The 40,646-nt window shown below is 67.7% G+C and carries 26 protein-coding genes (1 of these 26 running past the window's edge); 8 read left to right on the top strand and 18 right to left on the bottom strand.

Annotated features, from left to right (window positions below; all coding sequences use genetic code 11):
- Positions 1-145 precede the first annotated feature (145 nt).
- The gene (locus K344_RS0115815; protein WP_043114711.1) at positions 146-1,645 is read right to left on the bottom strand and encodes a protein adenylyltransferase SelO; all 1,500 of its coding nucleotides are present in this window, start codon (positions 1,643-1,645) and stop codon (positions 146-148) included.
- 105 nt (positions 1,646-1,750) lie between these two features.
- Here K344_RS0115815 and K344_RS0115810 point away from each other — a divergent pair, with 105 nt between their 5' ends.
- Positions 1,751-1,933 (top strand): PLDc N-terminal domain-containing protein, encoded by a 183-nt coding sequence (locus tag K344_RS0115810; protein ID WP_028081485.1) that lies wholly within the window; start codon positions 1,751-1,753, stop codon positions 1,931-1,933.
- Positions 1,934-1,937: 4 nt separating this feature from the next.
- On the opposite strand, the gene K344_RS23165 is transcribed toward K344_RS0115810, so the two are convergent.
- The gene (locus tag K344_RS23165) at positions 1,938-2,921 is read right to left on the bottom strand and encodes a ketopantoate reductase family protein (protein ID WP_028081484.1); all 984 of its coding nucleotides are present in this window, start codon (positions 2,919-2,921) and stop codon (positions 1,938-1,940) included.
- Between the two features lie 73 nt (positions 2,922-2,994).
- On the opposite strand from K344_RS23165, the gene K344_RS0115800 reads away from it, so the two are divergent.
- The 5 genes from K344_RS0115800 (at position 2,995) to greB (ending at position 12,168) form a co-directional block, all read left to right on the top strand.
- The gene (locus K344_RS0115800) at positions 2,995-6,228 is read left to right on the top strand and encodes an adenylate/guanylate cyclase domain-containing protein (protein WP_028081483.1); all 3,234 of its coding nucleotides are present in this window, start codon (positions 2,995-2,997) and stop codon (positions 6,226-6,228) included.
- 116 nt (positions 6,229-6,344) lie between these two features.
- On the top strand, positions 6,345-7,163 hold the full coding sequence (locus tag K344_RS0115795; protein WP_028081482.1) for an outer membrane lipoprotein-sorting protein: 819 nt from the start codon (positions 6,345-6,347) through the stop codon (positions 7,161-7,163).
- A 666-nt stretch (positions 7,164-7,829) separates the two neighbouring features.
- Positions 7,830-10,562: an MMPL family transporter gene (locus tag K344_RS0115790; RefSeq protein ID WP_245586243.1), complete on the top strand. Its 2,733-nt coding sequence runs from the start codon at positions 7,830-7,832 to the stop codon at positions 10,560-10,562.
- Between the two features lie 114 nt (positions 10,563-10,676).
- Positions 10,677-11,525, top strand: coding sequence for an SDR family oxidoreductase (locus K344_RS0115785; RefSeq protein ID WP_028081480.1), 849 nt, complete (start codon positions 10,677-10,679; stop codon positions 11,523-11,525).
- 136 nt (positions 11,526-11,661) lie between these two features.
- Positions 11,662-12,168, top strand: a complete 507-nt coding sequence (greB, locus tag K344_RS0115780; RefSeq protein WP_028081479.1) for a transcription elongation factor GreB — start codon at positions 11,662-11,664, stop codon at positions 12,166-12,168.
- A gap of 271 nt (positions 12,169-12,439) precedes the next feature.
- Here greB and K344_RS0115775 read toward each other — a convergent pair whose 3' ends face one another.
- From K344_RS0115775 to bcsD, 8 genes are all read right to left on the bottom strand, one after another.
- The gene (locus K344_RS0115775) at positions 12,440-12,859 is read right to left on the bottom strand and encodes a tetratricopeptide repeat protein (RefSeq protein ID WP_028081478.1); all 420 of its coding nucleotides are present in this window, start codon (positions 12,857-12,859) and stop codon (positions 12,440-12,442) included.
- On the bottom strand, positions 12,856-14,373 hold the full coding sequence (locus K344_RS0115770) for a cellulose synthase subunit BcsC-related outer membrane protein (RefSeq protein WP_028081477.1): 1,518 nt from the start codon (positions 14,371-14,373) through the stop codon (positions 12,856-12,858). The genes K344_RS0115775 and K344_RS0115770 overlap by 4 nt, the downstream gene beginning before the upstream one ends.
- A 213-nt stretch (positions 14,374-14,586) precedes the next feature.
- Positions 14,587-16,995 carry a tetratricopeptide repeat protein gene (locus K344_RS0115765; RefSeq protein ID WP_084197528.1) on the bottom strand — a complete coding sequence of 803 codons (2,409 nt, stop codon included), beginning with the start codon at positions 16,993-16,995 and terminating at the stop codon, positions 14,587-14,589.
- Positions 16,986-18,107, bottom strand: a complete 1,122-nt coding sequence (gene bcsZ / locus K344_RS0115760) for a cellulose synthase complex periplasmic endoglucanase BcsZ (RefSeq protein WP_169729307.1) — start codon at positions 18,105-18,107, stop codon at positions 16,986-16,988. Before bcsZ ends, K344_RS0115765 begins: the two co-directional genes overlap by 10 nt.
- A gap of 50 nt (positions 18,108-18,157) precedes the next feature.
- A complete protein-coding gene (locus K344_RS0115755) occupies positions 18,158-20,383 on the bottom strand; it encodes a cellulose biosynthesis cyclic di-GMP-binding regulatory protein BcsB (protein WP_084197527.1) in 2,226 nt (741 codons plus the stop codon).
- A gap of 40 nt (positions 20,384-20,423) precedes the next feature.
- Positions 20,424-22,538: a UDP-forming cellulose synthase catalytic subunit gene (bcsA, locus tag K344_RS22065; RefSeq protein WP_043114705.1), complete on the bottom strand. Its 2,115-nt coding sequence runs from the start codon at positions 22,536-22,538 to the stop codon at positions 20,424-20,426.
- A 32-nt stretch (positions 22,539-22,570) separates the two neighbouring features.
- Positions 22,571-23,107, bottom strand: coding sequence for a hypothetical protein (locus tag K344_RS0115745; protein ID WP_028081473.1), 537 nt, complete (start codon positions 23,105-23,107; stop codon positions 22,571-22,573).
- Positions 23,108-23,111: 4 nt separating this feature from the next.
- Positions 23,112-23,588, bottom strand: a complete 477-nt coding sequence (gene bcsD, locus K344_RS0115740) for a cellulose biosynthesis protein BcsD (RefSeq protein WP_028081472.1) — start codon at positions 23,586-23,588, stop codon at positions 23,112-23,114.
- A 152-nt stretch (positions 23,589-23,740) separates the two neighbouring features.
- Between bcsD and K344_RS0115735 the strand changes: the two genes are divergently transcribed.
- Together K344_RS0115735 and K344_RS0115730 are read left to right on the top strand one after the other, a co-directional pair.
- Positions 23,741-24,556 carry a hypothetical protein gene (locus K344_RS0115735; RefSeq protein ID WP_028081471.1) on the top strand — a complete coding sequence of 272 codons (816 nt, stop codon included), beginning with the start codon at positions 23,741-23,743 and terminating at the stop codon, positions 24,554-24,556.
- Positions 24,557-24,659: 103 nt separating this feature from the next.
- The gene (locus K344_RS0115730) at positions 24,660-24,896 is read left to right on the top strand and encodes a hypothetical protein (RefSeq protein ID WP_028081470.1); all 237 of its coding nucleotides are present in this window, start codon (positions 24,660-24,662) and stop codon (positions 24,894-24,896) included.
- 337 nt (positions 24,897-25,233) lie between these two features.
- On the opposite strand, the gene K344_RS0115725 is transcribed toward K344_RS0115730, so the two are convergent.
- The 8 genes from K344_RS0115725 to K344_RS0115695 all read right to left on the bottom strand — a co-directional run.
- Positions 25,234-26,400 carry an HNH endonuclease signature motif containing protein gene (locus tag K344_RS0115725; protein WP_028081469.1) on the bottom strand — a complete coding sequence of 389 codons (1,167 nt, stop codon included), beginning with the start codon at positions 26,398-26,400 and terminating at the stop codon, positions 25,234-25,236.
- Positions 26,401-26,499: 99 nt separating this feature from the next.
- The gene (locus tag K344_RS0115720; RefSeq protein ID WP_157623014.1) at positions 26,500-28,257 is read right to left on the bottom strand and encodes a hypothetical protein; all 1,758 of its coding nucleotides are present in this window, start codon (positions 28,255-28,257) and stop codon (positions 26,500-26,502) included.
- Positions 28,254-29,024: an HNH endonuclease gene (locus K344_RS23610; protein WP_157623012.1), complete on the bottom strand. Its 771-nt coding sequence runs from the start codon at positions 29,022-29,024 to the stop codon at positions 28,254-28,256. Before K344_RS23610 ends, K344_RS0115720 begins: the two co-directional genes overlap by 4 nt.
- Positions 29,021-30,241, bottom strand: a complete 1,221-nt coding sequence (locus tag K344_RS0115715; protein ID WP_084197519.1) for a HEPN-associated N-terminal domain-containing protein — start codon at positions 30,239-30,241, stop codon at positions 29,021-29,023. Before K344_RS0115715 ends, K344_RS23610 begins: the two co-directional genes overlap by 4 nt.
- A gap of 42 nt (positions 30,242-30,283) precedes the next feature.
- Entirely contained in the window at positions 30,284-32,212 is a 1,929-nt protein-coding gene (locus K344_RS0115710; protein WP_043114703.1) for a coiled-coil domain-containing protein, read from the bottom strand.
- Positions 32,213-32,222: 10 nt separating this feature from the next.
- Complete coding sequence (locus tag K344_RS22060) at positions 32,223-36,551, bottom strand: Eco57I restriction-modification methylase domain-containing protein (protein ID WP_051362299.1); 4,329 nt, start codon at positions 36,549-36,551, stop codon at positions 32,223-32,225.
- Between the two features lies 1 nt (position 36,552).
- Entirely contained in the window at positions 36,553-39,342 is a 2,790-nt protein-coding gene (locus tag K344_RS0115700) for a DUF8741 domain-containing protein (protein ID WP_028081465.1), read from the bottom strand.
- Positions 39,339-40,646, bottom strand: the 3' portion of a protein-coding gene (locus K344_RS0115695) for a DEAD/DEAH box helicase (protein ID WP_028081464.1). 3,969 nt of this gene lie beyond the right edge of the window; the window shows 1,308 of its 5,277 coding nt (coding positions 3,970-5,277); its start codon lies off the right edge, out of view — the gene reads right to left on this strand; its stop codon occupies positions 39,339-39,341. The genes K344_RS0115700 and K344_RS0115695 overlap by 4 nt, the downstream gene beginning before the upstream one ends.

The following is a 40,646-nucleotide window of genomic DNA, read 5'->3' as shown; positions in this document are numbered from 1 at the left end:
GCTCCCCACCTCACCCAACCCTCTCCGCCCCGGGGCGGAGAGGGCTCGAGGCGCGGCGCGGCCGATTCCCCTCCGCCCGCTCGCGGGGGGAGGGGAATGGGGAGGTGGGTCTCTCCGACGGCGCCGGACGGTACGCGGCCGCGGCTCAGGACGAGCAGCTGACTTCGATATGCCGGGCTTCGGGCGGCGGTTCGTCCGCGTAGGCTTCGTGCTCCGGCTGCTCGTCGTATGGCCGGCGCAGGATCGTCAGCAGGCGCTCGATTTGCCCGGCGCTGCCGCGTTCGGCGTCCTCGATCGCGCGTTGCGCCAGATGGTTGCGCAGCACGTATTTCGGATTGACCGCATTCATGCGCGCCGCGCGCGCGGCATCGTCGTCGCTGCCTTCGGCGCGCAGCCGCGCGCGATAGTCGGGCAGCCAGGCATCGAGGGCCTCGACGGCGAGCAGGCGGTCGCGCAGCGCGCGCGCGTCGCCGCCGTCGGCCGACGCGACCTGCGCGAGCAGGCGGAAACTGCGCGTGAAATCCGCGCGGCCCCGGTGCAGCAGCGTCAGGAAGCGATTGATCAGCTCGGCGTCGCCCTCGCGCGCTTCGCGCAGGCCGATCTTGGCGCGCCACAGCGCCGTCACGCGCTCGCTGTAGGCCGGGCCGTAGCGTTCGAGCAGATGCTCGGCGATCTTCACCGCCTCGTTCTCGTCCTCGTGCAGCAGCGGCAGCGTGGCCTGCAGCAGGCGCGAGCAGTTCCACAAGCCGATGCCCGGCTGGCGGTCGTAGGCGTAGCGTCCGCCGTCGTCGCTGTGATTGCAGATGTGGTGCGCGTCGAAGGCGTCGATGAAGCCGTAGGGGCCGTAGTCGAGCGTCAGGCCGAGGATCGACATGTTGTCGGTGTTCATCACGCCGTGACAGAAGCCGACGCTCTGCCACTGCGCCATCAGCCGCGCCGTGCGCTCGATGACCTCGCCGAGCCAGCGCGCATGGCGGTCGGCGGCGCCGCGCAGATGCGGGAAGTGCTCGTCGATGACGTGATCGGCGAGCGGCGCCAGACGCTGATGCTGGTCGCGGTAGTAGAAAACCTCGAAGTGGCCGAAGCGGATGTGCGAGGGCGCCACGCGGCAGATGACGGCGGCACGCTCGATCGTTTCGCGGCGTACCGGATCGTCGCCGGCGACGAGGCTCAGGGCGCGTGTCGTCGGGATGCCGAGATGGTGCAGGGCCTCGCCGGCGAGGTATTCGCGCACGCTGGAACGCAGCACGGCGCGGCCGTCGGCGAAGCGCGAGAACGGCGTCTGCCCGGCGCCCTTGAGTTGCAGATCCCAGGACTCGCCGCGCGCGTTGCGCACCTGTCCGAGCAGGATCGCGCGGCCGTCGCCGAGTTGCGGCACGTAGGTGCCGAACTGATGACCGGCGTACAGCGTGGCGATCGGCGCCATGCCCGGCAGCAGGGCGTTGCCGGCGAAGACCTCGGTGAACGTCGCGGTCGCGAATGCCGCCGGGTCGAGATCGAGCAGCGCGGCGACGTCCGCGTTCGCGTGCAGCAGCCGCGGCCTGCTCAGCGGCGCCGGCCTGACCTGCGCGGCATAGCCGCCGCCGAGCGCGGCGAGACGATTGTCGAAAGCGAGTTCGGTGAGCGGCAGCGGCACGTCGGGCATGGTCGAGGCGATGGAGCGCCACTGTAGCGGACGCCGGGCGTCGTCGCGCTGAACGGCGTCGGCGATCTGCTATAACAGCGCCACACCGTAGCGGAGGGAACCGGCATGCGCTTCGACAATATGGGGCTGTGGGGCTTTCTCGTTCTGGTCGCCGACATCTGGGCGATCGTCAGCGTCGTGCAGAGCAGCCTGTCGACCGGCAAGAAGGTGCTGTGGATCCTGCTGATCCTGTTCCTGCCGGTGCTCGGCTTCATCATCTGGCTGCTGGTCGGTCCGCGCGGACGCTAGCGCCTCATCCGCACAGCTGTTCGCGCAGCGTCTGCGCGGCGACGTAGGGCGGCGGTTTGCGTCCGTGCATCGCCTGCACGCGCGCGACGAGCGCCGCGTTCAGCGGCGCCCTCAGGCCATGCGCCTGCGCCAGGCGCGCGATCTCGCCGTTGAGCGTGTCGGCCTCGGTCGGCCGGCCCTGTTCGACGTCGGCGACCATCGAGGGATAGGCGCCGTCGCCGAGGCCGTTGCGCAGACGCGCGAAGTGCCAGGGCAGCTGGGTGTTGCCGGCCAGCATCGCGCGATAGAGGCGATAGGGCAGCGGCAGCGGCAAGTCATAGGGAGTGCGCGTCGCGTCGAGAATGCCGACCGCCTCGTCGAGCACGGCGACATAGACGTCGCGCAGCGCGCGCTGCGTGAGCAGATCGCGGAAGGTCGCGTGCGTCAGCGCGCAGATCGCGTTGGCGAGATTGATCAGCAGCTTGCCCCAGGCCGCCGCCTCGCCATGGCCGCTGCGCACGCGCACGCCGGGCGCGGCGAAGGCGCGCCGCAGGCGGCGGTCGTCGCTGCCGATCACGAGCTGCGCGCTCGTCGTCAGCTCGGTATGCAGCGGACCGAGCCGCTGCGCGTTGAACATCACCGTCATCGGCACCACGCGCGTCTGCGGCAGGCGCTCGCGCAGGCGGCGCAGCGCCGACAGGCCGTTGAGCGCGGAGACGACCGTGCACGAGGGCGGCGGCGCGGGCAGCGCGTCGATCGCGGCGTCGAGCTGCGCATGCTTGACGGCGACGAGAAGGTAGTCGACGCCATCGAGATCGCGGTCCTCGCGCAGCGCCGGCCGCGGCACCACGAGCGCGCCACGCCGCCGTTCGACGCGCAGCGTGTCGATCGCCGCGAAGGCGGCGCGATCCCTGGCGCGCACCTGCAGGCTCACCGGTTCGCGGCCGGCGGCGACGGCCAGCGCCGCCAGCGTGGTGCCGACCGCGCCGGCGCCGATGATGCGGATCATGTCGTGCTCCTCCTCCTGTGCTGCGCTACCCTTGCATGCGCGATGCGTCGCGACAACGGGGGAGCGCGAGGAGATGACGGTCTGCATGGCCTGCCAGGCGGGCAATCCGCCGGAGGCGCGCTTCTGCAACCAGTGCGGACAGCGCCTCGATGCCGGCGCCGCGCCGCGCGCCGTGGACGGCGACTACACGCCGCGCCACCTGCGCGAGGGCGCACTGCGCGCCGCCTCGGCGATCAGCGGCGAGCGCAAGCGCGTGACCGTGCTGTTCGCCGACATCAAGGGCTCGACGCGGCTCGCCGCCGAGGCCGGGGCGGAGCTCTGGCACGAAGTGCTCGACCGCTTTTTCGGCCTGCTCGGCGCCGCCGTGCACGGCCACGACGGCACCATCAACCAGTACACCGGCGACGGCATCATGGCCTTGTTCGGCGCGCCGCTCGCGCTGGAGGATCACGCGCGCTGCGCCGCGCTCGCCGCGCTGGCGATGCAGCGGTCGGTGCGCGCCTACGCCGACGAGCTGCGCCTGCGCCACGGGCTCAACCTGTCGATGCGCGTCGGCCTCAACAGCGGCGAGGTCGTGGTCGGCCGCATCGGCGACGATCTGCGCCGCGACTACACCGCGCAGGGCGCCACGGTCAGCCTCGCGGCGCGGCTCGAGAATCTCTGCGAGCCGGGCCGCGTCTACGTCTCGCAATCCTGCGCGCAGCAGCTCGACGGCTACTTTCGCCTGCGTGCGCTCGGCCGCGCACGCCTGGCCGGCTTCGACGACCAACAGGAACTCTTCGAGCTCGAAGGCGCCGGCACGCAGCGCGAGCGCCTGCAGCGCAGCCTGGCGCGCAGCGGCTCGCCTTTCCTCGGCCGCGACGCCGAACTGCAGCGCCTGCAGGACGCCCTGCAGCGGCTGCAGCAGGGGCAGGGCGGCGTGCTCAGCGTGGTCGGCGAGGCGGGGCTCGGCAAATCGCGGCTCTGCCACGAGTTCGTCGCGCTGTGCGCGCGCGAAGGCATCGCCGTGCATCGCTGCAGTGGCGTGCCTTACGGCCGCCGCGTGCCGTTGCTGCCGGTGCGCGAGCTGCTGCGCAGCCGCCTCGGCGTGCCGGCGGAGGCGAACGACGCCGCCGCGCGGCAATGGATCGCCGGCGCGGTGATGCTGCAGCAGCGCGAGGCGGTGGCGATGCTGCCGCAGCTGTTCGAATTCCTCGGCATCGCCGAGAGCGGCGCGCCGCCGGCCGCCGAAGCGCCGGGCGACGCGCAGGCGCAGCAGCTCGACCGGCTCGCCGCCTATCTCTGCCAGGGGCCGGCGGTGCTGCTGGTCGAGGACCTGCATTTCCTCGATCCGGCTAGCGAGGCTTTCGTCGCGCGCCTCGCCGGCATGGCGGCGCGCGCGCCTTGCCTGCTGCTGCTGAATCATCGTCCGGAATACGCGGGCGAGGCGCTGCGCGGCGCGCACGCGCAGATCCTGCGCCTGCGGCCGCTCGACGACGCGCACCTGCTCGATCTGGCGCGCACGCTGCTCGGCGCCGATGCCGCGCTGGAGCCGGTCGCGGCGCAGCTGGTGCGACGCGCCGCCGGGCATCCGTACTTCGTCGAGGAGGCGGTGCTGGCGCTCGCCGACGGCGGCTGGCTCGCCGGCGCGCCGCGCGCCTGGCGGCTGGCGCGCGCGATCGACGAATGGCCGCTGCCCGACAGTGTGCAGGCCCTGCTCGCGGCGCGTATCGACCGCCTGCCGGACGCGCCGCGCCAGCTGCTGCAGGTCGCCGCCGTGATCGGCCAGCAGTTCGACGGCGAGCTGCTCGAAGCCGGCAGCGGCCTGGCGGCGGCCGAGATCGACGCGCGGCTCGCGGCGCTGGAAACCGCCGGCCTCGTCGCGCGCGAAGGCTCGGGCTGGCGCTTCGCGCATCCGCTGCTGCAGGAAGTCGCCTACGGCGGCCAGCTCGAATCGCGTCGCCGCGCCGTGCACGCGGCGCTGGCGCAGCGGCTCGCCGGGCATCACGGCACGCAGGCCACGCCGCGCGAGCTGGCGCTGCGCGTCGCGCACCACTGGCGCGGCGCCGGCGATCACGCCCAGGCCGGCCTCTGGGGCCTGGTGGCGGCGCGCTGGGCGGTGATGCGCAACTTCCTCGCCGCCGCCGACCAGTGCCGCGCGGCGATTGCCGATCTGCAGCGCGCCGGCACGGCGCCGCCGCTCGCGCTGGCCGCGGCGCAGGCGCGCGCGATGCTGATCCGGCTCGCGCAATTCACGCCGGTCGGCGACGAGGAAGTGGAACGCGCATACGCCGAGGCGCGGCTGCTGGCGCCGGCCGATGACGTGGCGGCGCACGTCGAGCTGCTGATGTCCTACGGCAGCCTTCACCTGTCGCGCGGCGAGGTCGATGTCGCGGCGAACCTGCACGAGCAGGCCCTGACGCGCGCGCTCGACGGCGGCGCGCTGCAGGTCGTCAACCGTTTCCGGCTGTCGTATCTGATGTCGTTCAATGCCGCCGGCCGCCTGCGCGAGGTGCTCGACTGGCTCGACGCCGCCGGCGGCGACTGGCGCACGCGGGCGGTCGATGCCGAGAACCACATGTCGCGCGCCTACTACGGCCTCATGCTCGGCTGCATGGGCCGGCTCGAGGAAGGAGAGCGCCATCTGCGCGACGCGATGCGGGTCGCCGCGCGGGAGCACGGCGCGCCGGCCAGCTGGATGTACACCTTTCTCGTCGATCTGGCGCTGTTCAGCGGCGACTACGCCCCGGCGCTCGCCGCCGCCGAATCCGCCGTGCAGCGCGCCGAGGACACCGGCAGCGCCTTCCTGCGCGCGGTCGCGCTGCGCGCGCTGGGTCTCGCGCTCGGCCTCAACGGTCGCTACGACGAGGCGCTCGACGCCTTGCGCGAGGTGCTGCCGATGGTCGCGCCCGGCGGCCCGGCGCATCTCTACGAGGCCAATCTGCTGGCGACGCTGGCGCTGGTCGAGGAGGAGGCCGGCCACGTCGAGGAGGCCGAGCGCATCGCCGACGCCGCGCGCGACAGCGCGCGGCGCTCCGGTTCGCGGCTCTGGGAGATTCTCGCCACGCTGGTCTGGCTGCGTCTGCCGGCAAGGCCGGCGCGCGGTGCGGCGGCCGCGGCGGCGATGGCGCGCGTCGAGGAATTGCTGGCCCTGACCGGCGCCGAGGGCTTCCGCCCCTGGCTGCTGCTGGCCCGCGCGCAGTGGAGCGGAGACGGCGAGATCGCACTGCGCGGGCATGCGCAGGCGCGCGAAGCGTTCACCGCGATCGGCGCGCACGCCTACGCCGCCAAGCTTTGCGGCGCGCCCGGCGCCGGCATGCTGCACTGAGCGAGCGGCCCGGCCGGCGTGCCCCGTGCGGGTGGCGCGGCGGCCGTCGTGCGGCGGACCGACAATGCGAGAATGGCGCGCGGCGCCACGGATGCCGCCGGGCCAGGGGAGGCCGTATGCACGTAGTCGTCCGCTGTCAGGAAGTCGCGCGGCGCGCGGGTCGTGCGCTGCTCGCGCTCTCGCTGTGCGGCCTCGCCGCCACGGCGGCGCATGCCGCCGCGGCGCCGGCCGGCGCGAGCGCCGTGCTCGAATGCATGCGCGCCAACGTGCCGAAGACGCTCACCGTGCGCGACATCCAGCTCAGCGCCAGCGATCGCAAGGGCAGCACACGCACCCTGCAGGGACGCATCTACGCGAGCCGCGAGGACGACAAGCTGCGCGCGATGATCCGCATCGCCGCGCCGGCCGATCTCGCCGGCGCCGCCTATCTCCTGCGCGAGCGCGAGAGCGGCGACGAGATGTACGTCTACATGCCGGCGCTGCAGAAGGTGCGGCGCATCAGCGGCGCCGCGATCGACGGCTCGCTGTGGGGCACCGATCTTTCCTATGCCGACGTCAAGCAGCTGACGAACGCGTTCTCCGGCGCGCAGCCGAAGCTCGATCGCGACGAGACCGTCGCCGGCCGCGCCATGCACGTGCTGAGCGTGGCGCCGACGGTCGCCGCGGCGCGCTTCGATCGCGTGCGCGCCTGGGTCGATGCCAGGACCTGCATGGCGCTGCGCGTCGATTTCGAACAGGCCGGCGTGGCGCAGAAACGCCTGACGATCGAGCCCGGGGACCTGCAGCAGAGCGGCAGCTACTGGTATGCGACGCAGATCCTCGTCAGTGATCTCAAGCAGGGCTCGAAGACCACGGTGAAGGTCACCGGCATCACGCCCGACAAGGAACTCGCCGACCGCCTGTTCGGACCGGCGACGTTCTATCTGGGGAACTAAGGCGTGCAGCGAGCCGCCGGCCGTCGTGTGCGCAGTGCGGCAGCTCTGGGGTATATGGCCGCGGGAGCGAGGCTCGTCCGTCGTCCGCATCAGTGTGCATCGCGCGCAGCCCCACCTCACCCAACCCTCTCCGCCCCAAGGCGGAGAGGGCTTTGGGCGCGAACCCCGCTTCCCCTCCGCCCGCTTGCGGGGGGGAGGGGTCAGGGGAGGTGGGTGTGGGCGTCCGGCGCCGCGGGTGTTTGCGCGCATCGGTGCGCGAGATGGTCGGTTGCGCCAGCGCAGATCGCGCGCAGTCCCCGCCTCACCCAAGCCTCTCCGTCCCGGGGCGGAGAGGCCCGGGATGCGAATCGAGTTCCCCTCCGCCCGCCGGCGGGGGGGGGGGTCAGGGGGGGTGGGGGCCGGCGTCCGGCGCCGCGGGTGTTTGCGCGCATCGGTGCGCGAGATGGTCGGTTGCGCCAGCGCGCATCGCGCACAGTCCCCGCCTCACCCAAGCCTCTCCGCCCCGGGGCGGAGAGGCCCGGGAAGCGAATCGAGTTCCCCTCCGCCCGCCGGCGGGGGGAGGGGTCAGGGGAGGTGGGTGCGGGCGTCCGGCGCCGCGGGTGTCTGTTCGCGGGGGCTGCGATGACTGAATCCTGCGGTCTCAGGTCGACGTAAGGGCGTCCCGCCATGCAAAGACTCGTGCTGCGCATCGCCACGCGCCCCTTGCTGGTGATCATGCTGTGCCTGCTGATCAGCGCGGCGGCGCTGCTGGCGGTGTTCGATCCGCTGGGCGTTCGCCTGCGGACCGAGATCGACCCTTCGATCGAGCGCCTGCTGCCGAGCCAGGACAGCAGCCGGGCGCTGTACGAGCGCGTGCGCGAACAGTTCGGCGCGGGCGATGCGGTGATCGTCGCCGTGCAGCTCGATGATCTGTTCACGCCGGCCGGCATGGCGCGCGTCGAGCAGCTGCAGGCGCGCTACGCGGCGCTGCCCGGCGTCAGCGCCGTGCTGTCGCTGGCGACGGCGCCGGCGCTCTACACGAGCGAGGACGATCTCGATCTTTCCACCTTCACGCAGCAGGCGCGCGCGCATCCGGAGCGCATCGCCGGCTTCCGGCAACGCATCGCCGACAATCCGCTGTACCGCAACACACTGGTTTCCGCCGACGGCCGCAAGGCGGCTTTCGCGATCCTCGCCGACGGCGTCAGCGAGCGGCAGTTCCTGCACGACGATTACCCGGCGCTGATTCGCGCGGCGACGCGCGCGGTGGCCGGCGACGCGCCGGTCGCCATCACCGGCACGCAGGTCGGCCGCGCGGCGACGGCGCGCGCGCTCATCGACAGCCTCAAGTTCACCGTGCCGGCGGTGTTCGCGATCATCCTCGTGCTGCTGCTGCTCGCTTTCCGCAGCTGGCGCGCCACGCTGGCGGCGGCGGCCACCGTGGGCCTCGCGCTGCTGTGGACGCTGGCCAGCGCCGTGCTGCTCGACATGCCGTTCAACCTGGTCACGGCGATCGTGCCGGCGCTGGTGGTGACGCTGGGCCTGTCGTACACGATCTATCTGCTCTCCGCCTTCCACGACGCGCTGACGCGGCCGTGGCTGGAGAACGACCGCACCGCGCGCACGCGCTGGGTGCTCAACCGCGCCGGTCTCGGTCTGCTGCTGTCGGCCGCCACGACCTCGGCGAGCTTCCTTTCGCTGCTGACCAACGATCTGCCGGCGATCCGCCACTTCGCCGTGCTCGCCAGCCTCGGCTCCGTCTACGCGACCCTGCTGTCGCTGAGCTTCCTACCTTCGCTGCTGGCGCTGACCGGCTGCGCGCGGCGCCGCCAGGTGCCGCCTTCGCAGGGCATGCTCGCCGCGCTGGCCGTGCGGCTCGCCGCCTTCGACCAGAAATACCGGCGCTGGATCATCTTCGGCGCGCTGGTGCTGATCCCGCTCGATGCGCTGTTCGCGCTGCGCATCCATGCCGGCGCCGAGTTCAGCAAGAGCTTCCCGGCGTCCTCGGAGGTGCGCCGCGACTACGAGGCGATCAACCGCGACTTCGACGGCGCCAATCTGCTGTCGATCTACATCGACACGCACGTCAACGACGCGCTCACCGATCCGGCCACGGTCGGCCAGCTCGACGCGCTGCAGGAATGGCTGCGCGCGCAGCCGGAGGTCGGCGCCGTCGTCTCCTATGTCGATCACCTCAAGCTGCTGAACCGCGGCTTCGGCGGCGACGACGGCGCGCCGCTGCATATTCCCGAGAGCGCGGCGGCGATCAAGCAGCTGCTGGTGTTCGGCGGCGGCGACGCCATCCGCCGCGTCGTCGATCCGCGCTTCCGCTCGGCGCTGATCCAGCTGCGCATCAAGGTCGACGGCTCGCGCCAGGTCGACGCGCTCGTGCAGCGCATCGACCATCGGCTCGCGGCGATGCCGCCGCCGCTCAACGGTGTCGTCACCGGAAGCCCGCTGCTGGCGACGCGCACCGTGCAGGAGATCGCCGCCGGGCAGTTCCTGTCGATCGCCATCGCCACGCTGGCGATCTGGGCGCTGCTGTCGTTCATGTTCACCTCGATCCGCGCCGGCCTGCTCGCGCTGCTGCCGACCGTCGTGCCGGTGGCGATCTACTTCGGCACGCTCGGCCTGCTCGGCATCGACCTGTCGCCGACGACCTGTCTGATCGCCTGCATCGTCATCGGCATCGCCGTCGACGACACCATCCAGTTCCTCGCGCGCTTCAATGCCGATGCGCGCGCCGGCGCCGCCGAAGCGCCGGCAGTGACCAGCGCCCTGAGCGCCGTGCTGCGTCCCGTCACGCTGAGCACGGTGGCCCTGTGCTCGGGCTTCCTGGTGTTCGCCGGCAGCGCGCTGGAGACGCAGGTGCAGTTCGGCCTGCTTTCGGCGTTCACGCTGTTCCTGGCCTGGATCATGAACATCACGCTGACGCCGGCGCTCGGCAGCAAGCTGCGCATCGTCACCATGTGGGACATCCTGCGCCTCGACCTCGGCGAATCGCCGCAGTACACGATTCCGCTGCTGTCCGGTCTCTCGCTGCGGCAGGCGCGCGTGTTCGCGCTGCTGTCGAGCCTGGAGAAGCATCCGGCCGGCACGCGCCTGATCCGCGAGGGCGATCTGGCGCGCGACATCTACGTCGTCGTCGATGGCCAGCTGGAGGTCTGGGTCGAGCGTCACGGCGAGCACAAGCGCCTGTCGACGCTGACGCGCGGCGCGGTGATCGGCGAGGCTGGCTACTTCGGGCAGCGCCGCACCGCCAATGTCGACACCCTGAGCGCCGTGCGCGTGCTGCGCTTCGATTCGCAGGATCTCGAACGCCTGCGTCTGCGCTATCCGCGCATCGCCGCGCTGGTGCTGCGCAACCTCAACCGCATCCAGGCCGAGCGGCTGGCGCGCGCGACGGCGATGCTGCAATAGCGCGGCCGGTCATCGCCAGGACCCCGGCGCCGCCGCTAGGCTTCATCCCATGAAAGCGGCAGGCGCCCGGCGCGCCGGCATGCGAGGATTTGGTTTTTCCGAGGAGAGAGGTTCATGAGTCTCAAGGGCAAGACACTGTTCATCACCGGCGGTTCGCGCGGCATCGGTCTCGCCATCGCCGTGCGCGCCGCGCAGGACGGCGCCAACGTGGTCGTCGCCGCCAAGACCGGCGAGCCGCACGCCAAGCTGCCGGGCACGATCTACAGCGCGGCCGAGGACATCGAGAAGGCGGGCGGTCGTGCGCTGCCGATCCTCTGCGACCTGCGCGACGAGGCCCAGCTCGCCGCCGCCGTCGAGAAGACCGTCGCCACCTTCGGCGGCATCGACATTCTCGTCAACAATGCCAGCGCCATCTCGCTGACCGGCACGCTGCAGACGGACATGAAGAAGTACGACCTCATGAACGGCATCAACGCGCGCGGCACCTACATGGCCGGGCGTTACTGCATCCCGCACCTGAGGAAGGCGAGCAACCCGCACATCCTCACGCTGTCGCCGCCGCTCGACATGCAGGCCAAGTGGTTCGCGCCGCACGTCGCCTACTCGATCGCCAAGTACGGCATGAGCCTGTGCACGCTCGGCTGGGCGCAGGAGTTCAGGAAGGACGGCATCGCCGTCAACTCGCTGTGGCCGCGCACCGCGATCGCCACGGCAGCGATCCAGATGGTCGGCGGCGAGACGGTGATGAAGGTGTCGCGCAAGCCGGAGATCATGGCCGACGCCGCCTACGTCATCCTCAACAAGCCGGCGCGCGAATTCACCGGCAATTTCTGCATCGACGACATCGTCCTGCACGGAAGCGGCGTGCGCGATTTCTCGCAGTACGCCGCCGTGCCCGGCACGCCGGAATCGCAGCTCGCGCCGGATTTCTTCCTGCCGGACGACCTGCCGAAGCTGAGCTGAGCGGAAAGCGGAAGCGAACCACGGAGTTCACAGATTCCACGGAAGCGACAAAGCCGAGGTGCGGTTTCCGCTTCGTCTTTTCATCTGTGCATTCTGTGTAATCTGTGGTTTCCGCTTTTCCATGCTTGAAAAGTCCATGTCCCGCTGGCGCCCGCCGTCCGAAAAATCCTCGCCGTACATCACCGCCGAAGGCCACGCGCGCCTGAAAGCCGAGTTCGAGCAGCTCTGGCGCCTGCGCCGGCCCGAAGTCGTGCGCGCGCTGTCCGCCGCCGCCGCCGAGGGCGATCGCAGCGAGAACGCCGAATACCAGTACCGCAAGAAGGAACTGCGCGAGATCGACGCGCGCCTCAAATACCTGACCCTGCGGCTCGAGGACGTGAAGGTCGTCGAGATCAAGGCCAGCGGCGAGGGCAAGGTCTTCTTCGGCGCCTGGGTCGAACTTGCCGACCAGGAGGGCGAAACGCGCCGCTACCGCATCGTCGGCGCCGACGAGACCGATTCGGGCCGCGGCTGGATCAGCGTCGATTCGCCGGTCGCCCGCGCCCTGCTCGGCAAGACGGAAGGCGAGCTCGTGAAAGTGCGCCTGCCGGCGGGCGAGACGGAGTTCGAGATTGTCGAAGTGAGCTATGCGGCCGAGAGCTGAAGATGCACGGCTCTGCGCCTGCGGCGCGGGTGCCGGCTGATGCCGAGGACGGCGAGCGCGAGCGAAGATGTGAATGCATGGGCGGCTCCGGCGAGCGTCGGTCCGAATGCAACGCAGCCCACGTGCCTCTCAGTCGTGCTCGCGATCCCTGCCGTGTCCCTTGCCGGGACCGCCGTGGTCGTCGCCTCTTGTTCATGTGCGATCCCTCCGCTGGCGAGCCAATCTAGCACTCGGCGGGAGGGGCGGCGGCATCGCGGCGCAGGACGCGGCGCTATTTCTCCCAGAGCGGCGGCGGATCCGGCAGCTGCGCCGGCACGTCGTTGACCGGCACCGCCTCCATCCGCTGCTGGTTGGCGCCGATCTTGGCGGCGATCCACTCGCGCAGCTTGCGGCGGTTGTCGGCGATCACCGGCTGCTCCGGCGCCAGGCGGGCGGCGCGGTCGAGCAGCTGCAGCGCGGCGTAGACGTCGCCGCTGCGCGCGCGCGCGGCGGCGAGGTTGTTGAGCTGCACCGGATCGAAGGGATTGTCGCCGAGCGTGCTTTCCAGCGTGGACACGGCGGTGTCGACCTGGCCGTTCTGCAGCAGCGACTGCAGCTGCGCGGCGTTCGGCGCGCCCTGCGCCGACGCGACGGCCGGCAGCAGCACGGCGGCGAGCAGGGCGATGCGGGATGCGAGACGCGACGGGTTCATGGCAACGGTCCCCTGAAGACGTTGGGCACGGCGGGCTCGAGCGGCTGCATCTGCACGCCGGAGAAATACCAGCGCAGATAGCCCATCAGCACCATTTCCTCGTAGTCGCGCGCGTTGTCGACGCCGAGCGTGCCGCCGAGCGAGAGGCGGTCGGAGAGGCGGTACTGCACGGCGCCGCCGATGCGGTAGGCGAGGCCGCTGTTGTCGTGCGAGGGGTAGTAGGCGCTGGTCAGGCCGGCGTCCTGGTAGCGCGTCGCCTCCTGCACGATGAGCTGGTTCAGCAGGTCCTGCAGGTTCGCGTTGTTGGGGAACAGCGCATTGCCGTCCTCGCGGAAACTCTGCACGCCGAGCGCCAGATCGGCGCGGTAGCTGAGCGCGCCGTAGGTGCCGGTGAAGGCCACCGGCAGGGTGATCGCGCCGAAGAACTGCGGGCTGAAGTAGCCGCCGTGACCGAAGCTGAAATAGCGCAGGTTCTTGTCGTAGGCGAAGGTGGTCAGATTGAGGCCGACCGTCAGCGTCTGCGCGCCGCGCTGGTAGGCGCGCACGAAGATGCCGCCGCCGAGATCGAACTCGGTGTTCTCGTCGACGTTGCGGCCGGTAAGGCTGTAGTACGCGCCGTTGCCGTAGAGGCCGAAGCTGCCGAAGTCGTAGGCGAGATCGACGCGGCCGCCGGTGCGCGTGATGCCGCCCCATTCATGGCCGGTCGATTCGTCGTGCGTGCCGGCGTAGGACAGCAGGCTGTCGGTGACGGCGCGCCGCGAGACATCGATCTTCAGGCTCAGTGCGTCGAAGCTCGGCGTCCACTGAATGCCGCCGACCAGGTTCTCGATGTCGAAGCCGAGCGGCGTGGTGCCGATGTCGGCGCTGACATCGGCGAGCTGCCAGGCGGCGCCGAGCGCGAGGCCGCCGTCGGACTGGTCGATCGGCGGCAGGTCGTCGAGATCCTGGTTCTGGCCGAGGTTGAGCGCCAGCGAGCCGAACTTCACCAGCTGGCGCTGGCCGGACACGGTGCCGGCGTCGAGATAGGCGGGACGGATGCGCAGCGCGACGCGGCCGCCGCGCCACTCGGTGCTTGCCCAGTCGATCGGCGTTTCCAGATCGTAGAGCCGGCCGAGGCCCGATTCACCGTTGCGCGCGCGGCTCTCGAAGCCGCCGAGCGCCCAGCCGCTGACTTCGCCGGCGAGGCGCTCCATGGGCTGCACCTGCGCGGCGGAGAACGGCGCGACCCATTGCGAATCGCTGGCCGGCACGCGCATGCGGCGCTCGAACTGCAGGGCCAGCGGCGCGCCGTAGCGCGGGCTCGACGCCGAAGCGCCGCCGCCGTCGCCGAGCCGCGAATCGAGCCGGTAGCCACGGTAGCGATCGTCCGTCGCCGGCGGTGCGACGGCCGGCGGCGTGGCGCGCGGCGCCGGCAGCGTCGGCGAGGCGGGCAGCACGGCTTCGCTGCCGGCATCCGGCGCGCGCGGCAGCAGCGGGCCGACCGGCACGTCCTCGCCGCGCAGCATGTCGCGCATCGGGTCGGGCAGCAGCGTGCCGCTGCCGGTCGCCGGATCGATCAGGGTCAGGTCCGGCGGCGCGGCGCCGTAGGCATCCTGCTGCCTGGCCAGCAGCTCTGCCTCGCGGTAATGGCCGAGTGCCTCGGCCTGGCGGCCGCGCAGCTCGGCGAGACGGCCGGCGGCGCGCTGCGCGGCGACCGGATCGTCGCCGCGCTTGAAGGCGAGGTCGATTCAGCGCGCCGCGCTGTCGCGATCCTTCGCCGCGAGCGCGGCGTCGATGCTGGCGAACAGCACGTCGTCGCTCGGCTCCGGCCCCGTGCCGGACGGGTTCATCATCGAGCGCGCGATCGCCAGCGACTTGTCCGGCTCGCCAGCCGAGGCGAACAGGCGCGACAGCGCCATCTGCACGCGCGGCTGCTGCGGATAGCGCGCGACCACTTCGCGCAGCTGCTTGTAGGCGCCGGCGAAGTCGCCGCGCTCGCGGGCGCGGTCGGCGAGCTTGATGCGATAGCCGACGATCAGGTCTTCCAGCGTCGTCGCCTGCTGCGGTGTCATGCCGCCGCGCTGGATGAGGGTCGTGCTGACGGCTTCGAACTCGGCGTCCTGGTCGAGCTGCAGCAGCAGCGCGGCGTACTGGATGCGATCGCCGACCGCCGGCTCGCCGCGCTTGGCGAAGCTGCGGCGCATGACGGCGACGGCGCGCGCCGGATCGCCGAGCGCCGACCAGCCCTGCGCGAGCGCGCTGGCCAGCGCCGGATCGTTGCCGGCGGCGTCGACGGCGGCGCCGAGCCATTCGGCGGCGTGGCTGGCGTCGCCCTGCTTGGCGGCCTGCGTGGCACGCTGCACCTGGTAGCGCACCCAGGCCTCGCGCTGCAGCGTGCGCGCGTCGGCGCCGCGATCGGCCGGCGGCACGTTCTCCAGCGCCAGCAGCGTTTCGTACCAGCGCTGCGATTCGGCGTAGGCGTAAGCCTGCGCGAGACGCGCCTGCGCGGTGTCGGCGGATGCGTCGACCATCGCGTTGAGCAGGGATTCGGCTTCGGCGTCGCGGCCCATGCGGCGGTAGAGGCGCGCCAGATCGAGACGGATCCACGGCGACTCCGGCGCCGCGACCAGCGCCTCGCGCAGCTTCTGCTCGGCCTCGGCGTTGCGGCCGGCCTGCACCAGCGTCGCCGCCTGCTGGCGCGCGATCTCGGCCTGCGCGGTGCGGAATTCGGCGCGCGAGCTTTCCGGCGCGCCGGCGAGCAGGCGGTTGGCCTCGTCGCTGCGCCCGCTGCGGATGAGGATGCCGGCGAGGCCGCCGACCAGTTCCGGCTGGTTCGCCTGCGTCTTCAGCGCCGTGCGCAGCAGCTGTTCGGCCTGCGTGCTTTTGTGGTTGGCGACCAGCGCGTCGGCGTAGGCGCGGGTCACCGAAGCCGGCGCGCCGCCCGGCGGCGGCGCGGCCAAGGCGGCGGCGTATTCGCTTTCGGCGCGGCGCGTGTCGGCCGCCGCCGCGGCGCGCTCGCCGCTGCGCACGTGGTTCCAGAAATTCGCGGTGCGGCGCGCTTCGCGATAACGCGCTTCGAGACCGGGCTTGGCGCGGATCGCCGTGTCGAACAGGCTGCTGGCGTCGCCGAAGCGCTGCTGGCGCAGGCGCACGAGGCCGAGGCCGGCGCGCGCGTCGGCGGCGTTGGCGCCGTTGCCGCCGATCAGGCGCTCGAAGCCGGCCTCGGCGGCGTCGAGTTCGTCGTCGTTGAGATGGCCGAAGGCGCGCGACAGCTCGGCATCCGCGGTCTGGCTCGCCTGCGCGGCGGCGGCGCCGGCGCGCGCGTCCTTCAGCGCCGCCAGCTTCTGTGCGATCTCGGCGTCGTTGCCGGCGGTCGCCAGGTAGGTTTCGTACAGCGGCTGGTCGGCGGGCGTCGCCTGCAGCCAGATCAGCGCCTGGCGCCAGGCGCGCCGCGCGTCGGCGCCGTACTTGGCGTCGGCCGACAGGCCGCGCAGGCGTTCGATGGCGTCGCGACGCGTGCTGGCGCGGTAGCTGAGCACGCGCGCGTAGGTGAGCGCATAGCGCGCGTCGCCGGCATTGCGCTGCGCCAGCGTGGCGAGCGCCTCGCGCGCCTCGCCGTAGCGGCTCTCGATGCCGGCCATGGTCTCGTAATACTCGAGCGCGCCGAGATCGTCCGGCGGCGTCTTGCCGCCGAACACCTGCTCGTAGGCGCCGATCGCGTCGGCGGCCTTGCCCTGCTGCGCCAGCAGGCGCGCGCGCGCCAGCGTGGCGGCGCGGCCGCCGCCCTGCAGCTCGGACTGCGCCTGCTTGATCTGCGGCGAATCCGGCGCCACCGCGCGCAGCTTGTCGAGATAGCGCTGCGCTTCGGCGGCATTGCCGTTCTGCTGTTCGAGGACGGCGAGACGGGCGAGCGCCTTGGCGTTGTCCGGATCGGCGGCGAGCACGCGCTTCCAGCTGTCGCGCGCCAGATCGGGCCGCTGCTTGGCGTCCCAGAATTCGGCCTGCTGCACGAGCTGGGCGACGGCGCCGTTCTGGGCGAGCGCGTGCGGCATCGGCAGGGCGCCGACCAGCAGGCCGGAGGCGAGGCCGAGTGCGACGCCGTAGCGCCGCGCCGCCTTCGGCCTGACGCGGGACGTCCCGTCGGATTTCATTGCCATGAAGGAATCACTCTGCCGTTGGCGTCGAAATGGTAGCGGCCGTCGACGTAGCCCTTGCCGAACAGCACCAGGACCTGGTCGTAGTAGCGCGCCGGCTTGCCGTACAGGCCGTCGACGCGCGTGCTCTCGACATGCTTGCGCATCGCTTCGTAATTCGTGGTGTCGGCGATCGAGCGCAGATAGGGCAGCAGGGCCGCGTAGAAGCCGGGCGGCGCGTCGCCGGAGATGCCGCTGTTGCCGGTCGACCATTTCTCGGGAATGCGCTCGAGCTCGGCGACCATGTCGCGATAGCCGCGCAGGGCGAGGCGCAGATCCGGGCCCTGCGCGCCCGCCGGTGCGATGCCGGCCCAGAGGTAGGTGCGGATGGCGTCATAGCTGCCGGTGCCGCCGCTGGCCGGGTCGACGACGATGCGGTCGGTGCGCCAGACCGTCCAGTCCGGCGCGCGGCCGAGCGGCGCGATCTGCGGCAGCAGCGCCACGTAGTCCTTGAGCAGGCGCAGCCACGGGCCGCGGCTGTCCTCGGCCTGCAGCGCGAGCAGCTGCGAGGGCACGTAGTAGCTCGGATTGAAGCGCACCGAGTTGTCATTGCCGATGAAGCCCTGCGGCCCCGGCAGCAGCAGATAAGGCCCGGCCGGAATCTGCACGACTTCCTGCGCGGCGATCCGCGCCAGCAGCGCGCGGCCGGTGTCGCGCCAGGCCGGCACCTTCCACAGACGCCCCGCCTCGATCAGCGTGTAGGCGATCCAGAGATCGGCGTCGCTCGCCGGGTTGGCGTCGATCACGCCCCAGCTGCCGTCGTCGCGCTGGCCCCAGTGCCAGGCCGGAAGGTTGTGGCGCAGATCGCCGCGCGCGAGGTTCTTTTCCGTCCAGTCGAGAATCTGCGCGAAGCGCTGGCGATCGCCCGCGACCAGCGCGAAGAACAGCGCGTAGGCCTGGCCTTCCGAGACCGTGCGCGCGTGATCGCTCCAGTCGATGACGCGGCCCTGCGCGTCGATGAAGGCGTCGTCGAAGGCGCGCCAGTCGGGCCAGGCCGTCGCCGCCGTCGCCGCGCCGCCGGCGGGCGCGAACAGCAGCGGCAGCAGGCAGGCCAGCCAGCGCATCGCTCGGATCATGCGTCCCTGCATCGACATCGCCTCGTCGTGGGCGCCATCGGCCTCGGCGCTCAGATCTTGTGTTCCAGACGCAGCTTCGCGCGGCGCCGCAGCAGCGTCTGCACGAGGATGCCGACGATGATGACAAGCAGTAGCGCGATTGGCCAGATCAGGTAGGGATGCAGCGCCAGCCAGCGCTGGATCGCGAACCACCACGGCAGATGGCCGACTTCGTAGTCGCTGCCGAGATCGTAGCCGCTGACCTTGCTGCCCTGGACCAGGGTCAGGCCACCACGCACGAACTGCACGTCGCCCGGATCGGTGAGCGCCAGCGCGGCGCTGCGCACGTCGCCGTTGCGGCCGGCGGTCAGCAGCACGACGCTGCGGCCCGACTTCAGCGGCGATTCGAAACCCTCGATCGCGGCGAAGCCCTGCGCGGCGTCGACGATCACGCGGCTGGCGTGTTCGCGCGCGGCGCTGACATCGCGGTCCTGCAGCCAGCGGTCGCTGAGTTCGGTGAACAGGCCCAGCGGCGCGAGTTCGACGCGCTCGCCGCTGAGGCGCAGCGGCATGCGCTGCGTCCACTCGTCGGGCAGGCCGAGCATGTCGAGGCGGCCGACCAGCAGCAGTTCGCGATCGGCGACGGCGTCGAGCGCGTCGGTCGTCGTCACCTCGATGCGCGTTGCCGCGTCGCGCGTCCAGCGGCCGATGTGGCCGGCGGCGATCAGCGCCGCCGACACGTCGGTCTCGGTCGGCGCCTGCGGCAGCACGATCGCCGTGTCGGCCAGATCGCCGTAGCGCGAGAACGGATAGGCGCCGTCGGCGAACTTCTGCAGCGCCGGCATCACCGCGAAGTGCGCGTAGCGGCGGATCTCCAGCGTCGAGGCCGGCTCGATCGAGCCCTGCAGGCTGGTGCTGTCGAAATCCTGGCAGGGCAGGTTGGTGTCACGGCGGAAGTGGTATTGCGCGTCGAGGCGGTTGTGCGCGCGCAGCGCATCGACCGGCAGCACCAGATCCAGCGTCGAGCTGTCCTCGACCTTGCGCTTGCCGGCGCTGCTGTGATCGAGCGCCACGCCGCCGACGAACTGGCCGTTGAGCAGGGCATTGAGCGAGGAATTGAAGGCCGACACCGGCGCCGCGCGGTACTTCAGATGCGCGCGCACGCTCTCCTTGCTGAGCGGGAAGAGATCGGGCGGCAGCGAGAATTCGAAGCCGATCGGTCCCGGCACCAGGCCGGTGACCGACAGCGGCGCGACGGCGCCGTCGGCGAGCATGAACGGCCGGTCCGCACGCACCCAGCGCGACGAGCTCCAGGCCTCGCGCGGCGGCGGCAGTTCGAGCGTGGAGACTTCGGCGCTCGGGCCCTGCAGCGTGAGCTTGCCGAGCGCGAGCGCCTGCGCGGCCTGCACCAGGCCGGCGCTGTCCGGCGCCGACAGCACCAGCAGCTGACTGCCCGGCGCGTTCGGATTGTCGATCACCGCCACGCCCGGCGTCTGCCGGCCGGCGAAGCGCTCGAAGCCCGGCAGCGCCGCCGCGCCGCTCACCAGCACCACGCCTTCGCCCGGCGGCAGCGCGTTGAACGACACCGGGAAATCGGCGCCGCGATAGTCGGCCTGCGTGCCGAACCAGGCGGCGACGATGGCGGCGGCCTTGAGCGTACCGGGATTGGCCGTGCCGGCGAACGCGAAGGGCAGGCGCAGGCGGCGCTCGTCACCGGCGTCGAACAGCGGCGCCGGCAGATTGGCGAGGTCGGGCGGCGGCGGCAGCGGCGACATCGTCAGATCGATACGGCTGCCGTTGTCGATGTCGGCCCACAGTGTGCTGTGCGCCGGATCCTCGCACTCGTTCGGCTTGGCGTAATGGGCGACGAGCTCGAAGCGGATCTGGTTGTGCGGCAGCAGCAGGCGCGGGTCGATGGCGATGCGCACACTGGCGCCCGAGGCGCTTTCCGCGGTCAGCGGCAGCGTGCGCAGCAGCTGGTCGTTGAGATAGACGCTGAGATGCGAGAGGTCGAAGCGCAGCGACGGCGAGTGCGCGTAGCGCAGTTCGAGGCTGGCGCCGGTGACGACCTGGTCGGCGCGCAGGTTGAGCGGAATCGAGGCCTGGCCGAACACCGTGCGCAGCTTCAGCGGATAGATCTGGCCGAGATCCTTGAGCGTCAGCGAGCGCGACGACTGCAGGAAGGCCATGTCGGTGCCGGCCGGCGGCGTCGCGGCCGGCGCCGCTTGCGCCGCGGCGTGGCCGCTGGCGACGGCGACGCCGATCAGCAGCGGCAGGAGGTTCTTCAAGGCAGGCATCGAGGTGCTCCGTCTGCGCGGTGGGCGACAGTGTGGGGATTCAGGCCGCATTCGTGCCGGCGGGGCGGCGCGCGCGTGCCAGCAGGCTGCTGCCCAGCCACTGGAAAAAGTTGCGGCTGCCGCGCAGGCCGTGGCGCGCGACGGCGAGCAGCGCATGCAGGGGGCGATCGAGATCCTGGCGCTCGCGCCACTGCATCCAGGCGTCGGCGCGGCCGAACAGCGCCTGCACCAGCGCGCTTTCCTGGGCGATGGTCATTTCGGCGATCCGCCCGGCGACGATGCCGCGGCCGACGCGCTTGACGTCGATGTCGATCCAGGTGTCGCTGCGGCTCGGCGTGAGCAGCACCTGCATGCGCTGGCCGACCTGCGGCGCGACGCCGTCCGGCAGCGTCAGCGCGACGCCGTTGTAGGAGACGTCGAGCGTGTTGGTCAGCCAGGCGCCGTCGTCCGGCGACAGGCGGATCGCCGCCTCGAGCTTGGTGCGCACGCGCACCGCCTCGCGCACCTGGCGCTTCTCGCTGGCCACCGCCAGCGCGCCGCCGGTGATCATCAGGTTGTACAGCGTCCAGCCGATGTTGAGGGCGACCGTGTCCGGATGCGGGTCATTGAGCAGCAGCCGCGTGAAGCCCACCGCCATGCCGACCAGGTTGAGCGAGAACAGCAGGTAGTACGGCTTGGCGATGTCCTTGTCGAAGTAGTCGCGGTCGACGATGCCGCCCTTGGCGGTGACGTTGAACTTGCCGAGCTTGGGATTCACGACGGCGAGCGCGGTCGGCACGATGATGAAGGTCGCCAGCACGGTCTCGTACAGCTCGGCCCAGAACGAATGGCGGAACGGTCCCTGCAGGCGGCTGTTGGTGATCGTGGCGAGGATCACGTGCGGCGCGGCGTAGGCGAGCACCATCCAGCCCTGCGCCTTGATGATGTCGGCGCCGAGCAGCAGATAGGCGAGCGGCGAGGTGAGGAAGATCAGGCGCGGCAGGCCGTAGAAGAAGTGCAGCATCGCGTTCATGTAGCAGATGCGCTGGCCGAACTTCAGGCCCTTCATCAGGAACGGGTTGTCGACGCGCATGATCTGCGCCATGCCGCGTGCCCAGCGGATGCGCTGGCCGACGTGCGCCGACAGCGATTCGGTGGCGAGGCCGGCCGCCTGCGGGATGTTGATGTACGCGCTGCGCCAGCCGCGCGAATGCATGCGCAGCGAGGTGTGCGCGTCCTCGGTGACGGTCTCGGTGGCGATGCCGCCGATCTCCTCCAGCGCCGTGCGCCGCAGCACCGCGCAGGAACCGCAGAAGAAGGAAGCGTCCCAGAAATCGTCGCCGTCCTGGATCAAGCCGTAGAACAGCTCGCCCTCGTTCGGCACCTTGCGGAAGGTGCTGAGGTTCTTCTCGAACGGGTCCGGCGAGAAGAAGTGGTGCGGCGTCTGCACCAGCGAGACTTTCGGGTCGACGATCATCGTGCCCATCGTCATCTGCAGGAACGAGCGCACCGGGATATGGTCGCAATCGAAGATGGCGACGAACTCGCCGCGCGTCTTCTTCAGCGCCGCGTTGATGTTGCCGGCCTTGGCGTGCTTGTTGTCGCCGCGGATCAGATGCGTGACGCCGACCGTTTCGCAGAACTGGCGGAACTCGTCGCGGCGGCCGTCGTCGAGCACGTAGATATTGAGCTTGTCGCGCGGCCAGTCGAGCGCCAGCGCCGCGAGCACGGTCGGCCGCACGACTTTCAGCGGCTCGTTGTAGGTGGGGATGAAGACGTCGACCGTCGGCCATTGCGACGGATCGGGCGGCAGCGGCACCGGCTTGCGGTGCAGCGGCCAGATGGTCTGGATGAAGCCGAGGATGAGGATCACGTAGGCGTAGAGCTCGGCGCCGATCAGGCCCGCCGCGAGGAACTGATCCCAGAGATTGAATTCGGGGCCGAGCGGCAGGGTCTCGGTCAGACGCCAGTACAGGTAGCGCGTGCTGGCGATGACCGACAGGCCCATCATCGCCAGCGCCCAGCGGTAGTCGCGCAGGCGACGCAGGACGTTGGCCGCGATCACCATGCCGACCGCCGTGTAGGTCTGCCAGAGCAGCGTGGCCGGCGCCGTGATCAGAGCATACGCCGGTACCAGCAAGAGCAAGACGACGACGATGAGGCTCAGGCGGCGCATGCGAGTCCTCCCTGGACCGGGCGATGGCGCATTCAGGAGCTTTGGCGCTTATCCGCCGGCGTCTGCGCCAGCGCTGCGAAGACCTCGGCCAGCGCGCGCTGCCGCAGGCGTGCGAGGCGCGGTTGCAGGATGACGCGCTGGCGCGGCGGCAGCTGCAGGTTCAGCTGCGGCACGGCGGCGCGCGCCGGAATGACCTGGCGGCGCAGACGCTCGAAGGTGAAGTTGAGCGGGCTCTCGTGGACCGCCGTCGTGACGGACGGCGAGGTGGTGTCGAGCGCCGTCGCGCGCGTGGCGGCGTTGCGCGGCGCGGCGGCGGGCGGCAGGGCCGGCGTCGGCGCCGCCGCCGACAGCGGTGGCACGCCGGCGGCGAGCCGCGCGTCCGGCGCCGGCTTGGCCGGCACCACCGCCGGGTCCGCCGGCAGCGTCACGGCCGGCTCCTGCGGTTTGCCGCCGGCGAGCCGCAGCTTCGCGGCGGTCGGCGCGGTGAATTCGCGGTACTGCAAATTGCCCAGCTGCAGATCCCTGAGCAGCTGCTGCACGTCGTCGTCGCCCGGCTTCTTGTCGCTCATCGGCTCAGGCTCCGAACACCGATTCGTGCGCGAAGCGCAGCCGATGCCGGTCGGGCGGCAGCGAGGCGTCTTCGATCTCGCGAACGTCGAGGCGATCGTCGGCGCCGAGCTGCGACATCCACTCGGCGTAGAGGCCTTCGAGCAGGCCGGGCGCCCAGTCCTCGGCCTGCGCGCCGAACCAGTTCACCAGGGGGGCGCAGCCGTGCACGAAGTCGACGGCGCCGGACACTTCCTCGATCTGCACCCAGCCGAGGTCGAGCGCCGCCAGCGTGCGGCCGGCGAACTGTTCGAAATCGGCGAGCGTGCGCAAACCGCTGGCGGAATGCTCGCGGGCGATGGCGCGGCCGGCGCGATACAGCAGCGTGCGCAGCACGGGCGCGGAAATCTGCGCCGCCAGTTCGTGGCCGAGCGCGCGCAGCAGCAACGGTGCCGCCGCCGCACGCGGCAGACGCTCAAAGTAATGCTGCGTCCTGTCGTCCACCCGAAGCTCGATTTTTCTTTTTGCTGCCTGATGCTGACTGATTGTCCTTATGTCTGCGCGCAGACGCAATCAAACGTTTTGTCTACACGCCTGGGCATTGCGCGCGTGGTGCGTTTGCTAAAGTGCGGCCTTTCCTCGCTCGCGTATCGACGATGACGCTTTTCTCGCAGTGGCGCCACGGATGGCTGGGCCCGGGCCTGATGGTCCTGGCCGCCTGTTCGTCCCAGAACGACAGCATCGATACGCCAGACGTGCGTCCGGTCAGCGTCGCCCCGGCCGGCATCTACGAGGGGACCTGGACGGCGGCCGGCGGCGCGCAGACGGCGGTCACCGCCTTCCTCGGCAAGGGCGAGAACACCGAGAAGATGATGGTGTTCGACGCCGACGGCGCACGGATCGCCTCCGGTGTCTACACCACGGTCGAGGCGGCGCGCAGCATCAGCTGGACGGCGCGCGTGTTCGAGCCGGTGACGACGACGGACGAGGACAGCGGCACGCAAACCACGACGACCGGCGTCACCACGCTGACCGGCCAGGGCGCCTACGCCGAGGAAGACAGCGTGCAGCTGAGCTTCACGCGCTCGACCGGCGGCACCGGCACGCTGGCGCTCAGCTACGACGCCGACGCCTATGAAACCCGTTCCGACGTGTCGCTGATCCAGGGCGACTGGGGCGTGCTCGACGCCTACGGCACGGCGACGACGCGGCTGAGCGTCGATGCCGGCGGCGGCTTCTCCGGCTCCAACGCCGACGGCTGCACGTACAACGGCAAGTTCGTGGTCATCGCCCAGCAGTACAACCTCTACCGCGTGACGCTGACCACGTCCTGCCCGGGCAGCAGTACGTCGGTCATCACCGACGGCCTCGCCAGCCTGCTGCCGGCGGCGGCCGGCGAGAGCTCGCCGACGCTGGTCGCCGTCGCGAATTCCGACAAGGCGGCGACCCTGCTGCGGCTCGAACCGCTCTGACGCGCGGCGCGTATCGCCGCAGCTGCACGAGCGCCGCCGGATTCGTATCCTGCGGCGTGGCCCTGCGCATCCGCGCACGCCGAGACAAGCCTCTCGATCCGTCATGACATGCCGCAAACCGCCCGCCGCCGTTCGCCACGCCTGGTTCAAGGCCCTGGGCACCGCCTTCCTGCGCCTCGTGCTGATCGTGCTGGCGACGCTCGCGGCCTATCTGCACCAGCACCACGCCGCCGACCTCGCGCAGCGCAAGTCGCTCAGCGCGGCGATCGACGAGCCCGATCTCGACCAGGATCGCAGCGAGTCGCTCGACATGGACAACGACGGCACGCCGGAACTCTGAGCGCCGGCTCGACCGAAGCGCCGCGTCGCTGCCGAGCGACCCGCGGCCGGCCGCGGCCCGCTGCGCATCGCCTACAATGCGCGCCATGCGCCCGTAGCTCAGTTTGGATAGAGCAACGGCCTTCTAAGCCGGCCCGGTGGCACCTGCAACCAGTTGATTTAATGGCAACTATTTGAATCTATTCGAAAGACAGGTTGCAGCAGGGGTGCGGGGAGGTGCGCGAAATTGCGGCAGTTGGCGGTGCGAGTGCAGATATAGTGCAGATGAATCGCGGAAAGGGCGCTGCGTAGGGAGCCTCCCCAAGTGCTGCGTGCTCCCGCCCTTTGAACCCGAGGCATCAGGGCCTGCGTGCATGGTCTCGGTAGTGAACCAGCACTTCCGGGTCAAACGTAGCCACACCGCTGTCGTTAATGCTGACCAGTTTGGCGTCGTAGAGCGCGTGGATGTCCTTGCGCAGGAGGAGGCCATCGGCACCGCTGTTGTGTCCACGCCTCCAGTCGCGGCCGTGGCGGTGGGCCGCGTCCAAGGCTTCAGAAATCGTACAGCCTGTGACGACGCAGGCGCCGTGATGGGCGAGGAAGACACGACGGCGGAAGGCCGCCTGATCCGGCCTTACGGCCGCCTTGGCGAAACGGGCCGCGCGTTCGGCAAGCGACCCGTTGCGTGTCGCGCCAGTGCTTGGCGGCGTCGTGGCAACTCCGCGGCTGGCGGCTGGTGCCCGCGCTGCGGATGATGACCAGAAGGCGTAGCAGTCCTCACGCTCCTCGACATCATCGCGGCGAAACTCCTTGAAGAACCCGGATGAGCACCGGCCCGTGTCTGCATCGACAATGAGCGAGGTGAGGATAGGCTCGCCGGCATCCAGACATTCATGGCCGATGCGGTCCATGGCATGCCGATGCTCCAAGGTGCGCAGGCCGAATGGAGCACGCGCTTCGCCATAGGTGACCGTTCCCCGGCGGCGCGCGACCTCGATTAGCCACTGACGAATAGCTGGGAGCTTGGCAACGTAGGGCGCCGCACTGGCCTTGAAGGGTTTCGTCCGCGTTCGCGCGATCGGAAACGGGCCGTCGCCGGGCACGAGACGATGACTCGCGGCGTGCTTCTTCAGGCGTCCGACGGGTACGTCTTCGCGAACCTCCGCCCAGATAGACCCATCGGGCCGGACCACGAGCGAAGTGATAGCGCGGACATTCTCCGCATCGTAGGACTGAATCGTACGCGGGTGGGCCTTGGTGTCTTTCGCCGTCGCAATGACGGTGTATCCGGCGAGCCCACCCGACCACAACGCGCGCAAGTGATCAATCCGTTCGCTCAAGCCCCACGAGGGCTTGGTTTCCCTCCAGGCCTTTGATCCCAGCACCTGTACGAAGTGGCCGCTCTCATCAAGATCATCGGCCCATGTTGTGAGCAACACACCGAAATCAGAGTGCGCGCCCCAAGACTGCCTAACAACGCGCAGGGGGAAGCCGAGCCGCACGAGGAACTTACTGATGTTCTCCATTCGGTTGTCATCCCTCCGGTTGCTTTACTTGGTTCCACCTGATCGCGGAATAGGTCGTAGCTTGTTGCTGCCGCCGGTCTTGATCGTGTGGTGGTAGGCTCAAGCCCTCTCGACATCAATCCCGTATCGGCGGACCCGAATCGCGTTGAGCTTGTTCTCTTTGCCGATCCGCAGCAGAGCTTCTTTGGTCTTCTGGGCAATCGTCTTTTGCTGCTCGGTCGCATTGGAAAACTGTCCAAACTGAATACACACCTTCACGTAGCTTGAAAGCCCTTCGTCGCGACCCACGCCCTTGAAGAACTCAAAGTAGTCATCGATGGAAGCAGCGACAAGCGTCTCTTCATCCTTCTGGCCCCATCCGTTCTTGCCAGCGATTCGTTTGATCACGTCTGCCAACGTGGGGCGTTCCTTCTGCTTAAAGAACTGCTCGTTGATTGCGCTTTTGAACGCCTCATCCTTCAGGTCACGACTGAACGGATTGTCGTCGAGGTTCAGGGCGCTGGGATTGAGCTTGGCATTGATATCAATCCAGTGGCTCACCAGTTTGTCGGCCACCGCGTCGTAACCAAGCTCTCTGAGCAACCGAATGGTACTGTCGGCATTGCCTACGCTGATCCACTGCGCGCCATCCGCGAATCGTCGTTCCATTGTTTGGATCAGCTCGGCCGTATTGTCCGCGAACGTGTCGTGGTACAGATTCCACGCATCGTCGAAAGCGCCCGCGGCTTGCGCCTTGACGGCCGCCTCGTGCGAACGGTCAAGCACCGTTGTCAATCGGTCAGCCACGACGAATCCGTTTTCCAGAAAGGCGCAGATCTCGCGATCGAGTTCGTCCGTGTTCCGATACCCATAGTCCGAGAGCAACTGCTGCCAGTCCTGCTCGTTTTGCGGCGCCTTCTTCTTGTCATCCATTAGATCGAGCCAATCCCCGTAGCCCAAGCCCTTTACAAACTCGTAGCCCGGCGTACCCTCCTCCTTGCTGTTGAATGTCCAAGTGAGCAACGTCGCGGAATGGACAAGCTGTTTCGTCAGAGATGCGTGCCGGCCCGTGAAGTGAGGTGACAGGGCGCTTACGGTTCTCCGTATTCGTTGAAGGATGCGGATGTTTGTGATGCCAAGCTTCTCCGAATACTCCGCCGCCAGCGCGCGATGCTCCCACTCCACCGGAAAAGCGAGGTTGGCGCATTCCGTCGCTGTCGGCACGAACTTGATATCGGTGTCGAATACTTTCTCGCGCAGCGCGAAATATTCGTCTTTGTCGACTGGAGCGAGGGCGTCCTCGTTCAAGATCACAATGACACGGCAGTTCCGTTGCTCGGTCAGAAGCGACACGAGGCCCAATACCTCCTTCAAGGGAAGGTCTACCCCACGGCGCTCAAGGTCGTCCAGGCAGATGACGTAGCCATGGACGGAAAGGAATGCCGCAGCTCGAATCATCGGGGCGTAATCGCGGACGATCGGAAGCGCATCGATTACGGAGAAATGCTTCCGCCCGGCATCCGCAATTTGTCCAGCAGACCTTTTCCACCACGGCTTTCTCGTGCGCGAGTTCTGGTTGACATGCACCGTACTCGCTGCATTGAGTAGCCACGTTTCCGACGATGCGCCCTCGACAACACGGTCTGCACCGACAGCGTTGTCGAAAACCGCTTGCTTCAACTCTGCAAGGCTCGCAATGCCGAATAGGGACACATATGAGTACGGGCCGGTTAGATGACCTGCTGCGGCATGGTCAGCGATGACCCGCTTCCAGAAGAAGGTTTTGCCGCGCCCCCAGTTCCCGGAAAGCGCAATCGCAGGTGCTTCAATCGAGCCGAGAAATCGTTCCAGAGCCTCACCAACGTCCTTCGTCGTCAATCAGTGCCTCCCGTCAGTCCCTGTTGGTTGCGGTCTGCAAATACGTGTGCGATGTGCCATTCGAGGAAAGGCGAGTGGGCGCCTTTCAAAGATGGTATGCACGCCGGCTGGTCGAGTCCTAGGACTTGAAGTGCCGTGGGAGAGAGGCGGCGAGATACCTCTACTCGCCCATTTGGGTGCACCGTGATCAGCCCCTTGTCGTAAGCAGCGTCCAGGTGCGCGACAAGAAGCAAACCGTTATAAACATCCAGACGCTCGGCATCCGTCGCGTCCTTCCACGGCTTGGCGTGGCTTGCGCGGAGCAGCTCTGGGACGTCGATGCCCGTAATCGCACATCGCCCGCTCCAGTATTCAAGCAAGCCCTTGCGAAACAACTCCTGTCCGCGTCGCTGGCGAACCAGCGCCTCGGCCTCGGTTCGTTCAATAACCGTGGGTGTCGCATGAAATTCGGCCAGCAGGGCGTCGGGAAGCGTGCGGTCTAGCACTCTCGCCCGCGCGAGGAGCGCGACCAGATCGGCGGCAGACGATACGACTCGTGCGCCTTGGGTCTCTCGGGGCAAATGCCCGCTCCACGTTGTGCCGAACTGCAGTTCTGCGAATACATCGTTCCGCGAAAGCGCCACGACAATGTTGGCGCTCTCAGCCCGCAGCCACGCGCGCAGCTGACGCCCAGGCAGGCGGAACTGGAGCCATCCCTCGCGTTCTCCGAGTTCTACGTCGAATCCGGCGTCGTGCGCAAGCTTGGAGAGGAGGATTGCCGAGATCACGGGACGCCCCGCGAGCTGCCGATCAGCTTTGAGAGCGCCGTCCAATCTTCTGCGACGGCGGTCCAGGAGTCCTGGAACAGAACCTGCGGGAATTGATTGTCGCCTTCGTCGAAGCGTGGGAAGAGGACCAGATTGCGGCCGCCCTTGCTCACGGCGCTTGGATAGAGCAATCCGTCCAGTGGGGAGTCGGGTTGGAACACAGACGCAAAATATTCGCAGACGATCTGCGACGGTACGTATTCGATGTGCTCAGCGCCATCCTTCTCTACGGGTCGCGAGATGGCCTGGACGAACTCAGCGAGGAACACGAGGAACTCCCGTTCCCGCAGTCGTTCGTAGTCGAAAATCGACGGAATCGCGGGGAGATCAATCAGGTTCAGGAGCCGAAGCGGTCGAGTTGTTCGGAAGTGCGCGAGGGCGAGCGAGCATGGCGGACCACGAACGATTTCGGCGGCGGCCGTCGCGGGTTCGAGCGCGAGATACAGGTAGCTGATACCGGGCGGGTTCATCCGCCCTGCAGCAGCCCTCCTGGACGGAGGCGCGCCCAAGTTCTCAGCGTCCATCGACCACGTGTTGCTGGGCGAACGCGCACGGACGCGGAACAGTGGAGTATCCGCATCCATCCCCTCAATCAGCTCAAGTTCAGAAACGACGGACGCAAGCTCCGGCATCAATCGCGACGGCTCGATGTCCTGCCCAAAGTCACGCTCAGTCGCGGTAAAGAAGTAGCGCTGCCTGTGCTTGACGTGATTCGAAAAGCGGTTCCAGCCGCCAATCAATTCCTGGTTCTTTTGCTCTGATGCCCAATGTCCTTGGCCCGCCTCAACCCACCCGTCGTTGAAGTGAGCGATTGCCGAGACAATGTCATCGAAGAGCTCATCGTTGCATTCGAGAGGGAGAGACATGAGAGCATCGGCAGTATCCGTCGGCTCAACGAGATAGCCGCCCTCGGCGCTCTCGTAAGGGACGCCGGCGCCGCCGGGCTCTGCGAAGTAGTGCGTCAGCGCGCCCATCACTGCGGGCATAATTTCCTCGACCGGAGCGGCGATCTCAGTGTCCGCTTGCTCACCACAGTAATCGCAGGTGCGGGAGGTGACGCCCCCTTCGATCAGTGCCTTCAGATACGGATCGGACACGCAATCGGGGCACACGTGTTTCTCGGGCGCGTCCCAGCCACGCTCCTGCGCCTCCATCCACGCTGCTTTTGCTCCGCCCATGCGTTTCCTATCTCTGCATACCGAAGGCGTTGGGGTCGCGCGTCATATCGGCAACGGCCTGCTTTCAGATCCGATCCGTGCCTTGAAGAGCAGGCCGTCGTCGCTTCGCGCATCGAGCGACAGCCGCACGTAGGGCTGAAACTGTTCGGGCGCCTCTGTGGAGGTCGTCACGACATACTGGCACGGAGCCGAGGGCGATTGAGGCGCCGCCGCAAGAAGCGCCCAGAAGACGGGCTCGCTCATCTCGGCCTCTCGTGGCGAGTCGTGCAGCAGAAAGCCGGGGTGATAGCTATCCGGATTGCTGCTGTCCAGAAGGCAGGCAAGATCGCCGGCCAAAGTCTCCAGCACACCGAAGGTCGTCGAGTGCATCGGACCGAGGTGGAACGGGTGCGGCTTGCTGTCGTCGAATACGCCCCACGTGAAGCTGGGGAGCTGCTTCGCCAGCGTTTCCATCGTTGCGTTTATGGCTGCCCGGCGCTGGGCGTAGGTCTGGCGTTCCTGTTCCGCTTTGCCCCTGAGGCGGTCAACTTCGTCCCGCAGCGAGCGAACGGTTGCCTGGCGCCCGGAAAGTTCTGGCCAGTCCGTTTTGCCGGACACAACGCCTTCGTAGAATTCGAAATCAACAATGGCCTCGTCCAGGCGTCGCTTCTCGGCGCGCGCCGTCAGTTCACGATCCTTGGCGCTCTCCAGGGCTTCTGCCACCTTGTTGATCTGTTCATCCAGCGATGACAGGGCGCGTTCGGCTGGCTGAAGTAACGTTTGCTGGGCGGCCAACGTGGCCTGCATAGTGACCTTCTCCTCCACCCGCTGGTGCATGCTGAGCCGGCTATCGAACTGGACCGCCCGGATGCGAGCCTGAACGTGGTTGCAGTCCCCGAACGGAATATTCCCCGGGCCGCACAGCGCAGACGACATGCTCTCCAGAGACTGGGGCTCGTTGCGTAGGCGTTCGATCTCCTTCGTGTTGCCGTCGATAGTGGCTTCGAGGCGAGCGACATAGTTCCTGCGCATGCCGATCTGCTGAGCCAGCGGCGTCCGCTCCGCCAAGATATCCGAACGTTTCGACTCTAGCCTCTTCTGCTCGTCGCGAGCCTTTTGAATGGCGTCCTCGTAGCCTGACACCCGCTGCTTCGCCAAGGCCAGCAGCGACGACCCGTCGAAGAGTGTCTTCGCCCTGAACGGCGAGGCCTCATTCGCGCCAAGAAGGGCGGCGAGTTGATGCTTGACGTGCGCCATGAGGTCTGCCGGGCGGCGCGACCACGCGGCCAGCTCCTGCTCGGCATTCCGCAGCTTGTCCTCGGCCTTCCGCAACTGGTCCAGGGTCGAAGCGTCTGTCAGCAGGCCCAGGGCGATGCGCATGACAAGCGCCGGCGATTGGGCCGGCAGGGTGAACCCGGTCCCCTCGGTTCGCCAGTGGTAGTAGCTCTGATACCGACTCCCCTGGTCCCGTGAGCACCAGGCGAGGACGTGCTGCCATTGGATTGGCTGATTAGAGCCGGGGAGCTGCTGAACCGGCAGGCTCTCGATGAGCGATTCGCGCAGAGCCGCCACATATTTGTCGTGCTCGTTCAGGACTTCATCGCGGGCCAGGTCTTTCCAGCTCGCACCAACGGCCGCGCGATAGTGCTTCTGGTGCCGCCACGGCTTGACGACAGTCCATGCCTGGCCGCCGACGTGCACCTTCGCCGCGACGGCACCATCCGGCATGGCCTGAAGCAGCTCATCGCGCAACGGCGAGCCTGCCGCCCACTGGGGATCGTCGAGCACAAACCGCAGCAACTGGCAGAACGCGGTCTTGCCGACCCCGTGTCCTGTGCTTCCTCTGATCGGAGGCGACAGGATGAGGTTGAGGCCCCGCTCTAGTGGAATCTCGCGAATTGGTTGTTCGGCCGTCAGCGAGTCCAGAATCCAGAGCGTCTCGACCCAGAGTCGCGGTCGCGTGCGAGCGGCGGGGGCGGAGGTTTGGACCATGGACGCTCGGTCACGCCCGCTTGGGAGCTGCGCCAGCGTTCTGACTGTCCGCTGTCGCGGGCTCGCGTTCGAGCGCTTCGAGCGCATCCTGCTCGGCGCGGCGAGCCTCAGTCAGAAGGCGTGCAAGCTGTTCCGTGCGGTTGTCCCCAAGAATCTGGGCCAGATTGCTCTGATCGTTGATGCTGATATCGGCGGTCGCCGATAGTCCCAGCTCGCTCCGAAGCCATTTGAGAACCAGGGGAAGGCGGTCCAGGCGCGCCTTCGACAGCCATTCCGTCTGCAAGGCAGCCAGACCTTGCGGAGGCGCAGCATTTGCCGTCAGCAGCAGGCGCAATGCGGACTCCGACATCGGGCCGTTGATGACTGCGGCGTCACAGATTACGCCGGCCAACCAGTCTTCCGCCTCGCAGCATGGGATGCCCGTAGGGGCGTAGCGCGAATATGGCGCAGTGCGGCGGGGAGCGACGCGCACCGGAATCGCTACTGGGCGCTCAGCCTCCAGTGAATCCCAGGCTTCAAGAACGAGGCGGCGGGTCCGGTATTCGCCGAACTGGCGGACTTCCTGGTCTCTCAGAGAGCGAAAGGTTTCTACTGTGGTGTCGCCCCCTAGCACGTCCTTGGGGTCCAGAATATAAGCAAGTTCGTTTCGGGTCAGTCCGTAGAGGTCTCGAGCGACCCGCGCGTCGATCTCTGCTGAAATTCGCCGCCTTTGATCCAGATCGGCGACAGGCGTGAGGTCAAAATCAGCCAAATGATGGTCCGCCTTTAGGAGTTCAAGGAAGGCGGCCATTTCCGGTCCGGCGCACGACAGTCGAGCACCCAACGCAGCGATCCTGGCCGTTTCGTTCTGTCGTGATGCGACCCGTGGAAATGGAAGCGTATCCATCAAAGACAGCGACATGGTGAGGGCTATCTTCATCCTCACGAGAAAATCCATCGCCAAGCTGTTCGCCACAGCGAGCCATAAGACGCAGTAGGAAGGCTCGCTATTAGGAAAGGAGATCGTTGGCACCTTGTGGCCACAGATCGTGTTGGGCGGTATTAATGCCGCCATAAGGGCTCTTTGATTTGTCGCGTTTCCCACGTCACAAAATCCGATCCGATACTCCCTTATCCGAGATTCGCACTTGTCGGGAATATGCTCGGCTGCGATATACCACTGAGGCCGGATTGCTTTCCCTAGATGTCCGAACGGCATCTCCTCCCACACGACATTTCGACCGTGTCCGGAGACGTAACCCTTGGCCCTATAGTCATGATGAGTGACCATGCTGCCCTGAAAGAGAGGGAGTCCAGCCGCATCCGCTTCGAAAAGGTCATTGTCGTTTCCCATATCAACCTCACGCATATAGTCGCGATACGGGAGTCCGTTCAGCCTAGTTCCGAAATGTGGGAACGACGCATACATCTTTCGGCATATGTCGATCTCGAACTGGTTTGAGAACTCCATGACCGTCTGCGCTTCCGGCGAGAACTCCTTGAGCAACGACACGTCAACGAGAAGGAGTTGGCTTAGCGCCGCCGCGAGTTCGCCAGGATTGCGAATCGAGAATGCGGCTCCAAACTGTCTCGATGCCCCGCCCTTGCGCGCAACATAGAGCGCAAACTTCGTGCGGGAATCGATTGCGTTGAACCAAACCTTTCGGTGATTCTCAAAACCAAGGAGCGCCTGGACCTCGAACGAATCAAACAGCGATTTGCGAATACCGGCAGCGTTAGCCCCGTTGTAGAAGTTCTCAGGGACAACCTGGGCGGCGTAGCCGCCGGGTCGGCATGCGTCCATTGCCAGTTCGACGAACTGCCGGTAGACGTTGAAGTCTCCTTTGCCGAGGTTCCCCTCCGCGTATCGCGTGTAGCGACCGCCTTCCTTCATGAACAGGACTGCTGCGTAGAGTGCGCGGCAGTGTTCGTACCACTCGCGCGCAACCGCGGGTACTTCCAACTGATGACCAATTGCCGCTTCCTGCTCCTCAGGCGTCATGCCAGCGATGCCAGGGACGTAGGATGAGAAATATTCTTTCGCGTCTGGGCTCATGGTCTCCCAAGGCGGATTACCAAACACAACGTCGAAACCGCCCTTTGCGAACACCTGAGGAAAGGTCAGTGGCCAGTGAAGGACGCTCGCTTTCCTGCAGGCTTCCTGTGCCGCAAGGATCATTTCGCGTCCCAGTTCGCTCTCTCCATGGCCTTGCATGAGGTGAACGAGGTCCGAGCTGGTGGGCACCAGTGATTGCGTAGCAGCCGTCTTGGGCATCAGATGCGCTGCGACGTAAAGGTCCGCCGCCAGCGCTAGGGGCGAGCCAAGTGCCTGCTGTCGGATTTCGCTGAACCGCTTTTTCTTCGCAGCCACGTCACCCAGCGTCTCATCGCCTGCAGCGTCGAGCTGACCAAACGCCTCGGCAAGCGTAGGCGCCCGAAATTCAAGCTCCCGCTGCTGGCGACTGGCAGCAAATACGCGCTGACCAGCCTTGTTCCTCTTCTTTAAGACTGAGCAGATATCGGGGTCGTCTCCGAGCAAGGGCTTGTATGCCCCTTGGGGAACTCCGTCCTTCAGCACCGAAAAGTTCAACAGGCCCAATAGACCATCCCCAAGCGCCAAGTGCGAATCGAGGAAGGACAGTGGCGACTCCGGCGTCATGGCCTCCAGCCAGAGAGCGATCTTTGCAAGTTCCAGCGCCATGGGATTGCGGTCAACACCAAATAGGCAATGCGATACCACGTCGCGCAGTGCCTTCCGGTGTTCTGCCGCTCCAGGCTGTCCCTGCGCTCGAATCCTCGCCAGGTGAGCTGCGAGTCGTCGAGCGGCAGCGAGCAGAAAGTGTCCGCTGCCTACTGCGGGATCAACAACGGTGATCGACAGCAAAGCCGAGGCTTCATCCTGAGGGCGTTCGGACAGCCGTCGTGCAATGACAGGTTCAAGCGCGTAATCAAGCAGCACCTGAACCAGGCTGTCCGGTGTGTAATAGCTACCAGAGAGCTTCCGTGCACTACCTCTGGACTCGCTTTCGCTCGCAAACCGGAACGTCTGAGCGCCTTCTCCGATCTGCGGGCGCAATTCCAGCAAACTCTCATAAACGCTACCCAGTTCCTCCGGCCCCATGTCGCGCCAGTTGACGCGCTCGGTGGCGCCGTCGCGCGCGATCCATGCAAGCGCCCAGAGCGAAGCGACCAGATGCCGGTTCTGAAGCTGGGCAGCGTCCAGGACAGGGGTTTGCTCGGTCGCGAACAGGCCGCCCAGCGCAGGAAGCGCGAGGCGCGGTTCGCCGCCAGCCAGGCCACGGAACGCGACCGTAAGCGAGGCGTAGAGATCACGATGTGTGTCGTGGGCACTGTGCCGAATGGCGCGTTCGCGCAGCCGGCGCAGGCTGTAGCCGCGCTCGTAAAGCGCTTGAGCTTTGGCATCGCTGCCGGGAGGGTGCAGCAGTCCGCGTTCCTCGACCGTGAGCAGGAAGATCAGACGGTAGACAAGACGCAGGAGCTGCTGGAAGTAGGCTGTAGGCGTTAGGGTGCCGGCCACCAGTGCGGCGCGCAGCTCCGCATTCGATGCCTCGCTGAGAAAACCCTGGCCCAGCTCCAGGAGCGCACGCTCGACACCCTTGCGCAGTTCGTCGCGCGCGCGCGTGCCGGCCTGCTGGCCAGCCTCTCGCCAGGCTTCCAGAGCACAGTCGGTCGGAGAGCTGTCTGCGGCGCCGAAGCGGCTGACGTGGATCGTGAGCCACAACGCGGAGAAGTCCGCAAAGCGCTCTTCGGTGAAGATACGCTCCAAGTCCGCCTCCAGCCACGCCGGGCGAGTCAGGCTGGCGTTGTCCCGCACAAGGCGGAGCCTCGTGCCGTTGCAGACCAAGCCCCATAAGGATTGGTCGGCGGCATTCAGGTATTCCTGCAATAGACTGAAGGGACTGCGGCGACGGCCTGCTTCGCCGAAACGCTGCTGCCCTTCATCCAGCCCTTCGGTATGCGCAGCAACGAGGACCGGAATGCGATGCAGCGCGTGCGAGATCGGGAAGCTGCGCTCGCCAATCGCTCGGGCCGAAGCCTGCTTGGTGAGCCCCGCGAACGCGAACGCTTCCAGCAGCGCCACGACGAACTTCTCTGTCGCCGCTGCGCCTCCCGACGCAGCGCTGCGGCTGGCCTGGAACTTGATCCAGAGCGCCTGGGCGATACGCCAAGCACGGGCAATCTCGTCGCGCAGATTCAGGCCGGCCGGAATGCCGTAGTCATCGGGCTTCTGGTGGGGTGCTTCTAGGTGGGCGACCTTGGCGAGCCACTCCGCGTTGAAGAGGCCGCCCTCCAGCGTGAGGGCGTCGTAGGCGAGCTGGGTGAGTTTGCGTCTGGCCATGTCAGCTCACTGGCAGCAGCACGTAGGTCGCGATCACGTCCACCGGCTTCAGCGACTTGACCTGATATTCGCCGCGCGCACGGGCTGCATCACGGACCCGACGGTGGTCGGCCAGCAGGGCTTCCGCCCGCTGATCGGCCAGAGACTCCAACTGCGTGGTTTGCGTGGCAAGCACGTTCAAGGCTTCGCTGACGAAGCGGCTGCGAGCCGGGGGCGCAAGTTCGTTCCCGGCCGGCGCGGCAAACCAGTCGCCAATGGGCGGGTTGACCTGCCAACTGGGATTGGTCTTGCCGACCAATGCCACCGGTAATGATTCCTCGACCATCAGGGTTCGGGCCACGCGCCCACGCCCCAGCGTGAGCTGATGGCGGAGCCGGAGCAGCAATACCGTGGTGAACTGCGCGACTGCGGGGCTGATCCATGCGCCTGACCGACCGAGCCTCGCGGGGTCCGGTTCGCCGTTCGTGCGCTCGTCGAGCGTGAACTCAAGTAGATGTTCTGCGAGCACAGCGACGAGCGGATGCGCGCGATGGATGGGGCTGCAGCCCGGTGCAGCAGGCGGTGAGAAATCGATATCGACCCGGTCTTCCAAGCCCTGTGCCGTCAGTCTTTCTCGGAGCGCAGGAGGTAATGCCAACAGCGGCACGCGCAGGATGTCTTTGCCGCTGCGGCGGCGGGGCTCGGCGCCTGCACCGAGCCTAGCAAGGCTGCGCTCGATAAAGCGCTTCACGGACTCGGCGTTGCCGAGCGCCGCACGGGAGCGTTCCCACTCCGGCATCACGTCCTCTGGCTTGAGGCCGCGCTGGGCAAACACCGTGCGGTTGGCTTTGGTCTTCTCGGCGAGATCAGTCCAGATCACGTCCAGCTCTTTGGCCGAAGGTAGGGCTCCGAAATCGAATGCTTGCTGCGGCCCGCGATCTTGCCGGCGCAGGAGTACGGCGGACATGAGCGCCTGCGTCAAGGTGTGATCGTCATCCGGCAACGGCACGGGAACGCCCAACTCCTTTCGGATGGCGTCGGCCTTGCGAATGATCACGTTGAGCACGGCACCGTCGACCGGGTTGTTCTCACCGTAGACCAGCACGGCGCGCACGATGCGAGCTGGCTGACCGAAGCGATCCACGCGGCCTTCTCGTTGTTCATGCCGCGTCGGGTTCCAGGACAGGTCGTAGTGCACGACAGCGTCGTAGTGCTGCTGCAGGTTGACGCCCTCCGACAGGCAGTCTGTGGCAATGAGGAGGCGGTGGTCGTGCTCGCCCAACGCTTCGGCGCGTGCCCGGCGTTCCTCTGAAGGTAGTTCGCCGGTTACGACTTCGACGGTGTGCTTGGGAAAACGCTGGCGCAGATGCGAGCCTAGATAGTGGGCCGTGGCGATGTAGCGACAAAACACCACGGGCGCGAATCCATCTCTGAACATGCCCTCCAGCACACTCGCAAGCTTGGCAAGCTTGGGATCGTCCGCTTCTCCCTCCAAGCGGCGCGCCTGGCGGAGTAGCGTGTCCAAGGCGTTGTCCTGCGCGCCGGGCTCCACGTCGTCGTCCGTCAAAGCGTCTGTGCGTCCGTCGAAGACACGCTCGGCCAGCTCGTCGGCAGCCGTCTCTTCCAGCGACAGCCGCCGGGTGCTCAATGCCTGCACCGCAGCCGCCGGGCTGGACGACACACAGCGCATCAGTGCCAGCGTGCCCCAGAACGTGAGACGCTTGCGGCGCTCGTCGCCGCCCGCCTGCTCGGTGATGGCTGCGCAGTAATCGAGCACGTCCTGAAAGAACTGGTCCCATCCGCCGGTCAAGCGGTAGGTCGCCTCGGCGACCTCTCGGCGCGGAAACAGGTTGTCGTCGTTCCAGGCGTTGATATCCGGGCGACGGCGCTGCACATAGTGCGATGCCAGATCGAGGCGGAGCTTGTCGCGTGCCTCGCCCTGCGCTGTGGCCAGCGCCCCGAACCCAGGCTTGAGCAGTGCCAGCAGGCGATAGAACGCCTGCTCGTCGCCACTGTGCGGCGTCGCCGTCAGCAGCACCAGATGGCGCTCATGGTCGGAGGCCAGCTCCTTGAGCAAGGCGTAGCGCAGATGCTTGCCGTCCGTGGCCGCCGAACAGGTGTGCGCCTCGTCCACGATAACCAGCTCGGGACAGGCGCGGGCGAACTCGTCGCGGCGCTTTTGGCTCTTGATGTAGTCAAGACTAACGACGGTGACGGGATACTGCTCGAACAGGCTGGCGCCGACCGGCAGCCCACGCTCCAGCCGCGCTGCGCTGGACGCCGTCACATCGACGGCCTGGAAGTGAAACCGTTCGCTCAATTCCGCGATCCACTGCTCGACGAGGTGCGGTGGACAGAGCACGGTGAAGCGTTGCACCTCGCCGCGATCGAACAGCTCGCGCGCGATGAGAAGTGCCTCGATCGTCTTGCCGATTCCTACGTCATCCGCAATCAACAGCCGGACGGGATCGAGCTTCAGCGCCATCAGCAATGGGACCAACTGATAGCTGCGCGGCTCGATACCGACGTTACCGAAGCTCCTGAAGGGACCGGCTCCGCGCCGCAGCGACAGCGTCAGTGCATCGGCCAGCAAGCTTGCAGATTCGCGATTGCCGATGTCGTCAGGCGATGGGGCATCAAAGCGCGCGGGCTGGACTTCCGGTTCCAGGCCCAGATGCACCCAGGCTGTGTCCGCCTCGGACCCCGAGAGCGGGCGCAGGTGCAGCGCGTCGGACTCGCTGCTGGGCAGGACGACCCAGTCGCGTCCACGGGCGCGGACGATGCTGCCAGGCGAGAATGCCAAATCGTTCATGAGACGAGTTTTTCGAGTTTCTTGAGTGCTGCGGGCCAGGACGTCTGATCATCGGAGAAGCGCACGAACGTGTAGCCCTTGTCTTCCCACTCCGACTGAAGGCTGCGTGCGGTGTCTGGCAAAGCGATGGCAACGTAGTGGTCGGGCCAGTGCAGCAGGACGCTACCGGCATGCTCGAACCGCTTGGTTTGGGGCAGGTGCGGCGACTGGGCGGCGACGTTCTGTCGCCACGTCGCCTCCCATCCCTTGGGCTCGGTGGTGTCGGGCGGCAGTTCGGCCGCCTGCGCCGTCGCATCCGCTGAGAGGTCAGTGGTCGAGCACGCCAGGCGCCACAGAATGCGCCGCGCGTGTTCGTCGCGGCGATCAAGCAGCTCGTGGTCGGGCTGGTTGTAGTAGGACAGGACGCAGCGGTAGCAGCCCGCAACACACTGCGTGCCTGCGACATCGACCAGGGCTTCGGGGGCCGTCTCGTGCAGTTTGGCCGGGTCCGGAATATCGAGGTGCAGAATGCGAAGTGCGGCGACAGCGATGCGAGAGAGCGCGTCAGCCTCCGAAACCAGACGCGACAGAACGCCAGCGCCGCCCTCTGTCGTCTCGTAGAGCAGAACACCCTTGCGCTCGGCGCGGGTCGGCAGCGGTTCGGCGAGGATTTCGCTCTCCTCCAGCTGGAATACGGTCTCGATGCCTCGTTTGAGCGCGTATTGCACCGTCGCTAGGGTCGTGTCAGTCCACTCGCCGGATGGCTGGAGCAATAGCGCGTTCTTCTGATCCTCGACGTAGGGGACAATCCGCTGCGGCGGCACGTTATCGGGATTTGGATCGGCCGCGCCATTGCCGTTTTCGCTTTCGTCCTTCTGCCAGTAGCCGGTCTTGGGGCTGACGTTGAAACCGAAGACCGTCTTGTCCTTGCGTCGGCGTAGGCCCTTGTTGATTCGCGTGATCGTGGCGCCGGCGCTGTAACGGAGCTGAACGATATCTCCTTCGCTGTCTCTCGCTGTCAGGACGCGCGCGTCCGTGACGCCGTTGCGCCGTGCCCACTGAAAAGTGGTCTGCAGTTCGAACGCCTGCCGCTGACGTTCTTCGTCGTTGGCTGTGATGCGCTCTGTGGGTTCCGTGTCCACGGCATCCACGCGGTAGAGTTCGCGCACGACTTCGGCGGTGTCCAAGTCGGCGCGACAGGCATGGCAACGCTCCTCCTGGGGGGTGAAGTGCGCTGCACCGCAGGCACGGCAAACTCGGGCACTGGTTGTCGGCAGTCGTTGCAGGTTGGCCTGACCTTCCTGAGTGCCAACAGCGATGCGCAC

It is taken from the genome of Solimonas soli DSM 21787 (genome assembly GCF_000474945.1).
In the GTDB taxonomy this organism is placed as follows: domain Bacteria; phylum Pseudomonadota; class Gammaproteobacteria; order Nevskiales; family Nevskiaceae; genus Solimonas; species Solimonas soli.
The sequence above is the reverse complement of the archived record's forward strand: the minus strand, read 5'-3'. Positions and strand labels throughout refer to the sequence as shown.

Excerpts from the sequence above, each read along its gene's own strand:
- K344_RS0115715 (WP_084197519.1), bottom strand. The coding sequence starts at position 30,241 with ATGGGCGGAGCAAAAGCAGCGTGGATGGAGGCGCAGGAGCGTGGCTGG.
- K344_RS0115810 (WP_028081485.1), top strand. The coding sequence starts at position 1,751 with ATGCGCTTCGACAATATGGGGCTGTGGGGCTTTCTCGTTCTGGTCGCC.
- K344_RS0115735 (WP_028081471.1), top strand. The coding sequence starts at position 23,741 with ATGACGCTTTTCTCGCAGTGGCGCCACGGATGGCTGGGCCCGGGCCTG.
- greB (WP_028081479.1), top strand. The coding sequence starts at position 11,662 with ATGTCCCGCTGGCGCCCGCCGTCCGAAAAATCCTCGCCGTACATCACC.
- bcsA (WP_043114705.1), bottom strand. The coding sequence starts at position 22,538 with ATGCGCCGCCTGAGCCTCATCGTCGTCGTCTTGCTCTTGCTGGTACCG.
- K344_RS0115795 (WP_028081482.1), top strand. The coding sequence starts at position 6,345 with ATGCACGTAGTCGTCCGCTGTCAGGAAGTCGCGCGGCGCGCGGGTCGT.
- K344_RS0115775 (WP_028081478.1), bottom strand. The coding sequence starts at position 12,859 with ATGAACCCGTCGCGTCTCGCATCCCGCATCGCCCTGCTCGCCGCCGTG.
- K344_RS0115730 (WP_028081470.1), top strand. The coding sequence starts at position 24,660 with ATGACATGCCGCAAACCGCCCGCCGCCGTTCGCCACGCCTGGTTCAAG.
- K344_RS0115755 (WP_084197527.1), bottom strand. The coding sequence starts at position 20,383 with ATGCCTGCCTTGAAGAACCTCCTGCCGCTGCTGATCGGCGTCGCCGTC.
- K344_RS23165 (WP_028081484.1), bottom strand. The coding sequence starts at position 2,921 with ATGATCCGCATCATCGGCGCCGGCGCGGTCGGCACCACGCTGGCGGCG.
- K344_RS22060 (WP_051362299.1), bottom strand. The coding sequence starts at position 36,551 with ATGGCCAGACGCAAACTCACCCAGCTCGCCTACGACGCCCTCACGCTG.
- K344_RS0115765 (WP_084197528.1), bottom strand. The coding sequence starts at position 16,995 with ATGGCAATGAAATCCGACGGGACGTCCCGCGTCAGGCCGAAGGCGGCG.
- K344_RS0115725 (WP_028081469.1), bottom strand. The coding sequence starts at position 26,400 with ATGGAGAACATCAGTAAGTTCCTCGTGCGGCTCGGCTTCCCCCTGCGC.
- bcsZ (WP_169729307.1), bottom strand. The coding sequence starts at position 18,107 with ATGATCCGAGCGATGCGCTGGCTGGCCTGCCTGCTGCCGCTGCTGTTC.
- K344_RS0115710 (WP_043114703.1), bottom strand. The coding sequence starts at position 32,212 with ATGGTCCAAACCTCCGCCCCCGCCGCTCGCACGCGACCGCGACTCTGG.
- K344_RS0115700 (WP_028081465.1), bottom strand. The coding sequence starts at position 39,342 with ATGAACGATTTGGCATTCTCGCCTGGCAGCATCGTCCGCGCCCGTGGA.
- K344_RS0115790 (WP_245586243.1), top strand. The coding sequence starts at position 7,830 with ATGCAAAGACTCGTGCTGCGCATCGCCACGCGCCCCTTGCTGGTGATC.
- K344_RS0115815 (WP_043114711.1), bottom strand. The coding sequence starts at position 1,645 with ATGCCCGACGTGCCGCTGCCGCTCACCGAACTCGCTTTCGACAATCGT.
- K344_RS0115785 (WP_028081480.1), top strand. The coding sequence starts at position 10,677 with ATGAGTCTCAAGGGCAAGACACTGTTCATCACCGGCGGTTCGCGCGGC.
- K344_RS0115800 (WP_028081483.1), top strand. The coding sequence starts at position 2,995 with ATGACGGTCTGCATGGCCTGCCAGGCGGGCAATCCGCCGGAGGCGCGC.
- K344_RS0115745 (WP_028081473.1), bottom strand. The coding sequence starts at position 23,107 with ATGAGCGACAAGAAGCCGGGCGACGACGACGTGCAGCAGCTGCTCAGG.
- K344_RS0115770 (WP_028081477.1), bottom strand. The coding sequence starts at position 14,373 with ATGCGCGACATGCTGCGCGGCGAGGACGTGCCGGTCGGCCCGCTGCTG.